Origin of the sequence: Thioclava indica (assembly GCF_000714545.1) — a bacterium.
GTDB lineage: Bacteria > Pseudomonadota > Alphaproteobacteria > Rhodobacterales > Rhodobacteraceae > Thioclava > Thioclava indica.
In genome coordinates, this window is sequence record NZ_AUNB01000012.1 from 1 (window position 1) to 55466 (window position 55466).

General features: G+C 61.8%; 55 protein-coding genes, 1 tRNA gene, 1 pseudogene and 1 riboswitch (1 of these 58 running past the window's edge). Of the genes and pseudogenes, 30 read left to right on the forward strand and 27 right to left on the reverse strand.

Annotated elements, in window-relative coordinates:
- Positions 1 to 774: pseudogene (locus tag DT23_RS19685) on the forward strand (hypothetical protein); the annotation flags it as partial.
- Positions 775 to 796: 22 nt separating this feature from the next.
- On the opposite strand, the gene DT23_RS04090 reads toward DT23_RS19685, so the two are convergent.
- On the reverse strand, positions 797 to 1927 hold the full coding sequence (locus tag DT23_RS04090) for an S-(hydroxymethyl)glutathione dehydrogenase/class III alcohol dehydrogenase (RefSeq protein WP_038128530.1): 1131 nt from the start codon (positions 1925 to 1927) through the stop codon (positions 797 to 799).
- A 73-nt stretch (positions 1928 to 2000) separates the two neighbouring features.
- On the opposite strand from DT23_RS04090, the gene DT23_RS04095 reads away from it, so the two are divergent.
- Positions 2001 to 2363 (forward strand): I78 family peptidase inhibitor, encoded by a 363-nt coding sequence (locus tag DT23_RS04095; protein ID WP_038128692.1) that lies wholly within the window; start codon positions 2001 to 2003, stop codon positions 2361 to 2363.
- Positions 2364 to 2399: 36 nt separating this feature from the next.
- Here DT23_RS04095 and DT23_RS04100 read toward each other — a convergent pair whose 3' ends face one another.
- Positions 2400 to 2849: a c-type cytochrome gene (locus DT23_RS04100; RefSeq protein WP_038128532.1), complete on the reverse strand. Its 450-nt coding sequence runs from the start codon at positions 2847 to 2849 to the stop codon at positions 2400 to 2402.
- 339 nt (positions 2850 to 3188) lie between these two features.
- On the opposite strand from DT23_RS04100, the gene DT23_RS04105 reads away from it, so the two are divergent.
- On the forward strand, positions 3189 to 3533 hold the full coding sequence (locus DT23_RS04105; RefSeq protein ID WP_038128535.1) for a DUF2794 domain-containing protein: 345 nt from the start codon (positions 3189 to 3191) through the stop codon (positions 3531 to 3533).
- A gap of 47 nt (positions 3534 to 3580) precedes the next feature.
- Here DT23_RS04105 and DT23_RS04110 read toward each other — a convergent pair whose 3' ends face one another.
- From DT23_RS04110 to DT23_RS04120, 3 genes are all read right to left on the reverse strand, one after another.
- Positions 3581 to 4423 carry a C40 family peptidase gene (locus tag DT23_RS04110; protein ID WP_038128539.1) on the reverse strand — a complete coding sequence of 281 codons (843 nt, stop codon included), beginning with the start codon at positions 4421 to 4423 and terminating at the stop codon, positions 3581 to 3583.
- Positions 4420 to 5832, reverse strand: coding sequence for a leucyl aminopeptidase family protein (locus DT23_RS04115; protein WP_081846908.1), 1413 nt, complete (start codon positions 5830 to 5832; stop codon positions 4420 to 4422). The genes DT23_RS04110 and DT23_RS04115 overlap by 4 nt, the downstream gene beginning before the upstream one ends.
- A 62-nt stretch (positions 5833 to 5894) precedes the next feature.
- On the reverse strand, positions 5895 to 6275 hold the full coding sequence (locus DT23_RS04120) for a hypothetical protein (protein ID WP_038128541.1): 381 nt from the start codon (positions 6273 to 6275) through the stop codon (positions 5895 to 5897).
- Positions 6276 to 6438: 163 nt separating this feature from the next.
- Between DT23_RS04120 and DT23_RS04125 the strand changes: the two genes are divergently transcribed.
- Positions 6439 to 7089: a carbonic anhydrase gene (locus DT23_RS04125; RefSeq protein ID WP_038128543.1), complete on the forward strand. Its 651-nt coding sequence runs from the start codon at positions 6439 to 6441 to the stop codon at positions 7087 to 7089.
- 61 nt (positions 7090 to 7150) lie between these two features.
- On the forward strand, positions 7151 to 7648 hold the full coding sequence (locus DT23_RS18405; protein WP_156023850.1) for a hypothetical protein: 498 nt from the start codon (positions 7151 to 7153) through the stop codon (positions 7646 to 7648).
- A gap of 6 nt (positions 7649 to 7654) precedes the next feature.
- Here the strand turns inward: DT23_RS18405 and DT23_RS04135 are convergent, their stop codons facing one another.
- Both DT23_RS04135 and DT23_RS04140 read right to left on the reverse strand, forming a co-directional pair.
- Positions 7655 to 9256 carry a DUF4139 domain-containing protein gene (locus tag DT23_RS04135; RefSeq protein ID WP_038128546.1) on the reverse strand — a complete coding sequence of 534 codons (1602 nt, stop codon included), beginning with the start codon at positions 9254 to 9256 and terminating at the stop codon, positions 7655 to 7657.
- A 103-nt stretch (positions 9257 to 9359) separates the two neighbouring features.
- Entirely contained in the window at positions 9360 to 9710 is a 351-nt protein-coding gene (locus DT23_RS04140) for a winged helix-turn-helix domain-containing protein (RefSeq protein WP_038128547.1), read from the reverse strand.
- A 125-nt stretch (positions 9711 to 9835) separates the two neighbouring features.
- On the opposite strand from DT23_RS04140, the gene DT23_RS04145 reads away from it, so the two are divergent.
- The 4 genes from DT23_RS04145 (at position 9836) to DT23_RS04160 (ending at position 13775) form a co-directional block, all read left to right on the forward strand.
- Positions 9836 to 11029: an MFS transporter gene (locus tag DT23_RS04145; RefSeq protein WP_038128699.1), complete on the forward strand. Its 1194-nt coding sequence runs from the start codon at positions 9836 to 9838 to the stop codon at positions 11027 to 11029.
- Between the two features lie 10 nt (positions 11030 to 11039).
- Positions 11040 to 12065, forward strand: a complete 1026-nt coding sequence (locus DT23_RS04150) for a glycosyltransferase family 4 protein (protein ID WP_038128550.1) — start codon at positions 11040 to 11042, stop codon at positions 12063 to 12065.
- On the forward strand, positions 12062 to 12676 hold the full coding sequence (locus tag DT23_RS04155) for a glycosyltransferase family 29 protein (protein ID WP_038128553.1): 615 nt from the start codon (positions 12062 to 12064) through the stop codon (positions 12674 to 12676). Before DT23_RS04150 ends, DT23_RS04155 begins: the two co-directional genes overlap by 4 nt.
- Positions 12677 to 12752: 76 nt before the next feature.
- A complete protein-coding gene (locus DT23_RS04160; RefSeq protein WP_038128701.1) occupies positions 12753 to 13775 on the forward strand; it encodes an aspartate-semialdehyde dehydrogenase in 1023 nt (340 codons plus the stop codon).
- Between the two features lie 133 nt (positions 13776 to 13908).
- Here the strand turns inward: DT23_RS04160 and DT23_RS04165 are convergent, their stop codons facing one another.
- From DT23_RS04165 to DT23_RS04190, 6 genes are all read right to left on the reverse strand, one after another.
- Entirely contained in the window at positions 13909 to 14370 is a 462-nt protein-coding gene (locus DT23_RS04165; protein ID WP_038128556.1) for an Hsp20 family protein, read from the reverse strand.
- A 137-nt stretch (positions 14371 to 14507) separates the two neighbouring features.
- On the reverse strand, positions 14508 to 15395 hold the full coding sequence (locus tag DT23_RS04170) for a trypsin-like serine peptidase (protein WP_081846909.1): 888 nt from the start codon (positions 15393 to 15395) through the stop codon (positions 14508 to 14510).
- A gap of 12 nt (positions 15396 to 15407) precedes the next feature.
- On the reverse strand, positions 15408 to 16184 hold the full coding sequence (locus DT23_RS04175) for a trypsin-like serine peptidase (RefSeq protein ID WP_038128558.1): 777 nt from the start codon (positions 16182 to 16184) through the stop codon (positions 15408 to 15410).
- A gap of 75 nt (positions 16185 to 16259) precedes the next feature.
- On the reverse strand, positions 16260 to 17534 hold the full coding sequence (gene glcF, locus DT23_RS04180; protein ID WP_038128560.1) for a glycolate oxidase subunit GlcF: 1275 nt from the start codon (positions 17532 to 17534) through the stop codon (positions 16260 to 16262).
- Positions 17534 to 18613, reverse strand: coding sequence for an FAD-binding protein (locus DT23_RS04185; protein WP_038128562.1), 1080 nt, complete (start codon positions 18611 to 18613; stop codon positions 17534 to 17536). Before DT23_RS04185 ends, glcF begins: the two co-directional genes overlap by 1 nt.
- 44 nt (positions 18614 to 18657) lie before the next feature.
- Positions 18658 to 20091 carry an FAD-linked oxidase C-terminal domain-containing protein gene (locus tag DT23_RS04190; RefSeq protein ID WP_038128564.1) on the reverse strand — a complete coding sequence of 478 codons (1434 nt, stop codon included), beginning with the start codon at positions 20089 to 20091 and terminating at the stop codon, positions 18658 to 18660.
- An 80-nt stretch (positions 20092 to 20171) separates the two neighbouring features.
- Here DT23_RS04190 and DT23_RS04195 point away from each other — a divergent pair, with 80 nt between their 5' ends.
- Positions 20172 to 20873: a DUF599 domain-containing protein gene (locus DT23_RS04195; RefSeq protein WP_038128568.1), complete on the forward strand. Its 702-nt coding sequence runs from the start codon at positions 20172 to 20174 to the stop codon at positions 20871 to 20873.
- 15 nt (positions 20874 to 20888) lie between these two features.
- Here DT23_RS04195 and DT23_RS04200 read toward each other — a convergent pair whose 3' ends face one another.
- From DT23_RS04200 to thiB, 3 genes are read right to left on the reverse strand one after another with little or no spacing between them, the layout of a single operon-like run.
- Positions 20889 to 21584 carry a thiamine ABC transporter ATP-binding protein gene (locus DT23_RS04200; RefSeq protein ID WP_038128571.1) on the reverse strand — a complete coding sequence of 232 codons (696 nt, stop codon included), beginning with the start codon at positions 21582 to 21584 and terminating at the stop codon, positions 20889 to 20891.
- Positions 21568 to 23118: a thiamine/thiamine pyrophosphate ABC transporter permease ThiP gene (locus DT23_RS04205; protein WP_038128575.1), complete on the reverse strand. Its 1551-nt coding sequence runs from the start codon at positions 23116 to 23118 to the stop codon at positions 21568 to 21570. Before DT23_RS04205 ends, DT23_RS04200 begins: the two co-directional genes overlap by 17 nt.
- Positions 23094 to 24086, reverse strand: a complete 993-nt coding sequence (gene thiB / locus DT23_RS04210; RefSeq protein WP_038128578.1) for a thiamine ABC transporter substrate binding subunit — start codon at positions 24084 to 24086, stop codon at positions 23094 to 23096. Before thiB ends, DT23_RS04205 begins: the two co-directional genes overlap by 25 nt.
- Positions 24087 to 24122: 36 nt before the next feature.
- Positions 24123 to 24228: riboswitch (TPP riboswitch) on the reverse strand.
- An 86-nt stretch (positions 24229 to 24314) separates the two neighbouring features.
- Here thiB and DT23_RS04215 point away from each other — a divergent pair.
- The 3 genes from DT23_RS04215 to DT23_RS04225 all read left to right on the forward strand — a co-directional run bounded on the left by DT23_RS04215 (position 24315) and on the right by DT23_RS04225 (position 27088).
- Entirely contained in the window at positions 24315 to 24869 is a 555-nt protein-coding gene (locus DT23_RS04215; RefSeq protein ID WP_038128580.1) for a sugar O-acetyltransferase, read from the forward strand.
- A 237-nt stretch (positions 24870 to 25106) separates the two neighbouring features.
- Entirely contained in the window at positions 25107 to 26207 is a 1101-nt protein-coding gene (aroC, locus tag DT23_RS04220) for a chorismate synthase (RefSeq protein WP_038128582.1), read from the forward strand.
- Between the two features lie 104 nt (positions 26208 to 26311).
- On the forward strand, positions 26312 to 27088 hold the full coding sequence (locus tag DT23_RS04225; RefSeq protein ID WP_038128585.1) for a transglutaminase-like domain-containing protein: 777 nt from the start codon (positions 26312 to 26314) through the stop codon (positions 27086 to 27088).
- A 79-nt stretch (positions 27089 to 27167) separates the two neighbouring features.
- On the opposite strand, the gene DT23_RS04230 is transcribed toward DT23_RS04225, so the two are convergent.
- A complete protein-coding gene (locus tag DT23_RS04230) occupies positions 27168 to 27443 on the reverse strand; it encodes an accessory factor UbiK family protein (RefSeq protein WP_038128706.1) in 276 nt (91 codons plus the stop codon).
- A gap of 127 nt (positions 27444 to 27570) precedes the next feature.
- Between DT23_RS04230 and lgt the strand changes: the two genes are divergently transcribed.
- From lgt to DT23_RS04250, 5 genes are all read left to right on the forward strand, one after another.
- Entirely contained in the window at positions 27571 to 28473 is a 903-nt protein-coding gene (gene lgt, locus DT23_RS04235) for a prolipoprotein diacylglyceryl transferase (protein WP_476718433.1), read from the forward strand.
- Positions 28470 to 29546 carry a class I SAM-dependent methyltransferase gene (locus tag DT23_RS04240; protein WP_038128587.1) on the forward strand — a complete coding sequence of 359 codons (1077 nt, stop codon included), beginning with the start codon at positions 28470 to 28472 and terminating at the stop codon, positions 29544 to 29546. Before lgt ends, DT23_RS04240 begins: the two co-directional genes overlap by 4 nt.
- A 16-nt stretch (positions 29547 to 29562) precedes the next feature.
- Positions 29563 to 30324, forward strand: coding sequence for a peptidoglycan editing factor PgeF (pgeF, locus tag DT23_RS04245; RefSeq protein ID WP_038128712.1), 762 nt, complete (start codon positions 29563 to 29565; stop codon positions 30322 to 30324).
- A gap of 236 nt (positions 30325 to 30560) precedes the next feature.
- Positions 30561 to 30722 carry a hypothetical protein gene (locus DT23_RS19340; RefSeq protein WP_156023851.1) on the forward strand — a complete coding sequence of 54 codons (162 nt, stop codon included), beginning with the start codon at positions 30561 to 30563 and terminating at the stop codon, positions 30720 to 30722.
- Between the two features lie 339 nt (positions 30723 to 31061).
- Positions 31062 to 31871, forward strand: a complete 810-nt coding sequence (locus DT23_RS04250; protein ID WP_081846911.1) for a Hint domain-containing protein — start codon at positions 31062 to 31064, stop codon at positions 31869 to 31871.
- 91 nt (positions 31872 to 31962) lie between these two features.
- On the opposite strand, the gene DT23_RS18870 is transcribed toward DT23_RS04250, so the two are convergent.
- On the reverse strand, positions 31963 to 32601 hold the full coding sequence (locus DT23_RS18870; RefSeq protein ID WP_081846912.1) for an HNH endonuclease: 639 nt from the start codon (positions 32599 to 32601) through the stop codon (positions 31963 to 31965).
- Positions 32601 to 34418 carry a M3 family oligoendopeptidase gene (locus DT23_RS04260; protein WP_038128594.1) on the reverse strand — a complete coding sequence of 606 codons (1818 nt, stop codon included), beginning with the start codon at positions 34416 to 34418 and terminating at the stop codon, positions 32601 to 32603. The genes DT23_RS18870 and DT23_RS04260 overlap by 1 nt, the downstream gene beginning before the upstream one ends.
- 200 nt (positions 34419 to 34618) lie before the next feature.
- On the opposite strand from DT23_RS04260, the gene DT23_RS04265 reads away from it, so the two are divergent.
- From DT23_RS04265 to DT23_RS04280, 4 genes are read left to right on the forward strand one after another with little or no spacing between them, the layout of a single operon-like run.
- The gene (locus DT23_RS04265) at positions 34619 to 36031 is read left to right on the forward strand and encodes a circularly permuted type 2 ATP-grasp protein (protein WP_038128596.1); all 1413 of its coding nucleotides are present in this window, start codon (positions 34619 to 34621) and stop codon (positions 36029 to 36031) included.
- Between the two features lie 4 nt (positions 36032 to 36035).
- Positions 36036 to 36992: an alpha-E domain-containing protein gene (locus DT23_RS04270; RefSeq protein WP_038128597.1), complete on the forward strand. Its 957-nt coding sequence runs from the start codon at positions 36036 to 36038 to the stop codon at positions 36990 to 36992.
- Positions 36989 to 37801: a transglutaminase family protein gene (locus DT23_RS04275; protein ID WP_038128600.1), complete on the forward strand. Its 813-nt coding sequence runs from the start codon at positions 36989 to 36991 to the stop codon at positions 37799 to 37801. Before DT23_RS04270 ends, DT23_RS04275 begins: the two co-directional genes overlap by 4 nt.
- Positions 37802 to 37834: 33 nt before the next feature.
- Positions 37835 to 38560, forward strand: a complete 726-nt coding sequence (locus DT23_RS04280; RefSeq protein ID WP_038128602.1) for a proteasome-type protease — start codon at positions 37835 to 37837, stop codon at positions 38558 to 38560.
- Here the strand turns inward: DT23_RS04280 and DT23_RS04285 are convergent.
- Complete coding sequence (locus tag DT23_RS04285; RefSeq protein ID WP_038128604.1) at positions 38541 to 39515, reverse strand: alpha/beta hydrolase; 975 nt, start codon at positions 39513 to 39515, stop codon at positions 38541 to 38543. The genes DT23_RS04280 and DT23_RS04285 overlap by 20 nt on opposite strands.
- Entirely contained in the window at positions 39515 to 39802 is a 288-nt protein-coding gene (locus tag DT23_RS04290) for an SCP2 sterol-binding domain-containing protein (RefSeq protein WP_038128714.1), read from the reverse strand. Before DT23_RS04290 ends, DT23_RS04285 begins: the two co-directional genes overlap by 1 nt.
- 112 nt (positions 39803 to 39914) lie before the next feature.
- Between DT23_RS04290 and DT23_RS04295 the strand changes: the two genes are divergently transcribed.
- From DT23_RS04295 to DT23_RS04315, 5 genes are all read left to right on the forward strand, one after another.
- The gene (locus tag DT23_RS04295; RefSeq protein WP_240473539.1) at positions 39915 to 40439 is read left to right on the forward strand and encodes a tetratricopeptide repeat protein; all 525 of its coding nucleotides are present in this window, start codon (positions 39915 to 39917) and stop codon (positions 40437 to 40439) included.
- 18 nt (positions 40440 to 40457) lie between these two features.
- On the forward strand, positions 40458 to 43283 hold the full coding sequence (locus tag DT23_RS04300; RefSeq protein ID WP_038128609.1) for a helicase-related protein: 2826 nt from the start codon (positions 40458 to 40460) through the stop codon (positions 43281 to 43283).
- Positions 43284 to 43295: 12 nt separating this feature from the next.
- Complete coding sequence (locus tag DT23_RS04305; protein ID WP_038128614.1) at positions 43296 to 43574, forward strand: RNA-binding S4 domain-containing protein; 279 nt, start codon at positions 43296 to 43298, stop codon at positions 43572 to 43574.
- A 105-nt stretch (positions 43575 to 43679) separates the two neighbouring features.
- Complete coding sequence (gene fdxA / locus DT23_RS04310; protein WP_038128616.1) at positions 43680 to 44018, forward strand: ferredoxin FdxA; 339 nt, start codon at positions 43680 to 43682, stop codon at positions 44016 to 44018.
- A 330-nt stretch (positions 44019 to 44348) separates the two neighbouring features.
- A complete protein-coding gene (locus DT23_RS04315; protein WP_038128717.1) occupies positions 44349 to 44858 on the forward strand; it encodes a CarD family transcriptional regulator in 510 nt (169 codons plus the stop codon).
- 144 nt (positions 44859 to 45002) lie between these two features.
- Here the strand turns inward: DT23_RS04315 and DT23_RS04320 are convergent, their stop codons facing one another.
- From DT23_RS04320 to DT23_RS04335, 4 genes are all read right to left on the reverse strand, one after another.
- The gene (locus DT23_RS04320; RefSeq protein WP_038128618.1) at positions 45003 to 46895 is read right to left on the reverse strand and encodes a monovalent cation:proton antiporter-2 (CPA2) family protein; all 1893 of its coding nucleotides are present in this window, start codon (positions 46893 to 46895) and stop codon (positions 45003 to 45005) included.
- 138 nt (positions 46896 to 47033) lie between these two features.
- Complete coding sequence (locus tag DT23_RS04325) at positions 47034 to 50027, reverse strand: hypothetical protein (RefSeq protein ID WP_038128620.1); 2994 nt, start codon at positions 50025 to 50027, stop codon at positions 47034 to 47036.
- A 199-nt stretch (positions 50028 to 50226) separates the two neighbouring features.
- Positions 50227 to 51510, reverse strand: a complete 1284-nt coding sequence (locus tag DT23_RS04330; protein WP_051697037.1) for an O-acetylhomoserine aminocarboxypropyltransferase/cysteine synthase family protein — start codon at positions 51508 to 51510, stop codon at positions 50227 to 50229.
- A gap of 84 nt (positions 51511 to 51594) precedes the next feature.
- The gene (locus DT23_RS04335) at positions 51595 to 52599 is read right to left on the reverse strand and encodes a hypothetical protein (RefSeq protein ID WP_038128623.1); all 1005 of its coding nucleotides are present in this window, start codon (positions 52597 to 52599) and stop codon (positions 51595 to 51597) included.
- A gap of 73 nt (positions 52600 to 52672) precedes the next feature.
- Here DT23_RS04335 and DT23_RS04340 point away from each other — a divergent pair, with 73 nt between their 5' ends.
- Positions 52673 to 53080 (forward strand): hypothetical protein, encoded by a 408-nt coding sequence (locus DT23_RS04340; protein WP_038128625.1) that lies wholly within the window; start codon positions 52673 to 52675, stop codon positions 53078 to 53080.
- 22 nt (positions 53081 to 53102) lie between these two features.
- Here the strand turns inward: DT23_RS04340 and DT23_RS04345 are convergent.
- Positions 53103 to 53186, reverse strand: a tRNA-Tyr gene (locus tag DT23_RS04345).
- A gap of 144 nt (positions 53187 to 53330) precedes the next feature.
- Here DT23_RS04345 and rlmB point away from each other — a divergent pair.
- Positions 53331 to 54107 (forward strand): 23S rRNA (guanosine(2251)-2'-O)-methyltransferase RlmB, encoded by a 777-nt coding sequence (gene rlmB / locus DT23_RS04350; protein ID WP_038128627.1) that lies wholly within the window; start codon positions 53331 to 53333, stop codon positions 54105 to 54107.
- A 177-nt stretch (positions 54108 to 54284) separates the two neighbouring features.
- Complete coding sequence (locus DT23_RS04355) at positions 54285 to 54710, forward strand: CoA-binding protein (RefSeq protein ID WP_038128630.1); 426 nt, start codon at positions 54285 to 54287, stop codon at positions 54708 to 54710.
- On the opposite strand, the gene hrpB is transcribed toward DT23_RS04355, so the two are convergent.
- Positions 54707 to 55466: the 3' end of an ATP-dependent helicase HrpB gene (hrpB, locus tag DT23_RS04360; RefSeq protein ID WP_038128633.1), read on the reverse strand. Its footprint extends 1673 nt past the window's final position; 760 of the gene's 2433 nt are visible here — the last part of the coding sequence; its start codon lies beyond the right edge, outside the window; the stop codon is at positions 54707 to 54709. The genes DT23_RS04355 and hrpB overlap by 4 nt on opposite strands.

The window sequence follows — 55466 nt, forward strand, 5'->3', positions numbered from 1 at the left end:
AAAGCCCCCCATTGGGGCCATTGGCTGCGCCAGATCGAGTTGAGCGATCCCAAGGGCGAAGTCGTGATGTCGGGCGCGGAGGGCAAGCCGCTGCTGGTTCTCTCGCGTGAGGGCAAGGGGCGCGTGGCGCTGCTCGCGTCCGATCAGGCGTGGCTGTGGGATCGCGGCTATGATGGTGGCGGGCCACAGCTCGAATTGCTGCGCCGGATCGCCCATTGGGAGATGAAGGAACCCGAGCTGGAGGAAGAGGCGCTTTACGCCGAGATCGACCCCGGCGCGCTGTCGATGACGATCGTTCGCCGCTCGATGAAAGATGATGTGCCTCCTGCGAGCGTAACGCTGCCCGATGGCACGACCCAAGACGTACCGCTGAGCCAAACCGCGCCGGGGCGGTTCACTGCGCGTTGGACCGCGCCGGGGCCGGGGCTTTATACGCTCAAGGATGGCGATCTGGAGCGCGTCGTTGCGATGGGACCCGCTAGCCCGCGCGAGTTCGAACAGACCATCGCGAGCGGTGAGCCGATGGCCAAGGCGATTGCGGCCTCGGGTGGGGCTGTGACGCGTCTGGAAGAGGGCATCCCGCGCATCCACAAAATGGCGGCGGGACGTGCGACTTCGGGGCGGGGCTGGATCGGTATTACCCCGCGCGGCGCGCGCACCACGACCGATATTCGCGTGCAGCCTGTTCTGCCCGCTTGGGCATGGCTGCTACTGGCGGCGCTGCTGACGCTTGGGGCTTGGATGATCGAAGGGCGGGGGCGGCGCGCGGCTTAGCGCCACGCCGCCCGACCCGTTTTTAATAGATCACGACCGAGCGGATTGATTCGCCCGCATGCATCAGATCGAACGCCTCGTTGATCTTTTCGAGCGGCATGGTGTGGGTGATCATCGGGTCGATCTCGATCTTGCCATCCATATACCAGTCAACGAATTTCGGCACATCGGTGCGCCCTTTCGCGCCGCCAAAGGCCGTGCCTTTCCAGACGCGTCCTGTCACAAGCTGGAACGGTCGCGTCGAAATTTCCGCGCCCGCCGGAGCCACGCCAATAATCACCGAAACGCCCCAGCCGCGATGGCTACATTCCAGCGCATCGCGCATCACCTTGGTGTTGCCCGTCGCGTCAAAGCTGTAATCCACGCCACCGATCTGATCGGCGCCCTTCTTGGTCAGGTTGACGATTTCCTCGACAACGGTGCCCTTGATCTTTGACGGGTTCACGAAATGGGTCAGGCCGAACTTGCGCGCCATTTCCTCTTTGTCGTCGTTCAGATCGACGCCGATGATCATGTCGGCCCCGGCCATGCGCAGCCCCTGGATCACGTTCAAGCCGATCCCGCCTAGGCCGAACACTGCCGCCGTGGACCCGATCTCGACGCCTGCGGTGTTGATCACCGCGCCGATGCCGGTGGTGACGCCGCAGCCGATGTAACAAATCTTGTCGAAGGGCGCATCCTCACGCACTTTAGCCAGCGCGATTTCGGGCATGACCGTGTGATTGGCGAAGGTCGAGCAGCCCATGTAGTGAAACAGCGGCGTGCCATCGAGCATATGAAAGCGCGTCGTGCCATCGGGCATCAGGCCTTGGCCCTGCGTGCCCCGGATCGCGGTGCAGAGGTTGGTTTTGCCCGACAGGCAGGACGGGCATTCGCGACATTCCGGCGTGTAAAGCGGAATGACATGATCGCCGGGTTTGAGCGTGGTCACGCCCTCGCCCACTTCCAGCACCACGCCCGCGCCTTCATGGCCGAGGATGCAGGGAAACAGTCCCTCGGGGTCGTCGCCCGAGCGGGTGAATTCGTCAGTGTGGCAAATGCCAGTGGCCTTGATTTCGATCAGAACTTCGCCTGCTTTCGGCGGGTCGAGTTCCACCTCCATGATTTCAAGCGGCTTTCCGGCTTCCAATGCGACTGCGGCACGGGTTCTCATGGGCGTCTCCTCAAGGTATAAACAGGTCAAGAACCTGCGCGAATGCGTGGGTGAATGCAATAAAGGGTGTGATATGTTGACCAGATTTTCCGCTTTGCCTGTTGTGTTGTTGTCGGTGCTGGCGCTTGCGGCGTGTGACCCCGCAGGCCCGGTTGAGCAAACCCCAGACCAAGCTGCGGCTGTGCCCACGCCCTATTTGACCCCACAGACCACCGTTACGGCAGGCGGCTTGCAAGAGCGCGAGCCTGACACTTGCGGCGCGGTCAATTATGTTTCGGTGCTTGGCCAGCCAGCGGCGCAGATCCAGACGCTGGGCATCACCAAGCCGATGCGAATCGTGGAATGGCGCGGCGTGGAAGATCAGGTCTACAACCCGCAGCGCGTGGTGTTCCGCCTTGATTCGCGTGGAAATGTCTACAATATCGACTGCGGCTAAGGCGCTGCGACCCCCCGGCAGCTATGGCTGCGGGGGCTAGTCTGCCTTAAAGCGCCCGTGGCAATCCTTGCACGATGCGCCCAAAGCGTTCAGCCCATCGGCCAGCCCACCCGCGCTGGACGGGTCCATCCCATCGGCGGCCTTTTGCAAGCGGCGCGTCTTTTGCCAGAACTCGCCCTCATAATCCCAAAGGCGGGGCAGGGCCTTGGAAGCGGGGTCCGTAGCGGGCTCTGCGAAGGCGTCGGTGACCTTCGCGGCATCTTCGCGTAACGCACTGGTCGCGGCCGCCGCTGCGGTTGCGTCAAACGGCGCTTTCTTGGTCGCCATATCGCCTACGATTTTAAGATTCTGGCCGAGGCGGTCCATCAACTCCATGCGCGCGCGCACGGTTGGGTCTTTCGCCACATCCTTGGCAGGCGCCATCGAGGCCGTCAGGATGAGGGCCAGCGACAGGCAAAATGAGGCAGTCAGGACAGATCGGGTCATTTCGGTGCTCCGGTGATTTGGCGCAACCTGCCGTTTATGGGCCAAAAGCGCAATCACGGAACGATCATGAAAACGAAAGCCCCGACCATTTTAGTCGGGGCTTTGGTTGCGGAGTAAAGCGTTTCGACGGTGCGAACTGAGTGGGGGCTGTTAACCGCACCGCCGAAACTGTCAGCGTTTTCCGCTATGCCCTTTATTGCGCGCAAAAGGGGCGGGAACGGGTGCGATTTTGGGCAAATCCAAGGCCTTTTCGCGGCGCGTCTCGGGCGTCGTGCCGTTAAACGCTGCGACAGTTTGCAGCGGTCTTGATTTGTGCGCGCGCCGCGATACCATCGGGATATGACGGTGCAACCGCCCACCCCTTTTCCGCCACGCCCTGCCGAGCCGCAGGTTGCCTTTGATCGTGGCGAGCTGAATGTGATCCTGTCGCTTTACGGGCGTGCGGTCGCGGCGGGAGAATGGCGCGATTACGCGATGAGTTTTCTGCGCGAAGTGGCGGTGTTTTCGATTTTTCGGCGCGCTGCCGAGACGCCGCTTTACCGCATCGAAAAACGTCCTGCCTTGCGCAACCGTCAGGGGATGTATGCGGTGATCGGGCCGCAGGGGCAGGTGTTGAAACGTGGCGGAGATCTGCGCGTGGTGCTACGCGAGTTGGACCGCAAGCTGATCCGTTCGGTCGACTAACCGATGATCGTGGGTGTGTCTGCTGCCGGAGCCTCCGGCGGGAGTATTTATTGGCTAGATGAAAGGGCGGGGCGTTTGCAGCCCAGATAGGGACTGTCGCCGCTTGCGGCTATTCGTGCGAGGCAGGCTTTGATCGGCTCATAGGCGACGCTCATGGTGTGACCGTTGGCGTGGATCAGGGTCTCGGGGTCCGTGACCATCGCGACATGGCCTTTCCAAAAGATCAGATCGCCGCGTTGTAGGAGCGCGTCTTCGGGCAGCGGCTCGCCCAGTTCGTGCCATTGCATATCGCTGTCGCCGGGCACCGATTGGCCGCAAAGCGCGTAGCCAATTTGCACCAGCCCCGAGCAGTCGATCCCGTTGCGCGAATTGCCGCCCCAGAGGTAGGGCGTGCCTAGCAGCGCCTCGGCCACGGTGACGGGGTCGGTGAGCGGGGCGTCCAGTGGTGTCGCGTGTTGGCGCGGCACAAAGCCCTGCGCGGTGATCAAGAACTCGGGGGGGTCACCCGTCACGGTCAGCCGTGCGCCCAGTGAAAGTGCCATCACCTCGCCCCGCTTGATCGAGGCTTCGCGGTAGAGATGCGTGGCGGGCGCGGTCACGATATGGGTGGGCGTTGTTTTGGGGCCAAGAGCGGCGTTTGTGATCCAGCCGCAATAGTCGTCCCACTCGGCTTGCACAAAGCTATGCGTTTCGTTCGCCTCAATGACGGTGACTGCCGCGCCAAACAGCACTTGTCTGTCGCGTTGGGCGCCGGGGTTTGGGCAAAGATCTGCGGTCGGGGTGCAGATGCTGGCGGGTGTGCCTTGGGTGTAGTGTTTGGCTTTGACGCGGTCGCGCAGGGTGTCCAAGGCGATGGTTCCCGAGAAGGGCAGGCGGCGGCGATCGCTCATAGCAAGACCTCGGGCAGGGCGGTGAGGATTGCGCGAGCGCCTTGGCCAACACCACCCTTCGGGCGCGCGGGCGCGGGGGCTGGTTGCCAGCCATAGATGTCGAAATGCGCGAACCGCGGGGTTCGGGTGACAAAGCGGCGCAGGAATAAGGCTGCCGTGATCGAGCCCGCCATGCCGCCCGAGGGTGCATTGTCGAGATCGGCGATGCCGGGTTCGATTTTGGGCTCATAAGGCGCCCAGAATGGCATGCGCCACAGAGGATCGCCAGCAGCTTGTGCGGCGTTGGAGAGGGCCGTCGCGAGCGCGTCGTCATCCGTGTAAAAGGGCGGCAAATCGGGGCCAAGGGCGACCCGCGCCGCGCCCGTCAAGGTTGCCATGCAGATGAGCAGGTCGGGGCTTTCTTCATCCGCCAAGGCGAGGGCATCGGCCAGCACCAAGCGCCCTTCGGCATCGGTATTATTGACCTCAACGCTAAGACCTTTGCGCGATGTCAGGATATCGCCGGGGCGGAAACTGTCACCGGATACCGAATTTTCCACCGCCGGTATCAGCACGCGCAGGCGCAGCTTTGCCCCGGTTTGCATGATCATATGGGCCAGTCCCAGCACCGTGGCCGCGCCGCCCATGTCCTTTTTCATCAATCCCATCGACGCACCCGGTTTCAGGTTCAGCCCGCCGGTGTCAAAACACACGCCCTTGCCAACCAGCGTCAGTGTCGGCCCACTCTCGCCCCAGCGCAGATCAATCAGGCGCGGAGTGCGCGGTGAGGCGCGCCCCACGGCGTGGATCATCGGGAAGTTTTGCGCCAGCAGGTCATCGCCTGATATCGTCGAGACCTGCGCGTTATGGCGTTTTGCAAGCAGGCGTGTCGCGGCCTCTAGCTCATCGGGACCCATGTCAGATGCGGGGGTGTTGATCAGATCGCGGGAGAAAGCCTCGCCCGCAGCCATTGCCTCTAGACGCGCGCGATCCAGCCCGTCGGGGCAGACCAGCCGGGCCTTGGGCGCGGCATCGGGGGCGTAGCGGGCAAAGCGGTAACCCGCGAGGAGCCAGCCCAAAGCGGCATCGTGCAAGGCGTCCGGTGTGAGGTCACCCTGCAATTGCCACGCGCCCTCGGGCAATGCCGTGGCCGCAAGCGAAAGGGTAAAGCGCGTCCTCTCGCGGGCCTGAGCATCGCCCAAACCCAGCAACGCGCCTTCAACGCCGGATGCGCCGGGCAACAGCGCCACGCTGCCCGCGGCCGCGCCAAATCCTTGCGCGCGCACGAATTCGGCCTGCGCTTGAGGCAGTGATGCCAGTTTCGATTCCAGCGCGTCGGGCGCGACCAGTATCAACGGGCGCGCGTCTTTGGCGCTATCGGCAAAACACATTGCAGAACGTTCGGCGAGAAAGGAAAAATCGGCGGGCATTGCGGCTCCTTGGGGCTGGCTGGCTTGCGCAGATTAGCGCCCCCAGCCGCACCCGCAAGGGATCAAAGTCGCAGATCGCCCAAATCCCACACCTCGGTGAGCGAACGATCTGCAAGCCGCATCAGCCGCGCCAGAACCGCCGCTTGCGCAATATGATCGCGCGCCTCAATGCAGGCTTGCAGATCCCGCGCGACCTGCACCAACGAGCTAAGCCCGATCTGTTCCGCCAGCGTAACCATCGCATCCAGTTCTGCGACCATCTTGGCGTATTGATGCGCTTTCGCGGCCTTCTCGACGGCGACAATATGCTGGGCAATGTCCTCCATCGCTGCTGAAATAACGTGCTCTGCCGCCACCTCGCCAAGCTGCGCATAAATCACGACAATGCGTGCGGGATCGAGTGCGCTTGCCTCGTTACATGTGAACCGCGATACCTGTGCCACCCCAAAACCCCTTTGAGCCAATTGATCTGCTGGTCCCCACCAGTGCGGGCAGTTTGGCAAGAAGGTCTCAAGAAAGGGTTATGCGATATTGAAAATTGCTCGAATTCCATCGCTGGGCGGGCTATCTGCACCAAAGTGACATGGCAAACGATGCGAGGATTCAATGAGAGAGCACGCCAAACCGCTGCCAAGCTATCTGGTGGGACGCTATCGGGGCTGGCACGCCACGTCCTATACCGAAAACCGCGCGTGGTATCGCCGCTTGGCCGAAGAGGGGCAGCGCCCGCGCTCGATGATCATCGCATGCTGTGACTCGCGGGTGCATGTGACGTCGATGTTTGGCGCGGATCAGGGCGAGTTTTTCATCCATCGCAACATCGCCAATCTGGTGCCGCAGTTCACCCCCGATGGCGATCACCACGGAACGTCGGCGGCGGTGGAATATGCCGTCAAAAACCTGCGTGTTGCACATATGATTGTGCTGGGACATTCCAGTTGCGGCGGCGTGGAGGGCTGTCATGCGATGTGTTCGGGTCAGGCGCCAGAGCTTGAGGAAAAAACCTCGTTTACCGGGGCGTGGCTGAACCTGTTGCGTCCCGGCTATGAGCGCGTAACGGAACGCAACCCCGCAGATCCGGTGACCGAGCTGGAGCGTGAAGCCGTCAAGGTCAGCCTTGAAAACCTGATGACGTTTCCCTTCGTACGCGAGGCGCTGGATGACGACCGCATGACGCTGCACGGGCTGCGCCATGACATCAGCGAAGGCTTGCTTGAGCAGTACGACTCGGCGACAGATCGGTTTGAAACGATCTGATTGTCACCAAATCTGGCGCGCGTTCACGCGGTGTTAAGTAAGCGTGGGCCAGACTGGGGACATGACACATACCCGACTCGTTTCCATGCGCCTCCCCCTTGATTTGATCGCTTTGATCGATCAGGAGGCGCATGCGTTTGACGCCTCTCCCGCCGAGGTGATCCGGCGCGCCTTGCGTATCGGTTTGGCCCCTGCGGCTGAGCCCGAGGATGATTTTCAAGCTGTTCCAATGCCCGAAATGGCGGGGCTGCAAGAGGCGCTTGATCTGGCCGAGGGATGGATTGATCTGCAAATGCGATTGCGCCGCACGGGTTTGGTGCTGCGTGCGGGCGGGTCGGATGGGCGTTTGGGCGTGCATGAATGGCCCTCAAACCGGTTCATGATCGCGTTGGATGAGATCGGACCAAGCCTTGGAGAGTTGGTGCTACGCTATCGCGCGCCGTTTCCGGGGCGGCCAGTGTTTGAGACGAAAGAAACGCGTGGCAATGCCACGGAAGCGGCGCAAGACCTTTCGATCTCGCGCCGGTTCGTGTTGCCGCAACTGCGACCCGCTGCCTAACTGCCGTTAGCGCAGGATTTGGTCTGTCGGCCAGCTCAACGTGGTCTCGGTGCGGATCTGTTTCTCTTGTCCGGCGGGCAAGTCAAACCTCCAGGCCAGCACGCCGCGTTTGTCGTCGTAATTGTTCGCGCTGGGCTGCTCGCTGAACTTGTATGAGATTTTCAGATCGTCCTGTTCGGAATAGGGCACGCGGTCAATCACGCGCATCGGCCAGTCGCGATTGGTCAGGTTCTTGACGTCGATTTGCACCACTTCGCGCCGCTCGTTCGACTTGGAAATGAGGCCGCGATCGCCCTCGGTGGTGTCGGGCATGGTGCGGCTCAGGCGAATCCCCTCGATCGCGCCAAAGCCAAGGCGCAGCTTGTCGCCCGCAGCCACCATCGGCAGTTGCGTTTGCCCCACCATCGCGCCATCGGCAAACAGATTGGCCGGGCCGGGCAGCAAAATTTCGCCCGTGTCATTTGTGCCTTCGGCGACGCGGTAGGCCTGCGGATCGCTGAGCGGCACAGCCTCGGCGAGAACATTAACGGGAATCTTTTTGGCATCCAGTTTCAGGCGCAAATCATCGACGCCATCGCGCAGATCAACGGCTGTCGGGTAATGATAGGTCACGGTCTCGCCCTGCATTTGCAGCGCGGCAGTGTCACTCAACGCGGCTTCGGCCATCATCGGAGCCGGCGCGGCCATCCCCGAATCTGCGCGCGCGAGATTTTTGCTAAGCGGCTTTGCGACCATCGGAGGTCCGATGCGCGCAAGGCGCGGATAAACCGGTGCGGGCGCAGATTGCCCGCCGGGGCGCGCCGTGGAGAGCGTCAGATCGACGTTGCTCCAATCCTCGCCCGTGGCTTGATGAACCGACACGAACCGCTCCATGTCCAGCGTGTTGTTGGCCCCATCAAGGCGCAGATCATAGCTCGGTTGCCAACCCGCATTGCCCGCATAAGAGGTGATCGTGAGGGTGCCAGATCCCTGAACCATCGCGCGCAGCACGTCATGATTTTGCGCCGGATTTTGCAAGGCATCCAACGCCGCCTGCGCCTGTTTCACCGCCTCTTGTAGCGGTTTTAACGCAGATTCGGCGCGGCGTGCATCGGCCTGCGCTGCAATCGCGCGCTCGGAGATGGCAAGGATCTGGTCGCCCACCATCTGCGCCATGGCTTGAAGTTGCGCGGGATCACTGACTTGCGTGCCAGCGCCTTTGAGGAAGTCGATTTGATCTTGCGCCGCCTGCGCCTTGGCGCGGATCGTGGCGACCTGATCTTGGCCATTGGCAAGCGCCTCAGTTGCTTGATCCAGACGCGCCCGCGCGTCCTTGATTTGCGCGCTGTCGGTGTTGGTCAGCGCCGGGGTGCGCCCGTCAATCAGGCTGACTGCGCCGATCTGCACGCCCTCGCCCATGACCCGCAGGGTCGAGATATCCGTGCCCTCGGGCAACCCGGGCACCAGCACTTCGTGCTGTCCCTCGGGCAGTTTCAGCGTGACATCGCGCACCACTTGGGCCCCGCGTGGAAACAGCGTTACGGCGCGGATCGTGGCGGGGGCCTCAATCGTGTCGGCAAGGGCGGGTGTCGCGCCCAAAAGCAATGCGGCGACGAGTGTGATACGCATGGGATTCCTCCGGTTTAAGCGGGTTCAGGGTGGGACGGTGCGCGCGCGATGGCAATGGGAAGAATGGCGCTGTTTTCCCGAAATCGGCGCAGATCTGCCCGGATCATGCCTTTGGCGGGGCGACAAGCGCCCCAAGCGCCGCGATCTCGGCCGCACCGGTTTGCGCGACTTTGGCTTCTAGTGCGCGATAGGTCGACAGCACGGTCTCGCCCGTTTCGGTCAGCGCCGCGCCACCGCCTTGTGGGCCGCCGCGCACACTGTCGACCAAGGGCGCGCGAAAGGCGCTGTTCATCTCATCGACCAAAGACCAGGCGCGTTTATAGCTCATGCCCATCGCGCGCCCCGCGGCCGAGATCGAGCCCTCAGAGGCGATCGCCTCAAGCAGGCGCGCCTTGCCTGGCCCCAGCATCGCATCGCCGAAATAGAGGCGCAGCATCAGTCGGGTCAACTCCATCGCGCGAGGCTCCTGTCAGGTGGTTTGCCCTATCCTGTAAGCCCGCGCGCGCCTTGGCAAGGCCGCCCCTTGTGCTTATCCGCACCATCTTGCAGCTTGGCGCGAGTTTTCGCCCCGGAGCCAGCATGCGCCTGTCTATCGCCTCTCTGGTCGCAGCCTATCTGCTGAGCCAGTTTTACCGGACCTGTCTGGCCGTGTTGACCCCGGTTCTGCACGATCAGATTGGTGTGACGGCGGGGGATTTGGCGGTGTCGTTGGGGCTTTGGTATGGCGCGTTTGCGCTGGTGCAGATCCCGGTGGGCGAGGCGCTGGACCGGATCGGGCCGCGTCGCACGGTGGGCTGGACGTTGGCGCTGGGCGGCGGTGGCGGAGCCATGGCCTTTGCAATGGCGCAGGGGCCGATGGGCATTCATGTGGCGATGGTGTTGATCGGAATGGGCTGCGGACCGATCCTTGTGGGCAGCTATTTCATCTTTGCGCGCGTTTTCAATCCCGCGTTGTTTGGCACGCTGGCCGCCTCGATGATGGGGGTGGGGAGCTTGGGCAATCTGGCCGGGGCCGCGCCTTTGGCCTCGGCGGTGGCGACCTTTGGCTGGCGGCCCACGCTGTGGGTGCTTGCAGGGGTGACGCTGCTGGTTGCGATCCTGATCTTGGTTTTTGCCCGCGATCCCGAGCGTATTGTGCAGCCCGTTGGCACCAAGCGCGGCTCGGCGCTCGATGTCTTGAAACTGCCGGGGTTCTGGATGTTGCTTCCGCTCACGATGGCGAATTACGCAGCGGCGGCAGGTATTCGCGGGGTCTGGGCGGGGCCGTATCTGGCGGATGTGTTTGGCGCGGATGCGCATGTGATTGGCCGGGTGACGCTGGTGATGGGGTTTGCGATGATCGCGGGCAATTTCGCCTATGGCCCGGCGGATCGCATTTTCGGCAGCCATAAGCGGGTGATCTTGCTGGGCAATACGGTGTTGGCCGTAGCGCTTGCGGCGCTGGTTTTATGGAGCGCGCAATCGCTGTGGCTTGCGACCATGATGCTGGCGCTGGTCGGGTTTTTCGGCGCGTCTTTCCCGGTGATCATGGCGCATGGGCGCACGTTTTATCCGCCCCATCTGACGGGGCGCGGCGTGACGCTGCACAATATGTTCTCGATCATGGGGGTGGCGGCGATGCAGTTTGCCTCGCGTCCGGTGTTTGATGTCGCATCGGCGCATTTCGCGCCCGCGACCGCCTATGGTCTGCTGTTTACGTTTTTCTTAGCGCCGCTGGTTGTCGGTCTGGGCTTTTACGTTTTCACCCGCGACACGGGCGACGGTCTGAATTAGAAGCAAGCACATGACCCAGATTGATGTGATCGCCCCCAACCTCAAACGCCGCCTGTCGGGCGTCACCGCCACCGTGGTGCGGCTGGTGCCCATTCAGTCGCGCGAGATCGGGATTGTGGCGACCGGGCCAGGCCTGCCTGCGCATCTGCCGCATGTAGCACTGTGGCGTCTGCCGTTTCTGCCGCGCCGCCAACGGGTTTGGCATGCGCGGCGCAATACCGAGATGTTGCTGGGGCTGTTTTTGCGTGATGTCTTGCGGATGCGGCTGAAGCTGTTGTTCACCTCGGCCAGCCAGCGGCAGCATAGCGGCTACACGAAATGGCTGATTGGCAAGATGGATCGGGTGGTGGCAACGTCGCAGCGCACGGCGTCTTATCTAAAGCGAGATTGTGACGTCATTCTGCACGGCATCGACACTGACAGCTTCACGCCCGCGCCGGATCGCGCGGCGTTGCGCGCTAAGTTGGGCTTGCCGGTCGAGGGGCTGCTGGTGGGCTGTTACGGGCGTATTCGCGCACAAAAGGGCACGGATGCTTTCGTCGATGCGATGATTGAGGCGCTGTCGTCGCGCCCCGGTGTCACCGGGTTGGTGATGGGGCGTGCGGTGGGCGAACATGGCACGTTTCTTGAAGAGTTAAAGGCGCGCGTCGCCAAGGCGGGGCTGGCGGATCGCATTCTGTTTCTGCCCGAAGTGAGCGTCGACAAAATGGCCGACTGGTATCGCGTGCTGGACCTTTATATTGCGCCGCAGCGCTGGGAAGGCTTTGGTCTGACGCCGATTGAGGCGATGGCGTGTGGCGTGCCGGTGGTGGCGACCCGCGTGGGGGCGTTCGAGGAAATCGTGACGGATGAAACTGGCGCGCTGGTGGATGCGGATGATCCCGCAGCGCTGGCACAGGCTGCCGCGCCGTTTCTAGATAATCCCACGCGTCTGGCTGCGGCCAAACAGGCCGCCCGTGCGCGCGCCGAGACGGATTTCCGCATTGAAGGCGAGGCTGCCGCATTGGTTGCGATCTATCGCGAGATGTTGGCGTGACGCGGTTTGGCTTTTTGATCGCGCGCAGCTTGCGGCGTGAAGCTCCGCTAGCCGCACTTTCGGTGTCGCCAGCGGAGTTTCTGGGCGATCTGGCGGGAAAGTCGGTGGCACTGGTGGGCAATGCGCGCGCGCTGGCTGCGGGCGATGCGGGGGCAGAGATCGACGCCCATGACGTGGTGATCCGCATTAACCGCGCCCCGATGCCAAGTGCGCAAAGCCACGGCACGCGCACGGACTGGCTGGCGCTGGCGACCTCGCTGCCGGCTGTGGATCGTGCGCGCATCAAGCCGGGTCGCATCCTGTGGATGAGCCATAAACGCAAGCGTCTGGACTGGCAAAGCGCGCAAAGCGACGGGTTTTATATGCATCCGCTCGCCGATTACGAAGACCTCAAGTCCCGCCTTGGCGCGCAGCCCACAACGGGCGTGATGTTGATCGATATGCTGGCGCGATCAGATCTGGCGCGGCTTGATCTATACGGGTTTGATTTCTTCGCCTCGCTGTCGCTGTCGGGATCTCGTAGCGCCGACAAGGTGCCCCATGATTTCGCCGCCGAGGCCGCGCTGGTGGGCGATCTGATCGCGCAGGATTCACGCATCATTCGCAACTGATCTGCGCCATAACCCTTTTATTTTCCGGTCGAAGGCGCTATGTGCGCCCTTGTTCTTTTTGGGCAAGGAGGTCCTGATGGGCTATAGAGTCGTCGTCGCCGGTGCCACGGGTAATGTGGGCCGCGAAATGCTGAACATTCTGGCTGAGCGCCAGTTCCCGGTTGATGAGATCGTCGCGCTTGCGTCGCGTCGCTCGCTGGGCACTGAGGTCAGCTTTGGCGACAAGACACTCAAGACCAAGGACCTTGACGGGTTTGATTTCACCGGCTGGGATATCGCGCTGTTCGCAATCGGTTCGGATGCGACCAAGAAATATGCGCCGATCGCAGCAAAATCGGGCTGTGTGGTGATCGATAACAGCTCGCTTTATCGCTATGACGCGGACGTGCCGTTGGTTGTGCCAGAGGTGAACCCCGAGGCGGTGGATGGTTACAACAAGAAAAACATCATCGCCAACCCGAACTGCTCGACCGCGCAGATGGTTGTCGCGCTGAAACCGCTGCATGATCGTGCGCGTATCAAGCGCGTTGTGGTGTCGACCTATCAGTCGGTTTCCGGCTCTGGCAAAGAAGCGATTGACGAACTGTGGAACCAGACCAAGGGCATGTATGTGCCCGGCCAAGAGGTCGAACCCAAAGTTTATCCCAAGCAGATCGCCTTCAACGTGATCCCGCATATCGATGTTTTCCTTGATGATGGCTCCACCAAAGAAGAGTGGAAAATGGTCGCCGAGACCAAAAAGATCATCGACAAGTCGATCAAGCTGACCGCGACCTGCGTGCGCGTGCCAGTGTTTGTCGGTCACTCCGAGGCCATCAACATCGAGTTCGAAGAGTTTCTGGACGAAGACGAAGCGCGCGACATCCTGCGTGAAGCGCCCGGCATCATGGTGGTCGATAAGCGCGAGGACGGTGGCTATATCACCCCGATCGAATGTGTCGGCGATTTTGCGACCTTCATTTCGCGCATCCGTCAGGATTCCACGATTGAGAACGGCCTCAACATCTGGTGCGTGTCTGACAACCTGCGCAAGGGAGCGGCGTTGAACGCGGTGCAGATTGCGGAAACGCTGGGCAATCGCTGCTTGAAAAAGGGCTGATCGCCCTTCGTCGAGACTTTGGAAAACGCCCGGGGGAAACTTCGGGCGTTTTGCTTTGCGCAGGGCTGGGCTAAGCGCAGCAAAAAGGCGCGGGAGGGTGCCCCCGCGCCTGCGTTCTGATCAACAGTCGGGCTTATGCCTCGACGGTTTCGACCTGTTCGGCACCGGTCTTTTTCGGTCCTGCAATCTCGATCCGGCGGGGTTTCAGTGCCTCGGGCACTTCGCGCACCAGATCAATATGCAGCATGCCGTTTTCATGGCTCGCGCCGGTGACTTTCACATGGTCGGCCAGCGCAAAGCGACGTTCAAACGCGCGGGTTGCGATGCCGCGATGCAGGTAGCTGCGGGTGTCATCCTCGGATTTGCGGCCCGTTACGACCAAGCCGCCTTCCTTCATCTCGACGCCCAGCTCGTCGCTGCCAAACCCGGCAACAGCCACGGAAATCCGATAGGAGTTTTCGTCGATCTTCTCGATATTATAGGGCGGGTAAGTCGGCTGCGCGACATCACTGGTCAGCGCACGATCCATCAGATCCGCCACACGGTCAAAGCCGACAGTGGCACGATACAGCGGAGATAGGTCAAAGTTTCGCATATCATCATCCTCTCTTGAGCGATGTTAATCGCCCGCCCTTCCGGGCCGGGCAGTTTCCAACTCGAGACCCGTTATGGCATCTCGATAAAGCAGATTTGGGGATGGTGATTTGCCAATTCAAGAGGGGGACGCGCCCGTCAAGGACGCAGGAATTTCGCGCCCGAGCTACCGCCGTTCAAGATGCGCGGCTTGCCAGTTTCGGGTGCGCTGCGCTGATTTGGCTTGAGCATACGCGCGCTTTGCGTGGGGGCTGCTTTGCCCTCGATCACGCCGCGACCCGAGCGTAAATTGGCTTTGAGCTGCGCCACGATGCTTGGCAGTTCCATACCATAGGCCCGCACTTTCCCGTTCGAGCGTTCGCCAGATGATACAAGCGAAACGATCTGCGCGCGCTGCCCGGCCGAGACACCCGTGCGGTCAAAAACCGGCGCGCCAGAAGAGCCATGATCGACGTCGCAATCAAAGCCGATCAGTCCCTGCGCATGGCCGAATACCGTGCAATCGCGCTGCCAAGACAGCGTGTCCGCACGCCCGCGCGCATAGGACACCACGCTTACCTGCGCGCCCTTGCCCCCTGCCGTTCCGACCCGAAACCATGCGGCGATCGAACTGGGAATCGGCGTCGCAAGTTGCAGTAAGGCGACGTCGTGGCGGACTGTCTGCGGCGAAACTGGCGCGTAGGGCGCGTATTGCGGATCAGCGATCATGCGTGCGACCGGACGCGCGGCGATATTATGGTCGCCTGTTTGCCCCGCCAAAAAGGTCAGCTCGGACGGATCATGCGGCTTTTTCGCGCCGCGATCAAAGATGCAGTGCCCGGCTGTCAGCACCAGATCGGGCGTAATTAACACGCCCGTGCAATAGCCGGTTTTCCCGATGTGGACCTTGCCCACAGCCTCCCAGCCAAACAGGTCAGAGCGCCGCGACAGCGAATCCAGCCCGCTTTGCGCGGATGCGAGCGGGGCGAGCAGCGTCATGCCAAGCACCAAGGGCAAAATCATGCGGAGTAAGTTTCGGGGATGCATCGGGGTCTCCTATCAGGGGCGCAGGAATTTTGCGCCTTTGACGCGGATTTCATTCGTGCCGTCAGGGGTTTCGCGTGACGAGAGATCTGCGCGCAGATCCGCGACACCACGCACCAAAGCCCCAACCGAGACCTTTTCGCGCCCGATCTCGGCCTTAGCGGAGATGACGGAAACGATGCGCGGCACGCCGTTATCCAACGTGAAAACCGGCGCGCCTGACGACCCGAAATCGACCGAGCAGCTTAGCACGAGGGTGTTATTCTCGCGCTCAATGACGCGACAGGCGCGTTGCAGCGATGGTGCTTCGGAGCGGCCTTTGGCGTAGGAAAGAACGCCGACATTTTCGTTGCGGGTTGGCGGTGATTGATCGAGTTCAAATAGGCGCAGTTGCGGCAGGCGCACGGGTTGCGTCAGTTCCACCAGCGCAAGATCAAACGAAGATCGCGATAAACGATGCGGCCCGTCATAGCGATAGGACGGGTGCGCGATTGCGCGTTTCACCTTGCGATAGGCCAGCGCGCGCCCGCTGCGCCAGCCCGCCAGAAACTCCATGCTGTCGGCGTCGATCATCGCGCCGGTGCGTTTGTCAAACAGGCAATGCGCCGCCGTCAGCACCAGATCAGGCGCAATCAACGTGCCGGTGCAAAAACCGCCATGACCCAGATCCAGCTTGCCCACAGCCTCCCAGCCGCGCGACGCATCCCCCGTCTCAAGTGCCTGCAAGGGCTGATCGGCCAGCGCGGGCAGCGCCAACCCGATCAGGGCAATGAGAAAGGCGATCAGCCGCATTCGAGGACTCCGCTAGTGTGTTGGCCAATGGATATCGCGCGAATGGGGCTGAACTGTGGCACGGTTCGCGCGAAGTTACCCGATCAGAGCGGGTGGTTTCGGCCCGCCTAGCGCCCAATCAAGCAACTCGACCGTATGCACCACAGGCACATCCGTGCCGCCGCCGATCTGCACCATGCAGCCGATATTGCCCGCAGCGATCACCTGCGGAGATTTCGCCTCAAGGGTCGCAACTTTGCGCCGCTTCAGCTCGTCCGAGATTTCGGGCTGCAATAGGTTATAGGTGCCCGCAGAGCCGCAGCACAGATGGCTGTCGGTAGGTTCGACCACCTCAAACCCGGCGCGTTTCAGCAAATCTTTAGGGGCAGATTTGATCTGCTGGCCGTGCTGTAGCGAGCAGGCCGCATGATAAGCGACACGCATATTTCCATTGGCTTCAGGAATTCCGATTTTTTCGAGAAATTCGGAAATGTCGAAAGCGAGCTTGGAAACCTGTGCAGCTTGTTCGGCCATCGGGGTATCGCGAAACATATGGCCGTAGTCTTTCACCGTCGTGCCGCAGCCCGAGGTGTTGATGATCACCGCGTCCAGATCACCCTCGCCCAGATAGGCGCGGATGTTGCGGGCGGCTTGGGCATGGGCCTCGGTTTCGCGGCCCATGTGATGGCTGAGCGCGCCGCAACACCCCAGATCCTTGGGCACCACCACCTCGCAACCAAGTCGGCGCAACAGCCGGATCGTGGCATCGTTGATATCGGTATTCAGAGCACGCTGCGCACAGCCGATTTGCAGTGCCACGCGGTATTTCTTAGCGCCGATCGGGGCAAACACCTGCGGATCGTCATTTCGCGACACGGGCGGGATCGACTTCGGCGCCATCGCGATCATTGCGCGCAGGCGTTTGTCGGGCAAAAACCGCGCAAAAGGGCGCGCCAGCTTTGCCCCGCCCATCGCCAACCGGAAGCGCCCCGGATAGGGCACGATCTTGGCCAGCGTCCAGCGCAGCATTCGATCCATCAGCGGGCGCTTGTAGGTTTTCTCGACATGAACGCGGGCGTGATCAATGAGATGCATGTAATTCACGCCCGACGGGCAGGTGGTCATGCAGGCAAGACAGCTTAGGCAGCGATCCAGATGTTTGACGGTCTTTTCATCGGCCGCACGCCCGCTTTCGAGCATATCCTTAATCAGATAAATCCGCCCGCGCGGGCTGTCCAACTCGTCGCCAAGCACCTGATAAGACGGACAAGTCGCGGTGCAAAAGCCGCAATGCACACAGGCGCGCAGAATATCATTGGCATGCGCAATGCCCGGATCTTTCAGCTGTGCCTCGGTGAAATTCGTCTGCATCAGAGCATCCTTCCGGGGTTCAAAATGCCGCGCGGGTCGAACTGTGCGCGCAACCCAGCTGAGAGGGCGGCAACGGGTGCTGGCTCGGGTTCAAACACCGCTGCAGTTACACCGCGCATCAAGGTGGCGTGGCCGCTATAGGGGGCTGCCAGCGCGCGGGCATCGCTGCCCTCGGGCAATAGAACCCAGATCAACCCGCCGCCCCAATCGAGCATCACCTCGCCGCCCAAACGCGCGATGATATCTGCAGCTTCTGATGGCTTGACCGACAGCCGCCAAAGATCGCCCGTTTTGCCCACAAACGGAGTCAAATCGCGCAGATTCGCCCAGATCGCACCCGAGCCGTCCTGCTCAATCCGCGTTTCACCGAAGGGCGCAAGTAGGGAGGCCAGCTTCTCGGCGCGATACTGCACCGATTGCGCCAAGCCTTCGACACGCACCACCGCGCCGACGCCCGGAACCCAGCCCGCGCCAGACACATCAAAGGGCGAGCCAAGCGCCGCCGCCAGAGCCACCTGCGCCGCCCCGGCGGGCAGATCGACAACCACTGTGGCTTGCGTTGGTGCGGCGGGCAGCAGCTTGAATGCGACCTCGCTCAGAACGCCCAAAGTGCCCCAGCTTCCAGCCATCAGTTTCGCCAGATCGTAGCCGGTAACATTCTTCATCACGCGCCCGCCATTCTTGATGACATCGCCGCGCCCATCGACAAACCGCACCCCGATCAGCGAGTCGCGACACGCGCCCGCCTGCACGCGGCGCGGGCCTGACACGTTGGCCGCTACCACGCCGCCGATTGTGCTTTGCCCCGGCGCACCTAGAACCGCGCCCCATTGGCCGGGCTCGAACGGCAGACGCTGCCCCTCGGCGGCCAAAGCGGCCTCGACCTCGGCCAGGGGCGTGCCTGCGCCGACCACCATCGTCAAAGCGCCCGGTTCGTAAAGCGAAATCCCCGAGATCGCGACTTCAAGCGCCTCGCCAACACACCGCCCTACGGGCCGCGTGCCCCCTCCGCGCACCATGAGGGGCCCGGTCGCTTCGCGTACCGCCTCGGCCAGTTGTGCCTCGCTTTCAACTTTCATGAAGCCTGCCTTCCAAATTCTCGAAATATTCCTGGGCAGCGCCCCTAGCTGACGCGCCGGCTTTCGGTCATGCCAAGCGGAAACACCTTGGCCGGGTTCAGCAGCCATTTCGGGTCGAACACATCCTTGACGCGCAGCTGCGCCTCAAGATCGGCAGGGGCGAATTGCACGCTCATCAGGTCGCGCTTTTCGATGCCCACGCCATGCTCGCCGGTCAAACAGCCGCCGACTTCGACACAGAGCTTGAGGATCTCGGCCCCTAACTGCTCGCACAGTTCCTGCTGGCCCGCCTCGTTGGCGTTATACAGGATCAGCGGGTGCATATTGCCATCGCCCGCGTGAAACACATTGGCGACATCAAGGCCGTAGTCCTGCGATAGCTCCTCGATCCGGCGCAGCACGAAGGGCAGTTCGTTGACCGGGATTGTGCCATCGAGACACATGTAATCGTTGATCTGGCCCATCGCGCCAAAGGCCGATTTGCGCCCCAGCCAGATCCGCGCGGCCTCATCCGCCGAGGCAGCCTCGCGGAATTCTACCGGATCGTGGCGCATGGCGATCTGGCGGATCATGCCGATCTGTTCGTCGATTTCGGCTTTCGAGCCTTCGCATTCTACGATCAGCAACGCCTCGCAATCTGGGTAGCCTGCATGACAGAACGCCTCGGTTGCGCGGATGCAGGGGCGGTCCATGAACTCGATCGCGACCGGCAAGATCCCGGCGCGAATGATGTCGGCGACACAAGCGCCCGCGATTTCGTTGGAGGAATAGCCGATCAACACCGGGCGCGCGCCTTCGGGCTTGGGCAGGATTTTCAGCGTCGCTTCGGTGACGACACCCAACTGCCCCTCCGAACCGCAGATCAGCCCCAGCAGGTCAAGACCGGCGGAATCGAGGTATGCGCCGCCGATCTCAAGCACCTCGCCTTGCATCGTGACCATCGTCGCGCCCAGCAGATTATTCGTCGTCACGCCGTATTTCAGACAATGCGCGCCGCCGGAATTCATCGCGATATTGCCCGAGATCGCGCAGGCCAACTGGCTGGACGGGTCGGGGGCGTAGAACCAGCCATCGCTTTCCACGGCACCGGTGACCGACAGATTGGTGCGCCCGGCTTGCACGCGGATAAAGCGGTTGTCGTAATCGGTTTCCAGCACGCCATTCATGCGCGCCAGCCCTAGCACCACCGAATCGGCTTGCGGCATCGAGCCCCCCGCCAGCGACGTGCCCGCCCCGCGCGGCACGACCGGCACGCCAAGTTCATGCAATAGCTTCAGCGAGGCGGAGACCTCGGCGGTGGTGCGCGGCAAGATCACGGCCAGCGGCTGACAGCGATAGGCCGAAAGCGCATCGCATTCATAGGCGCGCGTCTCGGCGGGATCGTCGATCACAGCATCGCGCGGCAAAACCTCGCGCAGGCGCGCCACGATCTGCGCCTTATTGGCAAGCAAACCGGCATCGGGTCTCGGCATTTGCATGGCGTCTCCTCCCCTTTGGTCAGAAATTATAACCAATTCTGGCGCGTGACAAGTCAACTCCTCTCACGCTAACAGAGAGCATGACAGAAAACAGTCTCTTTGGCCCGTTTGCCCCGCTCGATTTGATCGCGCTTGTCGTGCTGGTTATCTGCTGGCTGGCGATTGGCTGGCTGACCGAGCACTCGCCCGCCCACCGCCCCTCAATGGGGAAGTTGATGGAAAGCTATCGCCGCGAATGGATGCGCCAGTTGGTGACGCGCCAACCGCGCATTTTTGACAGCGCGATGGTGGATGGGCTGCGCCAGTCGACGACATTTTTCGCCTCGACTGCTTTGATCGCGATTGGCGGCGGGCTGGCCCTGCTGGCCAACCCCAAGCCATTGACCGATATCGCAAGCGACTTTGCTTTTGCGCAGGGGCCGGCGCTGTTGTGGGAGGCGCGGATTCTGACCGCCGTGTTATTTGGCGCCAATGCGTTTTTGAAATTCGTCTGGTCGCATCGGCTGTTTTCTTACGCCGCGATTGCGATGGCGGCGGTGCCCAATGATCCCGACGATCCGCTGGCCTATCCACGCGCGGATCAGGCCGCGCAGATCAATATCAATGCCGCCAAAAGCTTCAATCGCGGGCTGCGCTCGGTTTATTTCGCGCTGGCGACGCTGGCGTGGTTGCTGGGGCCGCTGGCGCTGATCGCCACGACGGTGTTTACCACTGCGATGCTGTGGCGGCGCGAGTTTGCCTCGGAATCGCGCCGCGCTTTGCTGGATAACCAGCCTGAATAAGCGGCGCGCCTTTGCTCACGCGCCCAGATAGGCGCGCAGGCTGGGGGGCGGGTGATCAAGCAGGCTTTGCGTGTCTTGGGGCGGCAGCGCCACGCCATCGGCCACCAGAACGGTTTGTGGACACAGCGCGCGCGCATCCTCGGGATCGTGGCTGACCATCAAGACCGTGGTGCCTTGTTCCCGCGCGATCTGCGCCACCAGCCCAAGCATTTCCGCCTTCAATGCCGGACCTAACGCGGCGAAGGGTTCATCGAGCAGCAGCATCGGACGCGCACGCAATAGGGCCCGCGCCAGTGCCGCACGGCTTTGCTGACCGCCCGATAACTGGCCGGGTTTGCGCGCACCCATTCCCTCCAGCCCCGCCCGGATCAGCGCGGTTTCGATACGGGTGCGGTCTGTTGCCGCGACCTTGCCAGCGGGGTTCAGCCCCAGCGCGAGATTGCGTGTGACGCTGAGATGGGGGAACAGGTTTTGATCCTGAAACAGGATCGAGAGCGGGCGCGCACCGGGATCGGTTTGGGTGATGTCCTCGCCGCGCCACAAAACGCGGCCCTGCGTGGCGGCAAAGAACCCCGCAATCACCGAAAGCAGCGTGGATTTGCCAGCGCCTGAGGGGCCGATCACGGCGACACGCGCCCCGGCAGGAATGGTTAGATCGGCGCTGAGGCGAAAATCGCCTTGTTCAATTATGAGGTTATCGAGGGTCAGCATAATGCCCCAATCGGTCGAGCGCCCAGAACAGCGCGAAGGTGAGGATCAGCAGCAGACTTGCCGCGCCCGCCGCCTGATCCATGCGATATGATCCCATTAGTTGGAACAACGCCAGCGGCAGGGTGCGGGTCTGGCCATCGGAAAACAGCGTGATTACGCCCAGATCGCCCATTGAAAACGCCGCCGCCAGCCCGGCTGAAAACCCCAAGGGGCGGGCAAGACGGGGCAGCGTCAGCAGGCGCAATCGGGCGATCCCGCGCAAGTCCAGCGAGGACGCGAGCCGGTCGTAATCCGCCCGAAGCGTGCGAATTTCGGGCAGCAGGATGCGGGTGGCAAAGGGCACCGACAGCGCGGCATTGGTCAGCAAAACCATCGGCAGGGCGAGGCTGGTGGGGTTGATGAAAGGCCGTGCGATCAGGAATGCCCCCGTGCCCATCACCAGCGCCGAGGCGGTCATCGGCAGCATCGCCGTGATCTCTGCCCAGCGGTGACGGGTCGCGGCCAGCGCGAGGGGCAGCGCGACGATCAGCGTTGCAATCGTCGAGGCCAGCGCAATGATCAGCGAGGTCGCGGTGGCGCTCCAGATCATCGGTGGCAGGTTGCTCAGCGCGGGCAGCCCTCGGGCGAAAACTGCCCCGATCGGGGTGAGTAGAAAGGCGGCGGCAAGAGTGATCGCGGCTACGTCCAACGCGGTATGCGCGGCACCGCCCGAGAGTTGCGCAATCGGCGCGAAGCTCCGGTCGTGGCCCGCGCCAAAGCTGGCGGGAAGCGTGACGCGCGCGGCGATTAGCAGGGCGGTGACCGAAATCGCGACCTGCACCAGCGCGAGGCTGGCCGCGCGGCCCATGTCGAAATCGAAGCGGAACGCCTGATAGATCGCGAGTTCCACCGTGGTCGCGCGCGGCCCGCCGCCCAGCGTCAGCGCGACCGCAAACGATGTCAGACACACCAGAAAAATCGCGAGAAACGCACCGGGCAGAACGGCACGCAGCATCGGGCGTTCCAGCTGCCGCGCGGTTTGGGTGGGACCAAATCCAAGGCTGGCGGCAAGGCGGAAGCGCTCGGACGGAATCGCCTGCCAGCCATGCAGGATCATCCGCGTGGCCAGTGGCAGGTTGAAGAACACATGCGCCGTGATCACGCCTTGCGCGCCGTAAATCGAGAGCGGCTCGATCCCGAAATGTGCCAGCGCTGCGTTGATGAACCCGCGCCGACCGAACACCGCGATCAAACCGAACACGGCCACGATCACCGGCAGGATAAAGGGCGCGCCCATCAGCGAGATCAGCAGATCGCGCCCGGCAAAGCGGCGACGATGCAGCGCGCGCGCCACCGGGATCGCCAGCGCGCAAGACAGCAACGCCGACAGCGCCGCCTGCCACAGCGTAAAGCGGATCGCGGCCAGATCGCTGGTGCGCAACCCGCTTAATCCGCCTGCGCGGATCGCCACGGCCACCAGCGTGCCGATCACGAGCGCGGCCAGAACCGCGCCCGCAACCGCCGCCGGGGCTATTTCGCGAGCGCGCGCTGCCATTCTTCGAGCGCGGGGCCGCGCAGTTTTTCGGCCTCGTCTTCGGGTGTATAAAGGGTCTTTTCGGGCATCGGCAGGTCTTGGAACACCTCGGGCAGTTGATCATGGGGCAGCTTGGCCGGGAAGGACCAGTTCGCCGTGACGATCATTTTTTGAAACTCGGGGCTCAGGATGTAATCCATGAACTCTTGCGCCAGTTTCGGGTGTTTCGACGTCTTGAGTTGGGCCGCCAGTTCGGGCGTGAAATAATGCCCTTCGGGGAAGATCGCGGCGACCTTGCTGTCATCGTCCTCGGCGATGATGTGATAGGCGGGCGAGGTGACGTAGCTTAGCACCATATCGGCCTCGCCATCGGTGAACATCCCGTAAGCCTCGGACCAGCCGGGCGTCACGGTCAGGATTTTCGGCGCGAGTTTTTCCCAAGCGGCCTGCGCCTGATCGCCATAGATCGCCTTGACCCACAGCAGCAGCGACAACCCGGCTGCGGAGCTGCGCGGGTCTTCGATCACGATCTTATAGGCATCATCGGGGGCATCCAGCAGCTCGGCAAAGCTATGAGGCGGGTTTTTCAGCTTGGTCTTGTCATAGACAAAGGCCAGATCGGACCAATCGAAGGGCAGAAAAACCGGATCGTCCCATTTCACCGGCATGCTCAGATCCGAGGTGTCCTCGTTATGGGGCGCAAACAGGCCGGTGGCGCGCGCTTTGGCGGTGACATCGGTATTGAGCCCGATCACCACATCGGCCGAGGTTTTGTCGCCTTCCAGCATCACGCGGGGCAGCACATCGCCTGCGACGAATTTTAGATCGCATCCGCAGGTCGCCTCGAACCCCTTTTCAATCGCAGGGCCGGGACCCCATTCGCTGGTGAAATAATCAGGCGCGTAAACTGTGAGTACGGGCTTGTCCTGCGCAACCGCCAAAGTGGCGATCAGGCTCAGGGCTCCCGCAAGCATCAGGGTGGATTTCATGTCTCACTCCAAGGGCTTGCCGGGCGGAGTGGGGCCGGAATATCCGACTACCTTCCCTCCGCCGGTCTTAACCGGTTCAGGTTCAACGGGTTCGCGCGTGTCGCATCTCAGCCGGTTTTCACCGGCACCCCGAGGTGGGGCGGATCCTAGGATGGAAGGGCTGGCAGTGCAAGAGGTGCTGCGGCGGGGTATAGGATTCTCAAAGCGGGGATGCCGGAGGGGGCGATAATGCGGACAGAGCGGGCGAAAATGGCGGCCGGCGAATGGTATTGCTGTCTTGATGCGGAGCTTGAGGCGCTTAGGACCACGGCGCGGGCGGCGGTATATCAGCACAATAGCTTGCCACCTGAAGATCGCGGAGCGATTGCGCCGAAACTGAAACAGCTACTGAACGCGGAGAACGCGATCGTCGAGGCGCCGTTTCACTGCGCCTATGGCATCAATATCGCGCTGGGCGATCAGGTCTATCTGAACGCGGGCTGCACCATTCTTGACTGCGCGCGTGTCACCATAGGCGATCAGTGTATGCTGGGCCCCAATGTTCAGATCTACTGCGCGGAGCATCATCACGACCCGATAAAGCGCAGCGTCGAGGGGCTGGAGCGCGCCCTGCCCGTGCGCATCGCAAAGCGTGCCTGGATCGGGGGCGGCGCGATCATCCTTGCCGGTGTCACAATCGGTGAAGGGGCTGTTGTTGGGGCCGGAAGCGTGGTGACCAGAGATGTCGCGCCAGGCGAAGTTGTCGTCGGTAATCCCGCCCGCCCTATCCAGCGGCAGGGCTGACATGCCGCACAAGGGCAGTAACGCGGGCAGCATCGCGCGGGCGCGCCGCAGGCCCAGCTTGCAAGCGCCTTGCGCAAGATCCGTCGGGCGTCGTAAAGATGCACGACTATCTGGCAGCCTTTCGGTTTGATTGTCTTTACGTGGTGTCTGCCCTTTGCGCGTCATTGCATCCGCGTTGCCTCGGGGCGGCCGAATTGCTAAGCCAAAGGTCGAAATCCCTGAGGAGGCTGCACGCCTATGTCGTTCAACAGCTTTGGTCACCTGTTCCGCGTCACCACTTGGGGCGAAAGCCACGGGCCTGCCCTTGGCGCGACGGTTGATGGCTGCCCGCCCGGCATCGCGATCGACGAGGCATTCATCCAGCAGTTTCTGGATCGCCGCCGTCCCGGCCAAAGCAAAGAGACCACGCAGCGCAAGGAACCTGACGCGGTGCGCATCCTGTCTGGCACGTTTGAGGGGCGCACAACTGGCACGCCGATCCAGGTGGTGATCGAGAACACCAATCAGCGATCCAAGGATTACGGCGAGATCGCGCAGCAGTTCCGCCCCGGCCATGCCGACATCACCTATCACCAGAAATACGGCGTGCGCGATTATCGCGGCGGCGGGCGTTCCAGCGCGCGCGAAACCGCGGCACGGGTGGCGGCGGGGGGCGTGGCGCAGGCCGCGCTGGCGCAACTGGTGCCCGATCTGAAAATCTACGGCTACATGGTGCAGATGGGGGCCAAGCAGATCAACCGCGCCCGCTTTGATCGCGAGCAGATCCTGCAAAACCCGTTCTTCCTTCCCGACGCACTCGCGGTTGATGAATGGGCCGATTACCTCGCCGCGATCCGCAAGGGGCAAAATTCTGTCGGCGCCGCGATTGAGGTCGTGGCCGAGGGCTGCCCGGCCGGCCTCGGCGCGCCGGTTTACGCCAAGATGGACACCGAACTGGCCGCTGCGATGATGTCGATCAACGCCGTCAAAGGCGTTGAGATTGGCGAGGGCATGGCCGCAGCGGCGCTGACGGGCGTGGACAATGCCGATGAGATGGTGATGGGGCCCGATGGGGTGGAATACCTGTCCAACCACGCGGGCGGTATCTTGGGCGGCATCACCACCGGCCAGCCGATCACCGTGCGGTTTGCCGTTAAACCGACCAGCTCGATCCTGACGCCGCGCCGCTCGGTCAACACGCGGGGCGAAGAGGTTGAGGTGATCACCAAGGGCCGTCACGACCCTTGCGTTGGTATCCGCGCCGTGCCCGTAGCCGAGGCGATGATGGCCTGCGTAATCCTTGATCAATTGCTGATGGATCGCGGGCAAACCGGCGGCGCGCGCGGTGTAATCGGCTAAACATGGCCGTTACACTGCCCTGACTCGGGACGTTTCACGATAGTGTGGAACCTTTCCGACCGTTCGCCGATTGCCTATCCAACGAGACGAGAACAGGGACAGCCATGCGCTTTTTGATCGATGTTCAGATGCATTACAGCTTTCCCTGCCCGAACACGGTCGCGCTGGCGGTCGAGGCGGCGCAAATTCCCGGGCAACGCATCAGCAACGCAACGATGAATCTCGGATATTCCGAGGTGTTTCGCATCGCTGCCGATAGCGATGTCGGGGAACGTATCTGGGCGCGGGTGCCGGGAAACGAAATGTGGTTGCAGTATCATGCAGAGATTGACGTTACGCGCGATCCCGTGTCGCTGCATGGTTTGCGCGCGATGCCCCTGCATGAGATCACAGCCGAGGCCGCGCCCTATTTGCGCCCCTCGCGCTATTGCCAGTCCGACAAGTTCATTTCTTTCGTGAACAAACGGTTTGGCCATCTGGAAGGGGGCAGCAAGGTCGCCGCCATTCGCGACTGGATCGAGTCGAATTTGTCCTATGTTCCGGGCAGTTCGGATTCCGACACCAATGTGCTTGAGACCTTCGCAGGGCGTCAGGGCGTATGTCGCGATTATGCGCATTTGCTGTGCACGATGGTGCGCGCGGCGCAAATTCCGGCGCGCGCGGTCTCGGCCTATGGGCCTGATGTGACGCCGCAGGATTTCCACGCGGTGGCCGAGGTTTGGTTGGACGGCGCTTGGCATCTTGTTGATGCGACCGGCATGTGCAGCGCTGATGCGATGGCCGTGATTGTTGTGGGCCGCGACGCCTATGACATTGCCTTCATGGAATCCCAAGCACCGGCCAATCTGATCTGGCAGACGGTCTCGGTCCAGCGCTGTTAAGGCGCGCGGTGCCGTTTGGAATGTGAAAAAGGCCGCTCTCGACACGAGCGACCTTTTTGCTTCAATCTCGCAGACCGCTTTACGCGTCAGGTTTGGCCTTTTTCGCGGCGGGCTTTTTCGCCCCTTCCATCGCATCAAGCCGCGCCTTAAGCGCCTCGTTTTCCTCGCGCGCTTTTTGCGCCATCGCGCGCACCGCGTCGAATTCTTCGCGGGTGACGAAATCACGATCCGCCAGCCAGCGGTCCATCCACGATTTCATCGCGGTTTCGGCCTCGTCCTTGGCACCTTGGGCCACGCCCATCGCGTTGGTCATCAGCTTGGACATTTCGTCGAAAATCTTGTTTGGCGGTTGCATGGGCATCCCCTCGCGTGAACGTAATCGGTTAAGGCCTATATGGGCCGCGCGAGGCCGGGGTGCAAGGTTGACTTCCCGCACGCGGCAAGGCTTTCTCGCCGCGCATCATCCCGAGGAGACCGCATTGCTGCCCCTTGCCATTCCCTTTCCGCAATTCGATCCGGTCGCGTTGACCATCCCGTTCGTGGGCCTGCCGATCCGCTGGTATGCGCTGGCCTATATCACGGGGCTGGTGCTGGGCTGGCGGATCATCGTGGCGCTGATGAAGCGCCCCGGTTTGTGGCCAAACAACGCAGCCCCGATGGCACCGGGCAAGGTCGAAGACCTGCTGACGGCGGTGATTTTGGGCGTGGTGCTGGGCGGGCGTCTGGGCTTTGTGCTGTTTTATGAACCGGCGTGGTATCTCGCGCATCCACTTGATGTGCTTAAGGTCTGGCAGGGCGGCATGTCGTTTCACGGCGGGTTTCTGGGCACGCTGGTGGCGGGTTGGTGGTTCGCGCGCCGCCATGATGTGCCTAAGCTGCAACTGGCTGATGCGATGGCTTTGGTCGCGCCAATCGGGCTGTTTCTGGGGCGGATCGCGAATTTCATCAAGCCCGAGCTGTGGGGCCGCCCGACCGATGTGCCTTGGGGCGTGATCTTTCCGGGTGAGGCGGCGCAAACCTGTCTGGGGCTTGCCGGGCAGGTCGACGGAACCTGCGCCCGCCATCCCTCGCAATTGTATGAGGCGGGGCTCGAGGGCCTTGTTCTGGGCCTGATCCTGTGGGGGATGATGCGCTTTGCCCGCTCGCTGAAACGCCCCGGTCTGAGCCTTGGAATTTTCCTGACGGGCTACGGCAGCGCGCGCGCGTTCGTCGAACTATTCCGCCAAGGCGATCCGCAATTCGTCACCCTTGGAAACCCCTATGGCCATGTGATCCGCTTCACCGATGGGCTAGGGCTGACGATGGGGCAGGTGCTGTCGATCCCGATGATCTTGGTCGGGCTGTTCTTTATCATCCGCGCGATGCGTGCGCCCAAGGCGCTATGACCCCGCTCGGGCGGCTTCTGGGGGGGCAGATCGCTGCCGAGGGCCCGATGCGGCTGGACCGCTATATGGGGGCCTGTCTGCTGCATCCCGCGCATGGCTACTACGCCACGCGCGATCCGTTCGGGACTGCTGGCGATTTCATCACCGCGCCCGAGATCAGCCAGATGTTTGGCGAGATGATCGGGCTGGCCTTGGCGCAGGCTTGGGTCGATCAGGGGCGCCCAACGCCGTTCACGCTGGCCGAGGCCGGGCCGGGGCGCGGCACATTGATGGCCGATATGGTGCGCGCGATGCGGGCTGTTCCGGGGATGCTCGCGGCGGCGCAGATCCATCTGATCGAAGCCTCGCAAACCCTGCGCGACATCCAGCGTCAGACATTGGCGGGGCATGAGGTGACGTGGCATGACAGCCTTGCCGCGCTGCCCGATCAACCGGTGTTTCTGGTCGCGAATGAATTTCTCGACGCGCTGCCGATCCGGCAGTTTCAGCGTGTCGAAGCGGGTTGGTCAGAACGCCAAGTCGGGCTTGCACCAGATGGCGCGTTGCTGGCAGGCCTTGCGCCACCGACACGGCTGGCCGCGCTTGAGGGGCGCATCGGCGACACCAAACCCGGCGATGTCGTGGAAACCTGCGCGCCTGCCGTGGCATTTGCTAGCGATCTGGGAACGCGGATCGCAGCCCATGGCGGCGCGGCAATCCTGATTGATTACGGCAATTGGCACAGCTTGGGCGATACGTTCCAAGCCCTGCGCGCCCATCAGCCCGTCGATCCCTTTGCCACCCCCGGCGAGGCCGATCTGACCGCCCATGTCGATTTCGAACCGCTCGCTCAGGCCGCCCGCGCAGCAGGGGCGCAGCCAAGCGCGATGACCGCGCAAGGCGTGCTGCTTGAACGTCTGGGGATTACCGCGCGTGCGCAAACTTTGGCGCAAGCGATGACCGGCCAAGCCCTTGAGGCCCATATCGCCGCGCATCGCCGCTTGACCCATCCGGCGGAAATGGGTCACCTATTCCAAACGCTGGCGATTGTGCCGCAAGCTGCGGCGCTGCCGCCGGGTTTTGATGCGCCCTGATTGGCAAGGAAATGCGATGGAAACGACGCTTGAAATCCTGACAGCCCCTGCGCTGAGCGGCCTGCAGCACGGGTTTTTCACGCGAAAGGGCGGGGCGTCATCGGGCATCTTCTGGGGGCTGAATTGCGGCCCCGGTTCGTCGGATCAGGCCGAAGCCGTGCGCACCAATCGCGCCCGCGCGGCCTGTGCGCTGGGCGTGTCCCCCGATGCGCTTGTGGGCGTGCATCAAGTGCATTCGCCCGATGTGTTAACCATTGACGCGCCACCCGAGACCCAAGCCGAGGCGGATGCGATCGTGACCGCCACGCCAGGGTTGGCAATTTCGGTGCTTACGGCTGATTGCCAGCCGGTATTGTTTGCCGATGCCAAGGCGGGGGTCATCGGTGCCGCCCATGCCGGTTGGCGCGGCGCGCTGGAGGGCGTTTTGGAAAATACGCTGGATGCGATGGAACGCCTTGGCGCACAGCGCGAGAATATCACCGCCGTGATCGGCCCTTGTATTTCGCAGCAAGCCTACGAGGTGGGCGAGGAATTCATGGAACGGTTCATCGTCGAAGACCCCGCCTATAGCCGCTTCTTTTCCGGCGGGCCGGGCGGCAAGGCGCATTTCGATTTGCCAAGTTTCAGCCTGCAGCGTCTTCGTGATGCCGGGGTCGGATCGGCTGAGTGGATCCGGCGCTGCACCTATAGCGAACCCGAGTTGTTTTTCTCGTATCGGCGCACGACCCATGCCGGTGAGGCAGATTACGGACGGTTGCTGTCTGCGATTCGTCTGTGATTGCGGCAAGAAAGCGGTGAATCTGCGCCTTTGAATAGCCTCACTTTGGGTGTCTCGCGGCGCAATCGCGACGAAAACACTTGATTGCGCGGGATATTGAAACAATCGCGCTTGCCTCATTTCGCGCTCGTGCGTCGTGAAAAAACTTCTTTCGCCGCCCAAAGCTGGCCGCAAAGCCCCGCCATAAAGGATGAAACCGGAGAAACCGGAACCGCAACCTGAGGCAGGAGCACATCATGAGCCGTAAAACGACCCAAAGCCGCTGGATCAAATCTGTACTACGCCAAGCCGCCGTGACAGAGGTGCAAATGCCCTTCGCCCGCGGCGCGCGTAAATCGCTGTCTGAACGCCGTAGCGAGCACGAAATTGCCCCAGCCCGCCGCGTCGCGGCGTCTTAAGGGTTCAGAGTTTCCTTTCCGGCCTGCACGGGGTTTGTGGTGACACATCCGTGTGCGCTGTTGAGAGGAATCGGGACGAAGGCTGCCACTTTCGTCCCAAATATCCCCGCGTCCCGGCCTGCCCCGGGGCGCGGGGTGATTCGTCTTGGATTGTGGCAAGACTGTGGCCGCGCGTCCCGTGGTTTGAAACGATACGGGGATGGGTGGGTGCATTGCACGCCTGCCGGGCGACAATTTACGCTGAAATTTGACGGCTGCGCTGGGGGTGGTCATTATCCTTTGACACACTGCATCCGGTGGGGGCCGTCGCAGATGTGAACAGACCGGAAGGCTGCTCGCATGAGGAATACCCACCGTTCGGTGGCGGGGTTGTCCCCCGCTCACACGACATCCGATTCGCATGTCTCACAGGCACCCGCGCGGGTTTTGCGCGCTACGCCACCTAGTCCCAAACGCACGCTCAAGGCGTCGGCGCTGACGCGGCGCTACTCGACGATGTGGCTGGGCGAAGGCGGCATGATCGAAGACGAAACCCGCATCGCCCCCGCGATTCCGCTGTTTGAAGAGGCCTTCTCGGCCATGGCGCGCGGCTCTGTTCTGGCCACCGAGGAAGGCCCCGTGGCCATCGAAGATCTCGTGCCGGGCATGCGCGTGCACACCGCCGAGGGGCGCGTCGAAACGGTCACGTGGATCGGCTCTATGACGATGTTTCCGGCGGGGGCTGAGGGGGGCGCGAAACTGATCCGAGTCGCTGCCGAGGCGTTCGGTCACGCGCGCCCGATGCCCGATCTAGTGCTGGGTCCACATGCCCGCATCGGGTTGCGCGACGCGCGCTTGCGTGGACGCATGGGGAACGAGCAGGCCTATGTGCCGATCTCGGGCTTTATCGACGGCGTCAGCGTCATCGAGGTGCAGCCAGCCTCGCCGGTTAGCGTTTATCATCTGGTTCTGGAAACCCAAGGCTCGCTGAAGGTCGGCGGGCTTGAGGTAGAAAGCTATCACCCCGGCGAGGGGGCAGAGCGGATGATCGATGCGCGCATGTTGCAGCTGTTCACCGGCGTTTTTCCGCAAATCTCGCATTTGCGCGAGTTCGGTCGCCTCAGCCATCCGCGCCTGACCCGCTACGAGGTCGAAGACATGCTGGTCTGACGGGGAAGCAGACCGGTATCAGAAAGCCGCGCGAGAGGGGACTCGCGCGGCTTTTGTTTGTTTGTCGAAGGGAGTAGGATTTTTGAGTACGCTACTTGCTGCTCGGAAGGAGCTTGTCGCGCAAGTCCTTGACCGTATCCTGTCCTTTAGGAAGGCGATGAATCATCGCGTGGCAATTGGGACAAAGAGGAACGAGATCTTCACGCGGGTCTAGTGTGTAGCTTTCTCCGCGTGTAGCAAGCGGCACCTTATGATGAACATGGATAAAACCTGCGCCCAATTCGCCGTAACGATCAGCAAAATCAAGGCCACAAGCTTCGCAAGCAGTGCGACCACGTTTTTCGTAGAAGTAGGTCAGGCATGCCGTACGGGCCTTGGGATCGCGTTCGTATCTATTTACAACAACGCTCTGTTCTTCGCCCTCGGAATAAGTCTGTTCTTCGGGAAAGAGGCAGCCAAATTGAACTGTTGGAGTTGAACCATCCAATTCAACGCAGTTAAATCCGAGGCCAGCTAGTTGTTCACGTAGCCTTAAGGAATTGGTGAAGTCTGTATTGATGCCAGTTGTTGCCAGTGCCCAAATCGCTTTCAAAGGCAGTGGATAGCCCGTATCTGGATGCCGGATATGCCAGTGGAAATGTTCGCCCATATGTGCAGGGCGATCACCTGCAAGATAGGCCTCCATCGCGCTCAGGATGGAGGCCCTGTCTGGTCGGCTGAGAGGGTGCATCAGCCCTCCATCGCCTCCAGCTCGTCGATAAAGCCCTCGATCATCGACAGGCCCTTGTCCCAGAACGCGGGGTCGGTGGCATCCAGCCCGAAGGGGGCGAGCAGTTCCTTGTGATGCATGGATCCGCCCGCTTCGAGCATCGCGAAATACTTGTCTTGGAAGCCCTGCGGTTCGGCCTCGTAAGCGGCATAAAGTGCGTTCACCAGACCATCGCCGAACGCATAGGCGTAGACGTAGAACGGCGAGTGGACGAAATGCGGGATGTAGGACCAGAAGGTTTCGTATCCGGGCATGAATTCGAACACCGGACCTAAAGATTCACCCTGCACCGACATCCACAAGGCGTTGATATCTTCGGGCGTTAGCTCACCCTCCGCGCGCGCGGCATGCAGCTTGCATTCGAAATCGTAAAACGCGATCTGGCGCACGACCGTGTTGATCATGTCCTCGACCTTGCCCGCGAGCATGGTCTTACGTTCCTCTTGCGTCTTGGCCCCCGCTAGCAGCTTGCGGAAGGTCAGCATCTCGCCAAAGACGCTGGCAGTTTCGGCCAAGGTCAGCGGGGTTGAGGCCAGCATCTCGCCCTGTTTCGCCGCCAACACCTGATGCACGCCGTGGCCCAACTCATGCGCCAGCGTCATCACATCGCGCGGTTTGCCAAGGTAGTTGAGCATCACATAGGGGTGCACGGTGGTCACGGTCGGATGGGCGAACGCACCCGGAGCCTTACCCGGTTTCACGCCCGCATCAATCCAGCCGCGATCAAAGAAAGGTTGCGCGATCTCGGCCATGCGCGGATCAAACCCGGCATAGGCATCCAGCACAGTGGCTTTGGCTTCGTCCCATTGGATCTCGCGCGGGTCTTCGGCCGGCAGCGGCGCGTTGCGATCCCAGATTTGCAGCTTGTCCAGACCCAGCCATTTCGCCTTGAGTTTGTAGTAGCGATGGCTGAGGCGCGGATAGGCGGCGACCACGGCATTGCGCAGGGCCTCGACCACCTCGGGTTCGACATCGTTGGACAGGTGGCGACCCGTTTGGGGCGTGGGCATCTTGCGCCAGCGATCCTCGATCTCTTTTTCCTTGGCCAGCGTGTTGTGGATACGTGAGAAGGTGCGGATATTTTCGCTAAACACTTTCGCCAGCGCTTGCGCCGCCGCTTCGCGTTTGGCGCGGTCGTGATCGGACAGAAGTGTTGTGGTGGCCTCAAGGCTAAGGGTCTCGCCCAGCACATCAAATTCCAGCGCGGCGGTGGTTTCGTCAAACAAGCGGTTCCACGCAGCCGCCCCGACGACCGATTGATCGTGCAGGAATTTTTCCATCTCATCGGAAAGCTGATGCGGTTTCATCGCGCGCATCCGGTCGAAGACGGGCTTGTAGCGCGCCACCTGCGGATCGGCGAACACCGCTTCGTAATGCGCGTCGTTGATACGGTTGAATTCAAGGCTGAAAAACACGAGCGGCGTGGTGAATGTCGTGATCTTGTCCTGCGCATCTGCCATCTGTTTGACGCGCGCGCCATCGCCAGTGTTTTGATAATAGCGCAGCCCGACATAAGACATCACGCGGCCCGCTTTTTCCTCGATCGCCTCATAGCGCGCGATGCACTCGGCCATGCCGCGCGCATCCAGATCGGCGAGCTTGCCCTGATAATCGCGTGCAAAGGCGGCGCAGTTTTCTTCCAGCCACGCCATATCGGCGGCAAGTTCGGGCGCGTCGGGCGCAGGATACAGATCGCTCAGATCCCAGTCGGGAAGCTCGCCGAACGCCCCCGAATTTGCATTGGCATCATAAACAGGGCGGGGGGGCGTGAATGTCATAGCGTCCTCTTGGTGTGGCTGTCGGTCTTGAGATAGGGGGGATGGGGTGGAAATGGCAAGGGGTGCGTAAAATTTGGGCAGCGGACCACAAATGTAGCATCGTTCGCCTCATTGCGCACCACAACCGCAGCGATTGCCTTTCCCTGCGGATGCTCTAGCCTTAGAAATGAGGTAGGGAAGCAGGAGTAGCCGCGATCGCAATGACAGAGTATTTCAACGAGATGTTCGACGGGGATCAGGTGCGTGCGCCCTATAGCGCGCTGGATGGCTGGACCCGCGATATGCCCGCCGATTTACGTGCCATGAAACAGGCCGAGGCAGAGGCCATGTTTCGTCGGATCGGGATCACATTTGCGGTTTATGGTGAGGGCGGCGACCCGGATCGATTGATCCCGTTCGATATGTTTCCCCGCGTGTTCACGCAAATGGAGTGGCGCAAACTTGAACGCGGCATCAAGCAGCGTGCCCGTGCGTTGAATGCCTTTTTGCTCGATGTCTATGGCCGCGGTGAGATCGTGCGCGCCGGACGCATCCCAGCCCGTCTCGTCTATCAAAACGAGGCTTATGAGCGTGCTGTTAGCGGTTTCGTGCCGCCGCGCGGTATCTACAGCCATATAGTGGGCATTGATCTGGTGCGCACCGGGCGTGATCAGTTCTACGTCCTTGAAGACAACTGCCGCACGCCCTCGGGTGTGTCCTATATGCTGGAAAACCGCGAGATCATGATGCGGATGTTCCCGCAGCTTTTCCGCGACAACCGGATCGAGCCGGTCGAGGGCTACCCCGAGGCGCTGCGGCGCACTCTGGCCTCGGTTGCGCCTGCGAAATGCACTGGCGAGCCGACAATCGCGATCCTCACGCCGGGGCATTTCAACTCGGCTTATTATGAACATTCCTTCTTGGCCGATCTGATGGGTGTGGATCTGGTCGAAGGGGCCGATTTGTTCGTTGAGGGCGGGTTCTGCTGGATGCGCACCACCGAGGGGCCGCAAAAGCTGGATGTGATTTATCGCAGGCTGGATGATGCCTATCTCGATCCGCTGTGCTTCCGTCCTGATTCCATGCTGGGCGTGCCGGGGCTGATGGATGTCTATCGCTCGGGCGGGGTGACGATTACCTCGGCGCCCGGTGCCGGTGTGGCCGATGACAAGGCGATCTATACTTTCGTGCCGGAAATGATCCGCTTTTATCTGGGCGAAGAGCCGCTTCTGGAAAACGTGCCGACATGGCAATGTGCCAAGGAAGATGATCTGAAATACGTGCTCGACAAGATTGGTGAACTGGTCGTCAAGGAGGTTCATGGATCGGGCGGTTACGGGATGCTGGTAGGGCCGAAATCCACCAAAGAGCAGATTGAGATTTTCCGTCATAAGATCATGGAAGATCCCGACAATTATATCGCCCAACCGACGCTGGCGCTGTCCACCACCCCGACTTTCGTCGAGGAAGGGGTGGCCCCGCGCCATGTCGATCTGCGGCCGTATTGCCTTGTAGGGGATAAAATCGAACTGATGCCAGGCGGATTAACGCGCGTGGCACTGACCGAAGGCTCGCTGGTGGTGAATTCAAGCCAGGGTGGCGGCGTCAAAGATACTTGGGTTCTGGCGGAGTGATGACATGCTAAGCCGGACGGCGGAAAATCTGTTTTGGGTCGCGCGCTACATGGAGCGCGCGGAAACGATGGCGCGACTGCTGGAAGTGGGGTCGCGAATTTCGCTGACGCCCTCTGCGGGGCATGGTCACAGATCGGACTGGGAAAGTCTGCTGCAAGCCTCGGGCACGGCCGAGGGGTTCTGGGCGAAATACGGCGACCCGGTGCAGCGCAATATCGAAAGCTATCTGTTCTTTGATCGCGACAATCCGTCATCGGTGATTTCGTGCATCGAACGGGCGCGCGAGAACGCCCGCATCGTTCGCACGGCGATCACCGGGCAGGTCTGGGACACGCTCAACACCGCGTTCCAGCAGATCCGCCAGATCGAACGTCAGCCGCGTTCTGAGATGGAGCTGGGCGAGCTGTGCGACTGGGTGAACCGTCAATCGGCGCTGCTGCGTGGCTCGATGGATGGCACGATGCTGCGCAATGACGGCTTCTTTTTCATGAACCTGGGCTACGCGCTAGAGCGGGCCGACAACACCGCGCGTCTGATCGACGTGAAGTACTTCGTGTTATTGCCATCGATCGGGATGGTCGGCTCGGGGCTGGATAATTACCAATGGCGGGTGCTGTTGCGCGCGCTGAATGCGCATCGGGCGTTTCACTGGGCTTATGGTGGCGAAATCACATCGGCCAAGATCGTCGATTTCCTGATCCTCAACTCGGCGAGCCCGCGCTCGCTGCTGTCATCGACCAAGAAGGCGATGCACCATCTGGACAATCTGGCGACCTATTACAACAAGCCCGCTGGCCCGGCACAAGAAAGCGCACATGCCTTGGTTGCCGCGTTGTCAGCCACGCCTGTCCCCGAGATTTTCGACGAAGGGTTGCATGAATTCCTGACGCGTTTCATTCAGGATATCGGCGCGCTGACCGGTCTGGTGCAGCGCAACTACCTGAGTGGAGAGGCGCGATGATCCTTACAGTCGATCATGTGACGACATATTCCTACGACACAGCGATGGGGGCTTCGGTGCAATCGCTGCGCCTGTTTCCCTCGCGGTTTAGTGGCCAACGCGAGATCGACTGGCATGTCGCCGTCGAAGGCGGCATCCGCGGCGGTGAGTTTCGCGACGGGGCGGGCGATAAGGTCGAAAGCTGGTCGGTGCGCCCTCCGGTCGAGGAGGTCGTCGTGACGGTGCGGGGGCAGATCGAAACGATAGATACGGCGGGCGTGTTGCGCGGTCACCGCGAGTTGGTACATCCGATGGCCTATTTGCGCGAAACGACCGCGACATGGATCGACGAGGGGTTGTCGAAACTGGCTGCGGAAGCCGTGGCGGATTGCACAGAGACGCTGGATTGTGCGCATCGCCTGAGTGCGGCTGTGTCCGAGGCGATTTCTTACGAACCCGGCACGACCGACGCCCACACCACTGCCGCCGAGGCTTTGGCCCAAGGCAAGGGCGTGTGTCAGGATCATGCGCATGCGCTGATTGCCGTGGCGCGCGCCCATGACATGCCGGCCCGATACGTTTCGGGGTATCTGTTTGCCACCGAAGATGGGGCGCCCCATGAGGCCGCTCATGCGTGGACGGAAATCTGGATCGAGGGCATGGGCTGGATCGGCTTTGACGCCGCCAATAGCTGCTGCCCCGATGATCGCTACATCCGTCTGGGGTCCGGTTTAGACGCGAATGAGGCCGCGCCAATTCGCGGTATCACCCAAGGCGGATCGGAAGAGCGCCTAAACGTCACAGTTGCTCTTGAGCAAGTCCAGCAATAAGGTCGCGCTGATCAGGGGGATCAGGGGAAAATTATGACCTATTGCGTCGGCTTGCTTTTGAATGCGGGCATGGTTCTGCTGTCAGATACGCGCACCAATGGTGGGCTGGACAATATTGCGACCTATCGCAAGATGTTCACCTTCGAAGATCCCGGTGAGCGGGTGATTGCGATCATGACGGCGGGGTCGCTGTCGGTGACGCAAACCACGCTGGCGCGGCTGCGCGAAGATATCGGCTCTTCAGATGCGACGGGCGAAACCTCGATTATGCTTGCGCCGACAATGCTTAAGGTGGCCGAGATCATCGGCAACACGATGGCAGGCGTGCGCAAAGAGATCGTGAGCCGGATGGAGATGGAGCGGGTCTCGACCTCTGCCTCGATCATCGTCGCGGGTCAGCGCGCGGGCGGCGAAATGCGGATGTTTCTGATCTACCCCGAGGGCAATTTCATCGAAGCGACCGAGGACACGCCGTTCCTGCAAATCGGCGAGCATAAATACGGCAAGCCGATTCTCGACCGGGTGGTTGAATCTGAAACCTCGCTGGAAGATGCGCAAAAGGCGGTGCTTTTGTCGATGGATTCGACGCTGCGCTCGAACCTGTCGGTCGGGATGCCGCTGGATCTGGCGGTGATTGCGAATAATGACTGCAAGATCACGATGCAGCGTCGCCTTGAGGCGGGCGATCCCGATTTCGCGCGCATGTCCGAGGCGTGGTCAACCGCGCTGCGCGACAGCTTTACGCAGATTCAGCTTTAATCGCTGCTGCCGCTCCGGCCGCATCAAACACCGCCACGCAGCCATCATAAAAACGCGCGCGCGTGGCGGGCACTTCCATCATGAGCTCGTGCTCGGCACCGGGGATCACGTCGAATGTGGCACCGGGCCAGCGTCCCATCCGGTCATGCACCGAAGGCGTGTAAACGATCTTCTCGATGCCCCCAAGCGCGCAATAGCACGGCAGATCGGGCGAGGGCAGCGCGGCCAGCGCCTCACATTCCAAGATGCTTTCAGCAACCCAGTGGACCGTCGGCCCGGCCAGCGTCAGTGCAGGCTCTTTGGCGGCCTGATCAATCAGCCAGGCCCACATCTCGGGGTCGCGGGTCAGTCGGTTTTTCTCAAAACTGTCGCGATAGACATAGGTTTGCGCGTTCATGCCCGGCGGGAAACCCTCGGCCATGAAAGAATCCCCGAACAGTTGCGCGATGATGATGCGCAGCGGATGCAGCAATGTGGGCACTTTAATGCCCCACATCGGCGCAGAGAACGCGGCGGCGGCAAAAGGATGGTCCGTGCTTTGAAGCGCGCGCAGCCCGATCGCGCCGCCCATCGAATGGCCGACAAAGTAAAACGGGCGCGGCAGGTTGAGTTCATGCGCGGCTTTGATCACGGCTTTCAGGTCAAGCTGATAATCCATGATGCCGCCAACATGACCCTTCATCGGGTCGTTGGGCAGCAAACGGTCGGCCAAGCCCTGACCGCGCCAGTCCACCGCCAGCATGGCATAGCCGCGCGCCGCGAATTCGACCGCAGCGGGGCCGTATTTCTCAACGTATTCCGTGCGTCCGCATAGCAAGAACACCGTGCCACGCGGCTGCGCGGGACCGGGCCAATGGCCAAATCGGATGCGCAGACCGTCTTCGGTTTTCAGCCAATAGGCCGCGCCCCCCTCGGGGCCGCGTGCAATCGCGTCATTCAGGGGGGCACGTTCCATTAGGCGAGGGCCGCACCAAGTTGCATGGCCAGACCCATCGAGCCGTCAACTTTCAGCTTGCCCGACATGAACGCCGCCGTCGGGTTCACGTCACCGTTCAGCATCCCCTCAAAGGTTTCGCGGTCTGCAGTCATCACGACTTCGGCGTCGTCATCGCCTTCGCGCACACCGTTTTCATCCACGATGATCGAGCCTTCATCTTCGATCACGAATTTCGCAGTCGACGAAAAACCATCGGGCAGTTTCACTTTCAGCGCTTCGACCGCCTTGTTGATCACTTCGCTCATCATCATCCTCCAGATTTGAAAACCGGGCTCTCGCATTTTCCGGCATTTGTATTACTCTAGTGTTATGTGGCACCGGATAAACAGTTTCAAATATGCCGTCACGGCATTTTGCTTGAGCGCTTCGCTTGCGGCAATGGCGGCTTTCCCCGCCTATTCCGAAACAGCGGGGCTGGACCCCTATTTCAAAGAGCTGGCCGATCCCAACGAACAGGGCTGGGCGCGCGCCGAGGCCGATATTCGCCGGGCGTGGTCGCGCTCTGGCTCGCCGAGTATGGATTTGCTGCTCAAACGCGGCGAAACCGCACTGGACGAGGGCGATACCGATGCCGCGATTGAGCATTTCACCGCCCTGACGGATCACGCCCCCGATTTCGCCGAAGGTTGGAACGGGCGCGCGACTGCCTATTTCATGGCCGGGCTATATGGCCCTGCGGCCCGTGATATCGCCCATGTTCTCAAACTTGAGCCGCGCCATTGGGCGGCATTGGCGGGTTTAGGGGCAATGCTTGAGGAAATGGACGATGCACCGCGCGCCTTAGAGGCCTATCAGGCGTCTTTCGCCTTGAACCCGCATCAACAGGATGTGAAAGACGCTATCGCGCGTCTGCAAAAGACGCATCAGGGAACGGCACTTTAAGGCCGACAGGAATTTGCAATGCAAACCGGGCGGATCACGGCCGTGCTGGGGCCGACCAATACCGGCAAAACCCATTACGCGATTGAACGGATGCTGGCGCATCGCACCGGGGTGATCGGGCTGCCGCTGCGTCTGCTGGCGCGCGAGGTCTATGACCGGATCGTGGCGCAACGTGGGCCGTCGGTGGTGGCGCTGGTCACCGGCGAAGAGCGAATCGTGCCCGATCGCACGCAATATTGGGTGGCCACGACCGAGGCGATGCCAACGGGAATCGGCGCTGATTTTCTGGCAATCGATGAGATCCAGCTATGCGGCGACCCCGAGCGCGGGCATGTGTTCACCGACCGGTTGCTCAACGCGCGCGGCCTGCATGAGACGCTATTCCTAGGGTCTGAAACCATGCGCGGGGCAATTGCGGCGCTGGTGCCCAAGGCGCAATTTGCCAAACGCGAGCGGTTTTCCGAGCTGACCTATTCGGGGTCAAAAAAGATTTCGCGGATGAAGCCGCGCTCGGCCATCGTCGGTTTCTCGGTGGAAAACACCTATGCGATGGCCGAACTGATCCGGCGGCAAAAGGGCGGCTGTGCGGTGGTGATGGGGGCGCTCAGCCCGCGCACCCGCAATGCGCAGGTCGAGATGTATCAAAACGGCGATGTCGATTATCTGGTGGCCACTGACGCAATCGGGATGGGGCTGAACCTGGATATTGATCATGTCGCGTTCTCGGCTACGGCGAAATTCGACGGTCGCCGGATGCGCCCACTGTTTCCCTATGAGCTGGCGCAGATCGCGGGGCGGGCAGGGCGCCACACCACCGATGGCACCTTTGGCGTGACCGGAGAGGCGCGCCCGCTGCCCCCTGAAATCGTTGAGGCGATTGAAAATCACCGCTTTGCGCCGTTGCAACGGCTGCAATGGCGCAATTCGCGGCTGGAATTTGGCACGCTGGATCGCCTGATTGGCTCTCTTGAGGCCCGCCCCGAGGGCGAATGGTTGACCAAAGGGCGCGAGGCAGACGATCTGCGCGCGCTCAAGCAGCTTGGCGAAGACCCCGAGACGCGCGACCGCATCACTAGCCCCAAAGATGTGCAATTGCTGTGGGATGTGTGCCGAATCCCGGATTTCCGCTCGATTTCCGAGGCCGAGCATGCGACCCTTTTGACGCGGATTTTCGGCTTTCTGCATTCTGGGCGCGGTGTGCCGTCTGACTGGCTGGCGCGTCAGATTGAACGGATTGACCGCACGGGGGGCGATATTGATACGCTCTCGCGCAGGCTCGCTTTTATCCGCACCTGGACCTATGTTGCGCAGCGCAAAGGCTGGGTTGATGACGAAAGCCATTGGCGCGAGGCGACTCGCGCTGTAGAAGACCGCCTGTCAGATGCGCTCCACGGCGCGCTGACCCAACGATTTGTGGACCGGCGCACGTCAGTGCTGCTGCGCCGGCTCAAGCAGAAGGAGACCCTCGTGGCCGAGGTGAACGACAAGGGCGAAGTGACGGTCGAGGGCGAATTCGCCGGCCGTCTTGAAGGGTTCCGGTTCCGTCAGGATGAGACCGGATCACCCGATGAGGCGAAAATGCTTGCCCGTGCGGCCTATGAGGCGCTCGCACCCGAATTTAATCTGCGCGCGGATCGCTTCTACAACGCGCCCGACACCGAGATGGATTTCACCGAGCAGGGGGGCCTGATGTGGGGCACCACGGCGGTGGGCAAGCTGGTCAAGGGCGGCGATGTGATGCGCCCGACCGTGCAGGCGTTCGTCGACGACGAGGCAGGATCCGATGTGGCCGAAAAGGTCACGCGCCGTTTGCAGCATTTCATCGACCGCAAGGTTGCCGCCCTGTTCGAGCCGCTTCTCGCGATGAGCCGTGATGAGGCGCTGACCGGTTTGGCGCGGGGATTTGCGTTCCGTCTGGTCGAGGCGCTGGGCATCTTGCCGCGCGATCAGGTTGCTTCCGAGGTCAAGGAGCTGGATCAAGAGGCGCGTGGCGCCCTGCGCAAACATGGCGTGCGCTTTGGCCAATACACGATCTTTATGCCCGTGTTGCTGAAACCCGCGCCGACCCGGCTGCGGCTGGTGCTGGCCTCGCTTTGGGACGGGCGCGATGAATTTCCCGAAAGCCCGCCTCCGGGTCTGGTGACGATCCCCAATATCGAAGGGTTCGAGCCTGAGGCCTATCGTCTGTCGGGCTATCGTCCCGCAGGTGCGCGCGCGATCCGCATCGACATGCTGGAGCGGTTGGCCGATCTGCTGCGTGCGCAAGACAGCCGTGGCGGGTTTGAGGGTAATCCCGACATGCTCTCGATTACCGGCATGACGCTGGAACAATTCGCTGATCTGATGGGCGGCTTGGGCTATAAGGCCGAAAAGGGCGAGCGCGCCAAAGTTAAACCTGCGGCCTTGGAAAAGGCCGAAGAGGCCGCGAGCGCCGAGGCGTTGGGCAATGAATTGGCGGTTGAGGCCGAGGCCGAAACCGGTGGCGGAGACACGACGCCCGAGACCCACCCCGAAGCCGAGGCCGCTGCCGAAGCAGGGGGCGACATGATCGCGCCTGCGGATGTGCCCGGCGATGAGCTTGAGGTGTTTTACACCTTCACCTGGGCGCCGCGCCCGCGGGCCAACAACCGCCCGCCCCGTCGTGAGGGCGGCAAATCCGATGCGCCGCGGGGTGATCGCAAAGGCGGACGTCCGCAAGGCAAGTCCTTTGACAAAAAGGGCGGCAAGAAGGGTGGCAAACCCGACCAAGCGCGCAACTTCGAGGCGCGCCCGCCCAAGAAAGACAAGCCGATCGACCCGGACAACCCGTTCGCCGTGCTGGCTGCCCTCAAGGACAAGAAGTAAGCGCGCGCGGCCATGGCTGACGCCCCCGAGCGCATCCGTATTGACAAGTGGCTCTGGCACGCGCGGTTTTGCAAGACCCGCGCGCTGGCTCAGGAGTTGGTGAGCGGCAAGCGGGTGCGCGTGAACGGGGCGCGCATCGACAAGCCGGGGCGCGCGGTGGGGCCGGGCGATGTGCTGACCTTGCGGCTTGGGACAGATGTGCGGCTTGTTCGCGTGCTGGACTGTGGCGAACGACGCGGCCCGGCCAGCGAGGCACAAACCTTGTATGAGCCGCTTGACCCTGAGCCCTGAGCGGAGAACGCGCGCGATGTCGCAGGGAAATCCGCGCCAATCTCTTGAAACACGCCTCTAGCCCCGATAGGACAGAAGCAGAGGCTGTAACATCGGGATTTCGCCATGACCTATGTCGTCATCGATAACTGCATCAACTGCAAATATACCGACTGTGTCGAAGTCTGCCCGGTGGACTGTTTCTACGAGGGTGAGAACACGTTGGTAATCCATCCCGATGAGTGCATCGACTGTGGTGTGTGTGAGCCCGAATGCCCCGCTGACGCGATTCGCCCTGATACCGAACCGGGAATGGATAGCTGGGTCGAGTTGAACCGGAAATATTCCGAGCTTTGGCCGGTGATCACGCAGAAAAAAGATCAGATGCCCGAGGCCGAGAAATACGACGGCGAGACAGGCAAGCTGGAGAAATACTTTTCCGAGGCGCCCGGCGAAGGCGATTGATCTGCGCAGTGATTCTGTAACAATCAGTGTGTAGGGGGTGATTCGCACTCTGTCATGCGGGTGTTACGTTGCGGCAAGTGGCCGAAATCACAGCGTAACCCATTGAAAAGATGCGGCCTCACGAAAGCGCGAGCGCATCGCGCTTTAAAATGCATGCATTTCTTGCTATATTAAACCTCGAATAGAGCGTCGACCCCACCTTCCCCTACGCATGCTCGCCAGTGGAAGCCGATCTCTCAGCTTGGAACGAACGCAGTGCTTTTGGCGCTGTGGTCGTTTTTTGTTCGCTTGATGCCGGGGTTTGATTCTCGTTGCAAGGAAGCGAACCGCATGACCAAAACCAAAAAGTCCGAATTCAGTCCCGATGATTTCGTTGTTTACCCTGCGCATGGGGTCGGCAAGATCATGTCTATCGAGGAACAGGAAATCGCCGGGCTCAAACTTGAGCTGTTCGTGATTTCCTTCGAGAAGGACAAGATGACCCTTCGCGTCCCCACGCATAAAGCGACCGAAGTGGGTATGCGCAGCCTGTCCTCGCCCGATATCGTGACCAAGGCGCTTGAGACCCTCAAGGGCAAGGCCAAGGTCAAGCGCGCGATGTGGTCGCGCCGCGCCCAGGAATATGAGCAAAAGATCAATTCCGGCGACCTTTTGGCGATTGCCGAAGTGGTGCGCGATTTGCACCGCAGCGACGATCAGCGCGAGCAGTCGTATTCCGAGCGTCAGCTTTACGAAGCCGCGCTTGAGCGTCTGACCCGCGAAGTTGCCGCCGTTTCCGGCACGGATGAGACCCACGCCGCGCAAACTGTCGGTGACGTCTTGATTGGCCGCGCTGCCTGATCTGAAAACTGCGATGATGTTACAAACGCGAGGCTCACGGGCCTCGCGTTTTTCGTTTCCGGCCTAGCGTGTCGCGGCCATCCATGCGCTTACGACAAATTTCAGACCTAACCGACCCCGCCGCCATGTTACGCGCGTTGCACATCACGCATCTTGGCCGCCCTCCAGTGTGCCGGGGCTTTCGTGATCGTCTTCTTCCTTGGCGTCGCGCCTGCGATATTGCTCCATCATCGCGGCTTCCAACTCGGTGTTCAGTTCCTTGGTGCGCGCGATATAGGCGGCGTTTTGTTCCACTGGCACGCCGGGTTTCCAAACCTGCGCCAGATCGCGCACGGCCGCACGGTCGAGTTTGAAAAACAGCTTTTCCAATTCCGCCGCCTCAAATTCTGACAAGCCGGAATTTTCCAGCACATAGCGACCTGCGCGCAGGCTGGAATCAAACATCTCGCGCACGATGTCATTCGCCCCCGCCTTATAGAGATCAAAGACATGGGTGCGGTCACGCGAGCGCGCGATGATGTGCAGATCGGGGCGGATGCGGCGGGCATAACGCACCAGTTCCGTCGTCTTGTCGCGCCCGTCCAGTGCGACGACCAGCACTCGCGCTTCTGCAATGCCAGCAGCGGCCAGCAGGTCGGGGCGCGTCGGGTCGCCGAAATAGCCCTTAAACCCGAAGGTGCGCATCAACTGGATCGTGCGCAGGTCATTGTCGATCACGGTCGTGCGCAGCCCCGACATTGTCACCAGCCGGTTCACCACCTGCCCAAAACGGCCCACGCCCGCGATGATCACCGGCTGGTGCTCGTCGATATCATCGGGGTCGGGCGCTTTGTCGGCGCGTGCAAATCGCGCGATTTGATCGTGCAAGATGAACAGCAGCGGGGTGATCAGCATCGACAGCGCGATCACCACCAGCACCTTTTCCGCCAGCGGAGTGGGCAGGATGCGCTGCACCACCGCGAAAGACACAAGGACGAAGCCGAATTCACCCGCCTGCGCCAAGCTGAGCGTGAATAGCGAGCGATCCGATCCGTGCAGTTTGAACAGCCGTGACAGCCCGTACAGCACCGCCGATTTCAGCGCGACGAGCAAAATCACCAGCCCCGCAATGTCCCACGGCTGCGCGACAATCACATCGAAATTGATCCCCGCGCCAACGGTGATGAAAAACAGCCCCATCAGCAGGCCCTTAAACGGCTCGATATCGCTTTCCAACTCGTGCTTGAACTCGCTATCGGCCAGCACGACGCCTGCCAGAAACGTGCCAAGCGCGGGTGAAAGGCCGACAAGGTTCATCAGGCTTGCGATGCCGACGACAATCAGCAGCGCCATCGCCGTGTTGATTTCGCGCAGCTTGGCGGTCTGGACAAACTTAAAGAGCGGACGGATCAAGTAATGCCCCATCAGCACCGTCAAAGCGACGGCGGCCAGCGTAATCAGCGTGACACCCCATCCTGGCAACGAGTCGATCAGCTGCCCCACGACATGAGTGCCGTGATCAGCCTTGGCCACGGCCCGCGCGCCCGGCAATGCCAGCAGCGGCATCAGTGCGAGCATCGGGATGACTGCGATATCCTGCGTCAGCAGCACCGCAAAGGCTGATCGCCCGCCCGCCGTCTGCATCAGCCGTTTTTCATTGAGCGTTTGCAAAACGATCGCGGTCGAACTCAGCGACATCACCATGCCAAGCGCAACGGCGACACGAATATCCTCGCCCATCGCCATAACGATCCCCGTGACCAGCGTCATCGTGATTGCGACCTGCAAGCCTCCCAAACCAATCAGCTTGTCGCGCATTGCCCAAAGCGCGCGGGGTTGCAGTTCCAGCCCGATCAAGAACAGCATCATCACCACGCCAAATTCCGCGAAATGCTGCAGATCGGTCATCTCGGTGCCCGACAGGCCAGTGACCGGCCCGATCAGGATCCCCGCCAGCAAATAGCCCAGCACCGATCCCAGCCCTGCGCGCGTCGCCAAAGGCACGGCGACAACCATCGCAATCAGATAGAGCGTTGCGTAAAAGAGAAAGCTTTCCATAGCCTTGATGGTCCTTGATGCGCTTGGAGGCGCCTTGAAACGCACACGCTGGGCGGCGCTTTTGCAGTCCTCGCGCAAGGGTAATCACAGTGCGGGCAGGCGCAAGAGCCCAAGCGCTTTGCCAAAAGGCGAGCCGCTTTAAGGTAGCTGAAGCGTGTAGCTGCGTGACCCTTTCGCGTAGGTCAATTGCGTCGAGCCAATCGCTGTAACCCTGCCGCCATCCAACCTGTCGCCAACCCCGACTTTCACGAATTTCCCGTTCTTGAGACGCACCAAGGCGCGCCGACTCGAGGACGATCCGTAAAGTCCGATCAGGTTGACCTGGCGCAGGTTGATCACGTTCTTTTCGGTGGCTTGACGGGCGACCGAGGCCGAGGTGGGCAAGCGCGGCGCGGGTTTCACCGGTTCAGGCTCGTCGATCTCCACCGGCGCGGCTTTGCGTGCGGGCGCTGCTGCGGCTGTGGGCCTGCTGGGCGCGGGTTCGGCTGCGATGGCTGCGGCCAGCGCGCTTTCGACCGAGCGCGCAAAATTGCGCGGCTTGATCGGCGGGCGGGCCGAGGCCGCGACGGCAAGCGGCGAGGCATCGGCAAACGGGTCGCTTGGCGCGTCAGCAGCCGCAGGAGCCGGTTGCGCGCTCGATTGTACGCTTTCGGGGCGCGCATCCGGGCGCAATCCGGCCAGTCGCGTGTCGGCCACAGTCGGCGCGGGCGTCAGGGCCGCATCCTCATCAGGCGCGCTTTGAGCCTTGCTCGAGATCGCCGCCGGTCGCAGCACCGGGCGCGCCTCTGCCAGCGCCGGGTCATTGGCTGCAGGCAGCGGCGCGGGTGTCACCGCCGCCGGGGTCACCGCCGCAGGTGTTGCCAGCGCAGCGGGGCGGCTTGTGGGGCGAAATGCTGCCAGTTCGGGCAGCGCTGCAAGCGTGTCGCTGGGGCGCAATGGCGCGGGCGGTTGCGTGGCGCTCCACGCTTGCGCCACGCTTTCGGGACGCGTTCCCGGCACGATATCAGGCTTGCCCGCAAACAGTGTGAAACCACCGGGCATCGGCACGCCTTCGGGTGTGGGCGTGACCAAAGGCGCGGCGGGCGGCGCAGGTTCGGGGGCAACCGTGGCGCTTTCTTGCGGGGCGCTGGGTGGGGGTAGAGGTGGCGCATCAAAGGCCGGCATCTCGCTGGGCGGCAAGGGCGGAAGGGCAGCCGTTTGCGTGTCGCCCGCCGGTTCTGGCGCGTTGGTATCGGGCGTTTCGGGCGCAGGGGCCGGGGGGCTCGCGATTTGCGTCTCGGGGGCGGGCGGCGTTGGCGTAGAGGCGACCATCGGCGTTGACGCCGCGGGCACATCCGGCGTCAGCGCAGCGGGCGGAACTACGGCGATTTGGTCTTGCGGCGCAGGTGCGCTCTCGTCGCTGAGGAAGTTGGTCCACAGCGCGATGATGGCCAGAAACAGCACCAGCGCGCCGATCAGACTTGCGCCTAGATAGCGTGGCTTGCCCCCGACATCGCGCCGCTTCTGCGCCCCGAAAACGGTGGTTTCCGCGGGAGGCTCGACGGCGCTTTGCGCGGGTTTCCGCGGCGCGTTCTTGGTGGGCGTGGCTTTGGCCATACGCGCCTTGGCGGACAGAGCGACCGCACCAAGCGCGGCGGTTCCGCTGAGGCCCTTTTTTGCAACCTGTTTTAGCGTGTTCTTGCCGGATTTCAGGGCGGTTTGGCTGTCAGAAACGGGTTCAGAGTCTGGCAGATCCAGCCCCGGAGCAGTGATCCCCGCCTCGCCTGTCAGGATTTTCTTGCGCTCGGGTTGCGGCGGGCTAAGACGGCCAACGCCCCCAAGCTTGGGCACATTCGCGTGTGTCGGCTCACTTGGCGTTTGCGCGTCGGGGTTTTGTTCGGCTGTGCTTTGGCCCTTCGCCGCGCGCGAGCTGGAAAATGCGCTTACGGCGGCGAGCGCAGCAATGGCCTCGCTGGATAAGGGCTTGGCGGTGGATTGGGCGGCTTCAGGTTCCGCTGGCTCCGGCGTGAGGTCTGGCGCGTCATTTGCCGCATCGTTTTGCGCCGGTTCGGGCGCTTTTACGGGCGGGGACGCGGGCTGATCCAAAGCGGCGAGGTCGGCGAGATCGTCTTGACTGATCTCTTCGGGCGGATCAACGGGATCGGGCGTCTGCGTCGCGGCGGAGGCATCAGGGGCCGCGGTTTGTGTATCCTCGGGGGGCAGATCTGGCGCGGCGGGCTCACGCGGCGGCGTCGGGTCAAGCGGCGCGTCCGTCACCTTTGGCAGCGCGTCTTCGATGGGCGCGTCGGGTTCTATCTGCGCTTCGGGCTCCGCCGCGATTTCGGCGTCAGGCTCGGCCTCGGTTTGAGCGGCGTCGGTCGTCATTGTTTCGACGTCCGGATCAGCCTTAGCCGCATCCTCCGCCTGTTCGTGACCCGCGCTTTCGGCCTCAACCGCTTCATCGGCTTGCGCCAGATCCGGCGCGGTAGCCGTGTCTATTTCGGCAGGAGCCTCAGACGGCTCCTCGACACGCGCAGGCTCAATCTCTGCAACTGGCTCGGCTTCTGAGACAGGTGCCACGTCAGCGTCTTGCGGCTCGGGGGGCTGCTGAGTGAACTCCGCCAACGGCATCATGTCGCGCTCGACCTGCGCGCCCTCGGGAAGATAATTTGCCGCGTTTGCACTCAGGCCAAACCAAGGCTCGCCGGTGAAATCGCCTGCCATCGGGATCGCCACGAAGCAGATTGGCGCAAAGCCGTGCGATTGCGCAAATGCCTCGGCCTCGACCAGTGTCTCGCGCGCCACAACTGCGACCTGCACGGTTTGGCGTGTGCCGACCCAATCATACACTAAATCAGACACTTGATAGGGCGTCATGCCCTCTAACGCGGCTTCAATCTGGGTGCGGCGCTGCGCGGGGCTGGGGCCGGGCGCGTAGATCGCGGTATACAGGATTTGCGAGGCCGGAATCACCAGTTTCGCCATAACCCCTTTGGGCGCAAGGCTTTGCGCCTGTCGCCGTAGGGCCGCCAATTCGCCCGCTAAATCCGCAGCCTCAAGCGAGACCTCACCAAGGCGCGCCCAGCCCGCACGCGTGCGATGCGCCAGGCCAATGCCGTCATGTGAGAGGATAAGTGCGAATTCGGGCTTCATGGCAACTCAAACCGATACAAAAATGGAAAACCGCGGGGTGTTCCCATCTTCGTAAAGGGTTTTCCACGCCCTGAAAAGCGCTCCGGGGGGCGGTGGCGACCTCTTGCCGCTATTGAGATGGATTTTATCCGACTTGCGCGGTGAGAGCGTTGGGTAGCAGTAAGCCCCCGCGCGAATTTTGTCGCGCGGGGGGAAGGGGTCAGGCCGTTGCGGCGCTGAGGGCCTGATCGAGATCGGCGATCAGATCGCCGGCATCTTCGATCCCGATGGACAGGCGCACCACATTGGGCGCAGCGCCTGCAGCGATTTGCTGGGCTTCGCTCAGTTGGCGATGCGTCGTCGAGGCCGAGTGGATGATCAGCGAGCGCGTGTCACCCAGGTTGGCAACATTGGCGAACAGCTGAAGGTTATTCACCAGTTTCACGCAAGCCTCATAGCCACCTTTCACCGCCACGGTGAACAGCCCGCCCGCGCCTTTCGGGCTGACGGTTTTCATCCGCTCATGCCAAGGCGAGCTTGGCAGTCCGGCATAGGTCACGAATTCGATCCGGGGATCGTTTTCCAGCCACTCCGCAACAGCCTTGGCGTTGGCGACGTGTTTTTCCATCCGCAGGCTTAGGGTTTCGATGCCCATCAGCGTGTAATGCGCGCCCTGCGCATTCATCGTCATGCCTAGGTCGCGCAGCCCGATTGCGATGGAGTGAAAGGTAAAGGCCATCGGCCCCAGCGCCTCGTGGAATTTCAACCCGTGATAGGCGGGCTCGGGCGCGCTGAGCGAGGGGAACTTGTCGCTTGCCGACCAGTCAAACTTGCCGCTATCGACAACGCAGCCCCCCGTGACCGTGCCATTGCCGGTCATGTATTTGGTCAGCGAATGCACCACCAAGGTCGCGCCCAGATCAATCGGGCGGCACAGGTAGGGCGTGGCGAGCGTGTTATCCACGATCAGCGGCAGCCCGGCCTTATCAGCCAGTTTCGCGACGGCGGGAATGTCGGTGATGTAGCCGCCGGGGTTTGAGATCGACTCGCAGAAAATCGCGCGGGTGTTGTCGTCGATGGCAGCTTCCAACGCATCCAGATCGTCGAAATCGACGAACGTGCAGGACCAGCCAAAGCGCTTGATCGTGTGGCCGAACTGGGTGATCGAGCCGCCGTAAAGGCGCGTGGAGGCCACGATATTTAACCCTGGCCCCATCAGCGGAAACAGCGCCATGATTTGCGCCGCATGACCTGATGAGCAACACACCGCCCCCGCACCGCCCTCAAGGGCGGCCACCCGTTCTGCCAGTTTCGACACGGTCGGGTTGGTCAGGCGCGAATAGATGTAGCCAACCTCTTCAAGATTGAACAAACGCGCGGCGTGATCGGCGTCTTTGAAAACGTAGCCCGTGGTTTGATAAATCGGGGTTTGCACCGCGCCAGTCGCGGGGTCGGGGGCCGAGCCTGCATGGATTTGCAGCGTATCGAATTTGTAATCGGACATCATCGTCTCCGTGGTGAATGCGTTGGCGGGACGTTAGCGCCGCAGCGAGGTGCCTTCAAACACATTCCATTTTCGCGATGAGGCCTAGCGCATCCACAGCTTTTCGCGCCGGATCCGGTTACGCAGTTGCTTTTCTGTGCGCGGCAGGCCCTCGGCGGTGAAGATCGCGCGCAGTTTACGTCCCTTGCCTTGAAAGATCAGCTTTTTTGCAGGCTCGTAAACTTTCAGCACTTTCTTGATCTGATTGGGCGCGACCAGTGTCTCGACCGTGTCGATCACCCGGTCACTTTCGCGCGCATACATCAGCGGTAGGGCGCGATAATGGCACGACACATCACCATCCAGCCCGTCGAGGTACGGCCCCGGACGCCCGCCGCCAAAGGAGTGGATCACCAGCGGCAGCGCGATCTGATCAAGCCACGGGTCGAACACCTGACTGGCCAGCTCATCAGGCGGATCATCGCGGATTTCGCGTGCATAGGTCAGAAAACGTTTGCCGAACTCCGCCGGATCGGCCCCGAAAAACCAACCTGCGTTGAAATACAGGTAGCGGCGCCAGTATTCATCGGGCTGGCTTGTATCAAGGGTTTTGGCGAACCCCTTTAGGCCGAACCTGTCATAAAGCGATTTCCAGATCGCTGTATAGCCGGGGCCATAGAGCGGCGGAAGCGGCCAAGTGCCTTCGCGCTGCATCGAGGCTGACGGGCGGTCAAAATCGAACGTCACGTTCGAGAGCGGCGCGGTGAACACCGTGTCGGTGTCGAAAAACACGAACGGCTCGCCTGCGGGCAAGGCGGCAAGCGCCTCGATCTTGTTGCCATAGGGGTAGGACTGGCCAAAGACCTTGCTTTCAAACGGCACGATTTCCGCGCCAGCCCCTTCGAGAATCGCGCGCACCGGGTCGGAAATCCGCGTCTCGCCTTTCCATAGCGGGCCGGGTTGCGGCTCGGCGACGATCAGGCGGCCTTTGAAATCGGGATTGGCGGCTGTGAAGCTGAGAACGAAGAGGATTGCCTCGTATTCGAGCCGACCGTTCTGTGCGATACAGAAGATGTTGAAGGGTTGTGATTTCGCGCGTTTCGCGGCCATACTCGACCTGTCCCCGGTTCGAATTTTGCGCAGTATAGCGCGAATGTTAAGGGGCGAAAGTGGGTGAGGGCGGATGTTACGCAAGCTATTGACGATACTGGCGATTTTATGCGCGGCCCCGGCGGCGGCGCAAAACTTTACCACCGCCGGAGAGGTGCGCCCGATCCTTGATATGACGCGCGGCTCTTGGGTGGCGATCCGCGATTATGGCGGAAAAGACCTGATCTATTTCACACATCTGTTGGCGTGGCGCTGTGGGCTTAGCGAAATTCGCTATGGTTTGAACGGCGCCGCCCCCAATACCGCATTCAAAATGGAAGCCTGCCACGAAGGCACCGCCCAGCCCAACGCATTGTCGGGCGATGACGTGTATGTCACGCAGCCGGCCGGATCGGTGACAGAAGTGCGGGTGAAGCTGATTTACGACGATGGCAGCAGCGAAGAGGCTCGCTTTGCGCGCGATGCCATCTTGATGCAATAATCACCAATTCCAAAGGGGGAAATGGTGGGTGACCCTGGAATCGAACCAGGCGTGGGTCGCCCCGGCGGAGTTACAGTCCGCTGCCGCACCTTGCAGCACGTCACCCGACGCTGGGGCGGGAGATACAAAAGGGGGCAGGGGGCGTCAAGAGAGAGTTTGACGAAATATGCGCCCGTCATGTGCGCGCATGGCGCGCCGGGCTTGCCAAGCGGGCTTTGAGCCGCCATTGCGGGGCAAAAGGAGAGCTGCGATGAAAAAACCGACTTGGGTGATCGATAAAGAACGTGCGCGGCGCGCGTCGGCCTCGGAAACGGTGTGGCTTTTCGGGCTGCATGCGGTGCGCGATGCGCTGCAAAACCCGATGCGCGAACGGTTGCGGCTTGTCTGCGGCAAGAATGCCGCCGACAAGCTGGCCGAGGCAATTGCGGTCTCGGGCATGGAGCCAGAGATCGTCGATGTGCGCAAATTCGGCAACCATGTGCCAATCGCGGCTGATTCCGTGCACCAAGGGGTCGCGCTAGAGGTCAAGCCGCTGGATTGGGGCAAGCTGCGTGATGCGTGTTCGCATGCGCGCCTTGTCGTGGTGCTGGATCGCGTCACAGACCCCCATAACGTGGGCGCCGTGCTGCGTTCTGCCGAGGTGTTTGGCGCGGCGGCCGTGATTGCACCGCATCGCCACTCCGCGCCTGAAACCGGGGCCTTGGCGAAAACCGCAAGTGGCGCGCTGGAGCGTCAGCCCTATATGCGCGTCAAGAACCTGTCGGATGCGATGGAAGAATTGCGCGGCATGGGCTTTAGGCTGCTGGGTCTTGCAGGAGAGGCCAAGATGACGCTGGCTGACGGGCTGGCCGAGGCGGGTGCTGATCCGGTTGCGCTGGTGCTGGGCGCAGAAGGGCCGGGGATGCGTGAAAAGACGCAAGAGACCTGCGACCGGCTGGTGCGAATCCCCTTTGCGGGCGAATTTGGCTCGCTCAACGTGTCCAATGCGGCGGCGGTGTCGCTGTATGCCGCAGCGAGTCGGATGTGATCACAAAGACGCGAGCGAACGGGTGTGCCCCTTTAACGGCGCAAACGGATACCCATGTTACTAAGTGGAAGCGCGATCTCGGAACCTTCGCGCTTCAAGTTCACTGTCCCTCGTTCCGCCACTTCAGCGCCCCGGCCATTTATGGTTCGGGCGCTTTTTTCTAAGTTGGAGGCTGCAATGACCGATGCTGATTTGCGTGACATACTCACCGAGACCCGCGTGATCGCGGTCGTGGGCATCTCGAACAAACCTGAACGCCCCTCGCATGAGGTGGCGCAGTATTTGCAGGCCAAGGGCTATCGCATCGTGCCGGTCAATCCGGGGCTGGCGGGGCAAACGCTGCTGGGCGAAACGGTTTATGCTGATCTGGGCGCTATTCCCGATGATCTGGGCGTCGATATGGTCGATATCTTTCGCCGGTCGGAAACCGTGCCCGAGGTTGTCGCCGATGCCTTGGCCCATCTGCCCGGCCTGCGCACGATCTGGATGCAGTTGGGCGTGGTGCATGAGGGCGCAGCCCAGCAGGCGCGGGCCAAGGGTGTGCGCGTCGTGATGAACCGTTGTCCGAAAATTGACTATCCGCGGGTGATGGCAGGGGGCTAGGTGCCGCGTGGTTTGGCGCGCAGGGTCGGGTCGGCCTCACACGGGTTTTCGGGCCACGGGTGTCTTGGATAGCGCCCGCGCATATCCTTGCGCACATCGCTATACGAGCCATCCCAAAACCCCGGCAGATCCATCGTGACCTGAATCGGTTTGTGACCCGGCGACAGCAGCGTCACGCGCAGCGGCAGGCGTTTCGGCCCAACCGTGGGGTGGGTGGTGACGCCAAACATCTCTTGCAGTCTGATCTCAATTCCCGGCGCTTCGCCTGCGTAATCAATTGGTACGCGCCGCCCTAAGGGCGTTTCAAAATGCCCCGGCGCGAGACGGTCGATCAGCTGCATTTGCTCCCAATCGAGGCTGGCGCGCAGGGCTTCGGTCACGTCGAGCTTGCGTAGATCGGCCTCGGTTCGCTTGCCCTTCAGATAGGGCAGTAGCCAGTCTTCGGCGCGCGCCAGAAGGGCCGCATCGGTGAAATCGGGCAGGTCTGCACCCTGACCGCGCAACAGCTCGACGCGCGCTTGCAGGCGCTTCGCTGCAGGCGTCATCGGCAATCCGATCTGGCGCAACCCGTCCAGCGCGCCTAGCGCAATTGCCTCACGCGGGGCGTCTTTCCAGATCCGGTCGTCCAGAACCAGCGCGCCAAAACGTTCCTGCTTGCGCGCTACCACGCGACCCTCACGCTTGGACCATTCGCAGACATCATGCCAGCCGATCTGATCGCCAAACAGCGCCCGGATCTGCGCCTCGGAAATTGCA

Excerpts from the sequence above, each read along its gene's own strand:
- DT23_RS04090 (WP_038128530.1), bottom strand. The coding sequence starts at position 1,927 with ATGAGAACCCGTGCCGCAGTCGCATTGGAAGCCGGAAAGCCGCTTGAA.
- DT23_RS04095 (WP_038128692.1), top strand. The coding sequence starts at position 2,001 with ATGTTGACCAGATTTTCCGCTTTGCCTGTTGTGTTGTTGTCGGTGCTG.
- DT23_RS04100 (WP_038128532.1), bottom strand. The coding sequence starts at position 2,849 with ATGACCCGATCTGTCCTGACTGCCTCATTTTGCCTGTCGCTGGCCCTC.
- DT23_RS04105 (WP_038128535.1), top strand. The coding sequence starts at position 3,189 with ATGACGGTGCAACCGCCCACCCCTTTTCCGCCACGCCCTGCCGAGCCG.
- DT23_RS04110 (WP_038128539.1), bottom strand. The coding sequence starts at position 4,423 with ATGAGCGATCGCCGCCGCCTGCCCTTCTCGGGAACCATCGCCTTGGAC.
- DT23_RS04115 (WP_081846908.1), bottom strand. The coding sequence starts at position 5,832 with ATGCCCGCCGATTTTTCCTTTCTCGCCGAACGTTCTGCAATGTGTTTT.
- DT23_RS04125 (WP_038128543.1), top strand. The coding sequence starts at position 6,439 with ATGAGAGAGCACGCCAAACCGCTGCCAAGCTATCTGGTGGGACGCTAT.
- DT23_RS18405 (WP_156023850.1), top strand. The coding sequence starts at position 7,151 with ATGACACATACCCGACTCGTTTCCATGCGCCTCCCCCTTGATTTGATC.
- DT23_RS04135 (WP_038128546.1), bottom strand. The coding sequence starts at position 9,256 with ATGCGTATCACACTCGTCGCCGCATTGCTTTTGGGCGCGACACCCGCC.
- DT23_RS04140 (WP_038128547.1), bottom strand. The coding sequence starts at position 9,710 with ATGGAGTTGACCCGACTGATGCTGCGCCTCTATTTCGGCGATGCGATG.
- DT23_RS04145 (WP_038128699.1), top strand. The coding sequence starts at position 9,836 with ATGCGCCTGTCTATCGCCTCTCTGGTCGCAGCCTATCTGCTGAGCCAG.
- DT23_RS04150 (WP_038128550.1), top strand. The coding sequence starts at position 11,040 with ATGACCCAGATTGATGTGATCGCCCCCAACCTCAAACGCCGCCTGTCG.
- DT23_RS04160 (WP_038128701.1), top strand. The coding sequence starts at position 12,753 with ATGGGCTATAGAGTCGTCGTCGCCGGTGCCACGGGTAATGTGGGCCGC.
- DT23_RS04165 (WP_038128556.1), bottom strand. The coding sequence starts at position 14,370 with ATGCGAAACTTTGACCTATCTCCGCTGTATCGTGCCACTGTCGGCTTT.
- DT23_RS04170 (WP_081846909.1), bottom strand. The coding sequence starts at position 15,395 with ATGCATCCCCGAAACTTACTCCGCATGATTTTGCCCTTGGTGCTTGGC.
- DT23_RS04175 (WP_038128558.1), bottom strand. The coding sequence starts at position 16,184 with ATGCGGCTGATCGCCTTTCTCATTGCCCTGATCGGGTTGGCGCTGCCC.
- glcF (WP_038128560.1), bottom strand. The coding sequence starts at position 17,534 with ATGCAGACGAATTTCACCGAGGCACAGCTGAAAGATCCGGGCATTGCG.
- DT23_RS04185 (WP_038128562.1), bottom strand. The coding sequence starts at position 18,613 with ATGAAAGTTGAAAGCGAGGCACAACTGGCCGAGGCGGTACGCGAAGCG.
- DT23_RS04190 (WP_038128564.1), bottom strand. The coding sequence starts at position 20,091 with ATGCAAATGCCGAGACCCGATGCCGGTTTGCTTGCCAATAAGGCGCAG.
- DT23_RS04195 (WP_038128568.1), top strand. The coding sequence starts at position 20,172 with ATGACAGAAAACAGTCTCTTTGGCCCGTTTGCCCCGCTCGATTTGATC.
- DT23_RS04200 (WP_038128571.1), bottom strand. The coding sequence starts at position 21,584 with ATGCTGACCCTCGATAACCTCATAATTGAACAAGGCGATTTTCGCCTC.
- DT23_RS04205 (WP_038128575.1), bottom strand. The coding sequence starts at position 23,118 with ATGGCAGCGCGCGCTCGCGAAATAGCCCCGGCGGCGGTTGCGGGCGCG.
- thiB (WP_038128578.1), bottom strand. The coding sequence starts at position 24,086 with ATGAAATCCACCCTGATGCTTGCGGGAGCCCTGAGCCTGATCGCCACT.
- DT23_RS04215 (WP_038128580.1), top strand. The coding sequence starts at position 24,315 with ATGCGGACAGAGCGGGCGAAAATGGCGGCCGGCGAATGGTATTGCTGT.
- aroC (WP_038128582.1), top strand. The coding sequence starts at position 25,107 with ATGTCGTTCAACAGCTTTGGTCACCTGTTCCGCGTCACCACTTGGGGC.
- DT23_RS04225 (WP_038128585.1), top strand. The coding sequence starts at position 26,312 with ATGCGCTTTTTGATCGATGTTCAGATGCATTACAGCTTTCCCTGCCCG.
- DT23_RS04230 (WP_038128706.1), bottom strand. The coding sequence starts at position 27,443 with ATGCAACCGCCAAACAAGATTTTCGACGAAATGTCCAAGCTGATGACC.
- DT23_RS04240 (WP_038128587.1), top strand. The coding sequence starts at position 28,470 with ATGACCCCGCTCGGGCGGCTTCTGGGGGGGCAGATCGCTGCCGAGGGC.
- pgeF (WP_038128712.1), top strand. The coding sequence starts at position 29,563 with ATGGAAACGACGCTTGAAATCCTGACAGCCCCTGCGCTGAGCGGCCTG.
- DT23_RS19340 (WP_156023851.1), top strand. The coding sequence starts at position 30,561 with ATGAGCCGTAAAACGACCCAAAGCCGCTGGATCAAATCTGTACTACGC.
- DT23_RS04250 (WP_081846911.1), top strand. The coding sequence starts at position 31,062 with ATGAGGAATACCCACCGTTCGGTGGCGGGGTTGTCCCCCGCTCACACG.
- DT23_RS18870 (WP_081846912.1), bottom strand. The coding sequence starts at position 32,601 with ATGCACCCTCTCAGCCGACCAGACAGGGCCTCCATCCTGAGCGCGATG.
- DT23_RS04260 (WP_038128594.1), bottom strand. The coding sequence starts at position 34,418 with ATGACATTCACGCCCCCCCGCCCTGTTTATGATGCCAATGCAAATTCG.
- DT23_RS04265 (WP_038128596.1), top strand. The coding sequence starts at position 34,619 with ATGACAGAGTATTTCAACGAGATGTTCGACGGGGATCAGGTGCGTGCG.
- DT23_RS04270 (WP_038128597.1), top strand. The coding sequence starts at position 36,036 with ATGCTAAGCCGGACGGCGGAAAATCTGTTTTGGGTCGCGCGCTACATG.
- DT23_RS04275 (WP_038128600.1), top strand. The coding sequence starts at position 36,989 with ATGATCCTTACAGTCGATCATGTGACGACATATTCCTACGACACAGCG.
- DT23_RS04280 (WP_038128602.1), top strand. The coding sequence starts at position 37,835 with ATGACCTATTGCGTCGGCTTGCTTTTGAATGCGGGCATGGTTCTGCTG.
- DT23_RS04285 (WP_038128604.1), bottom strand. The coding sequence starts at position 39,515 with ATGGAACGTGCCCCCCTGAATGACGCGATTGCACGCGGCCCCGAGGGG.
- DT23_RS04290 (WP_038128714.1), bottom strand. The coding sequence starts at position 39,802 with ATGAGCGAAGTGATCAACAAGGCGGTCGAAGCGCTGAAAGTGAAACTG.
- DT23_RS04300 (WP_038128609.1), top strand. The coding sequence starts at position 40,458 with ATGCAAACCGGGCGGATCACGGCCGTGCTGGGGCCGACCAATACCGGC.
- DT23_RS04305 (WP_038128614.1), top strand. The coding sequence starts at position 43,296 with ATGGCTGACGCCCCCGAGCGCATCCGTATTGACAAGTGGCTCTGGCAC.
- fdxA (WP_038128616.1), top strand. The coding sequence starts at position 43,680 with ATGACCTATGTCGTCATCGATAACTGCATCAACTGCAAATATACCGAC.
- DT23_RS04315 (WP_038128717.1), top strand. The coding sequence starts at position 44,349 with ATGACCAAAACCAAAAAGTCCGAATTCAGTCCCGATGATTTCGTTGTT.
- DT23_RS04320 (WP_038128618.1), bottom strand. The coding sequence starts at position 46,895 with ATGGAAAGCTTTCTCTTTTACGCAACGCTCTATCTGATTGCGATGGTT.
- DT23_RS04325 (WP_038128620.1), bottom strand. The coding sequence starts at position 50,027 with ATGAAGCCCGAATTCGCACTTATCCTCTCACATGACGGCATTGGCCTG.
- DT23_RS04330 (WP_051697037.1), bottom strand. The coding sequence starts at position 51,510 with ATGTCCGATTACAAATTCGATACGCTGCAAATCCATGCAGGCTCGGCC.
- DT23_RS04335 (WP_038128623.1), bottom strand. The coding sequence starts at position 52,599 with ATGGCCGCGAAACGCGCGAAATCACAACCCTTCAACATCTTCTGTATC.
- DT23_RS04340 (WP_038128625.1), top strand. The coding sequence starts at position 52,673 with ATGTTACGCAAGCTATTGACGATACTGGCGATTTTATGCGCGGCCCCG.
- rlmB (WP_038128627.1), top strand. The coding sequence starts at position 53,331 with ATGAAAAAACCGACTTGGGTGATCGATAAAGAACGTGCGCGGCGCGCG.
- DT23_RS04355 (WP_038128630.1), top strand. The coding sequence starts at position 54,285 with ATGACCGATGCTGATTTGCGTGACATACTCACCGAGACCCGCGTGATC.